General features: G+C 65.9%; 43 protein-coding genes and 1 pseudogene (1 of these 44 running past the window's edge). 22 read left to right on the top strand and 22 right to left on the bottom strand.

What is annotated here, in order from left to right:
* A protein-coding gene (locus tag U858_RS0132405; RefSeq protein WP_025141249.1) for an ABC transporter ATP-binding protein crosses the window boundary here: on the top strand, positions 1 to 760 show its end. The gene continues 926 nt to the left of window position 1, outside the view; only the last 760 of its 1,686 coding nucleotides appear in the window; its start codon lies off the left edge, out of view; it ends in the stop codon at positions 758 to 760.
* On the opposite strand, the gene U858_RS0132400 is transcribed toward U858_RS0132405, so the two are convergent.
* On the bottom strand, positions 676 to 1,518 hold the full coding sequence (locus U858_RS0132400; protein WP_025141248.1) for an AraC family transcriptional regulator: 843 nt from the start codon (positions 1,516 to 1,518) through the stop codon (positions 676 to 678). The two genes, U858_RS0132405 and U858_RS0132400, sit on opposite strands and share 85 nt — an antisense overlap.
* Before the next feature lie 187 nt (positions 1,519 to 1,705).
* On the opposite strand from U858_RS0132400, the gene U858_RS0132395 reads away from it, so the two are divergent.
* Together U858_RS0132395 and U858_RS0132390 are read left to right on the top strand one after the other, a co-directional pair.
* Positions 1,706 to 2,674 (top strand): tripartite tricarboxylate transporter substrate binding protein, encoded by a 969-nt coding sequence (locus U858_RS0132395; RefSeq protein ID WP_025141247.1) that lies wholly within the window; start codon positions 1,706 to 1,708, stop codon positions 2,672 to 2,674.
* Positions 2,667 to 3,548, top strand: coding sequence for a PhzF family phenazine biosynthesis protein (locus tag U858_RS0132390; RefSeq protein WP_025141246.1), 882 nt, complete (start codon positions 2,667 to 2,669; stop codon positions 3,546 to 3,548). The genes U858_RS0132395 and U858_RS0132390 overlap by 8 nt, the downstream gene beginning before the upstream one ends.
* 22 nt (positions 3,549 to 3,570) lie before the next feature.
* Here the strand turns inward: U858_RS0132390 and U858_RS0132385 are convergent, their stop codons facing one another.
* From U858_RS0132385 to U858_RS0132375, 3 genes are all read right to left on the bottom strand, one after another.
* A complete protein-coding gene (locus tag U858_RS0132385; protein WP_025141245.1) occupies positions 3,571 to 3,912 on the bottom strand; it encodes a hypothetical protein in 342 nt (113 codons plus the stop codon).
* Positions 3,909 to 4,406, bottom strand: coding sequence for a hypothetical protein (locus tag U858_RS0132380; RefSeq protein ID WP_025141244.1), 498 nt, complete (start codon positions 4,404 to 4,406; stop codon positions 3,909 to 3,911). Before U858_RS0132380 ends, U858_RS0132385 begins: the two co-directional genes overlap by 4 nt.
* A gap of 86 nt (positions 4,407 to 4,492) precedes the next feature.
* Positions 4,493 to 5,080: a TetR/AcrR family transcriptional regulator gene (locus U858_RS0132375; RefSeq protein ID WP_025141243.1), complete on the bottom strand. Its 588-nt coding sequence runs from the start codon at positions 5,078 to 5,080 to the stop codon at positions 4,493 to 4,495.
* A 258-nt stretch (positions 5,081 to 5,338) separates the two neighbouring features.
* Between U858_RS0132375 and U858_RS36460 the strand changes: the two genes are divergently transcribed.
* Entirely contained in the window at positions 5,339 to 8,113 is a 2,775-nt protein-coding gene (locus U858_RS36460; protein ID WP_304413276.1) for an autotransporter outer membrane beta-barrel domain-containing protein, read from the top strand.
* On the opposite strand, the gene U858_RS0132365 is transcribed toward U858_RS36460, so the two are convergent.
* From U858_RS0132365 to U858_RS0132355, 3 genes are read right to left on the bottom strand one after another with little or no spacing between them, the layout of a single operon-like run.
* Positions 8,110 to 9,219, bottom strand: coding sequence for a muconate/chloromuconate family cycloisomerase (locus tag U858_RS0132365; protein ID WP_025141241.1), 1,110 nt, complete (start codon positions 9,217 to 9,219; stop codon positions 8,110 to 8,112). The genes U858_RS36460 and U858_RS0132365 overlap by 4 nt on opposite strands.
* Positions 9,216 to 9,524: a YciI family protein gene (locus U858_RS0132360; RefSeq protein WP_025141240.1), complete on the bottom strand. Its 309-nt coding sequence runs from the start codon at positions 9,522 to 9,524 to the stop codon at positions 9,216 to 9,218. The genes U858_RS0132365 and U858_RS0132360 overlap by 4 nt, the downstream gene beginning before the upstream one ends.
* A gap of 11 nt (positions 9,525 to 9,535) precedes the next feature.
* Entirely contained in the window at positions 9,536 to 10,504 is a 969-nt protein-coding gene (locus U858_RS0132355) for a tripartite tricarboxylate transporter substrate binding protein (RefSeq protein ID WP_025141239.1), read from the bottom strand.
* 166 nt (positions 10,505 to 10,670) lie between these two features.
* Here U858_RS0132355 and U858_RS0132350 point away from each other — a divergent pair, with 166 nt between their 5' ends.
* Positions 10,671 to 11,651, top strand: a complete 981-nt coding sequence (locus U858_RS0132350) for a LysR substrate-binding domain-containing protein (protein ID WP_025141238.1) — start codon at positions 10,671 to 10,673, stop codon at positions 11,649 to 11,651.
* Here the strand turns inward: U858_RS0132350 and U858_RS0132345 are convergent.
* From U858_RS0132345 to U858_RS34535, 5 genes are all read right to left on the bottom strand, one after another.
* Positions 11,644 to 12,330, bottom strand: coding sequence for an RNA polymerase sigma factor (locus tag U858_RS0132345; RefSeq protein WP_198529777.1), 687 nt, complete (start codon positions 12,328 to 12,330; stop codon positions 11,644 to 11,646). The two genes, U858_RS0132350 and U858_RS0132345, sit on opposite strands and share 8 nt — an antisense overlap.
* Positions 12,331 to 12,332: 2 nt before the next feature.
* On the bottom strand, positions 12,333 to 25,022 hold the full coding sequence (locus tag U858_RS0132340) for a filamentous haemagglutinin family protein (RefSeq protein WP_025141236.1): 12,690 nt from the start codon (positions 25,020 to 25,022) through the stop codon (positions 12,333 to 12,335).
* Positions 25,023 to 25,195: 173 nt separating this feature from the next.
* Positions 25,196 to 26,170 carry a FecR domain-containing protein gene (locus U858_RS0132335; RefSeq protein ID WP_029954663.1) on the bottom strand — a complete coding sequence of 325 codons (975 nt, stop codon included), beginning with the start codon at positions 26,168 to 26,170 and terminating at the stop codon, positions 25,196 to 25,198.
* A gap of 16 nt (positions 26,171 to 26,186) precedes the next feature.
* A complete protein-coding gene (locus U858_RS0132330) occupies positions 26,187 to 26,735 on the bottom strand; it encodes an RNA polymerase sigma factor (RefSeq protein ID WP_025141234.1) in 549 nt (182 codons plus the stop codon).
* 4 nt (positions 26,736 to 26,739) lie between these two features.
* Positions 26,740 to 27,483, bottom strand: a complete 744-nt coding sequence (locus U858_RS34535; RefSeq protein WP_157838892.1) for a TonB family protein — start codon at positions 27,481 to 27,483, stop codon at positions 26,740 to 26,742.
* A gap of 211 nt (positions 27,484 to 27,694) precedes the next feature.
* Between U858_RS34535 and U858_RS0132320 the strand changes: the two genes are divergently transcribed.
* Positions 27,695 to 28,828, top strand: coding sequence for an MFS transporter (locus U858_RS0132320; protein WP_025141232.1), 1,134 nt, complete (start codon positions 27,695 to 27,697; stop codon positions 28,826 to 28,828).
* Between the two features lie 44 nt (positions 28,829 to 28,872).
* Here the strand turns inward: U858_RS0132320 and U858_RS0132315 are convergent, their stop codons facing one another.
* Positions 28,873 to 29,757: a peptidoglycan-binding domain-containing protein gene (locus U858_RS0132315; protein WP_157838891.1), complete on the bottom strand. Its 885-nt coding sequence runs from the start codon at positions 29,755 to 29,757 to the stop codon at positions 28,873 to 28,875.
* Positions 29,758 to 29,811: 54 nt separating this feature from the next.
* On the bottom strand, positions 29,812 to 31,365 hold the full coding sequence (locus U858_RS34530; RefSeq protein WP_025141230.1) for an LGFP repeat-containing protein: 1,554 nt from the start codon (positions 31,363 to 31,365) through the stop codon (positions 29,812 to 29,814).
* A 142-nt stretch (positions 31,366 to 31,507) separates the two neighbouring features.
* Between U858_RS34530 and U858_RS0132305 the strand changes: the two genes are divergently transcribed.
* Together U858_RS0132305 and U858_RS0132300 are read left to right on the top strand one after the other, a co-directional pair.
* Positions 31,508 to 32,428 (top strand): LysR family transcriptional regulator, encoded by a 921-nt coding sequence (locus U858_RS0132305; protein ID WP_025141229.1) that lies wholly within the window; start codon positions 31,508 to 31,510, stop codon positions 32,426 to 32,428.
* Between the two features lie 89 nt (positions 32,429 to 32,517).
* Positions 32,518 to 33,843, top strand: a complete 1,326-nt coding sequence (locus U858_RS0132300; RefSeq protein WP_025141228.1) for a chloride channel protein — start codon at positions 32,518 to 32,520, stop codon at positions 33,841 to 33,843.
* On the opposite strand, the pseudogene U858_RS0132295 reads toward U858_RS0132300, so the two are convergent.
* Positions 33,752 to 34,861, bottom strand: a pseudogene (locus U858_RS0132295) (alpha/beta fold hydrolase); the annotation flags it as partial. The gene U858_RS0132300 and the pseudogene U858_RS0132295 overlap by 92 nt on opposite strands.
* Positions 34,862 to 34,989: 128 nt before the next feature.
* A complete protein-coding gene (locus U858_RS0132290) occupies positions 34,990 to 35,874 on the bottom strand; it encodes a LysR family transcriptional regulator (protein ID WP_232786652.1) in 885 nt (294 codons plus the stop codon).
* 115 nt (positions 35,875 to 35,989) lie between these two features.
* On the opposite strand from U858_RS0132290, the gene U858_RS0132285 reads away from it, so the two are divergent.
* Complete coding sequence (locus tag U858_RS0132285) at positions 35,990 to 37,429, top strand: amidase (RefSeq protein ID WP_025141225.1); 1,440 nt, start codon at positions 35,990 to 35,992, stop codon at positions 37,427 to 37,429.
* Between the two features lie 219 nt (positions 37,430 to 37,648).
* Positions 37,649 to 39,364: a gamma-glutamyltransferase gene (gene ggt / locus U858_RS0132280; RefSeq protein WP_025141224.1), complete on the top strand. Its 1,716-nt coding sequence runs from the start codon at positions 37,649 to 37,651 to the stop codon at positions 39,362 to 39,364.
* Here the strand turns inward: ggt and U858_RS0132275 are convergent.
* From U858_RS0132275 to U858_RS0132265, 3 genes are all read right to left on the bottom strand, one after another.
* Positions 39,358 to 39,951: a flavodoxin family protein gene (locus U858_RS0132275; RefSeq protein ID WP_025141223.1), complete on the bottom strand. Its 594-nt coding sequence runs from the start codon at positions 39,949 to 39,951 to the stop codon at positions 39,358 to 39,360. The genes ggt and U858_RS0132275 overlap by 7 nt on opposite strands.
* Positions 39,952 to 40,052: 101 nt before the next feature.
* Positions 40,053 to 40,493 (bottom strand): SRPBCC domain-containing protein, encoded by a 441-nt coding sequence (locus U858_RS0132270; RefSeq protein WP_025141222.1) that lies wholly within the window; start codon positions 40,491 to 40,493, stop codon positions 40,053 to 40,055.
* Positions 40,490 to 40,816, bottom strand: coding sequence for a helix-turn-helix transcriptional regulator (locus U858_RS0132265; protein ID WP_025141221.1), 327 nt, complete (start codon positions 40,814 to 40,816; stop codon positions 40,490 to 40,492). Before U858_RS0132265 ends, U858_RS0132270 begins: the two co-directional genes overlap by 4 nt.
* 316 nt (positions 40,817 to 41,132) lie before the next feature.
* Between U858_RS0132265 and U858_RS0132260 the strand changes: the two genes are divergently transcribed.
* The 3 genes from U858_RS0132260 (at position 41,133) to U858_RS0132245 (ending at position 43,687) form a co-directional block, all read left to right on the top strand.
* Positions 41,133 to 42,128 carry a tripartite tricarboxylate transporter substrate binding protein gene (locus U858_RS0132260; protein WP_051593739.1) on the top strand — a complete coding sequence of 332 codons (996 nt, stop codon included), beginning with the start codon at positions 41,133 to 41,135 and terminating at the stop codon, positions 42,126 to 42,128.
* 236 nt (positions 42,129 to 42,364) lie between these two features.
* A complete protein-coding gene (locus U858_RS34065; RefSeq protein WP_042885965.1) occupies positions 42,365 to 42,559 on the top strand; it encodes a hypothetical protein in 195 nt (64 codons plus the stop codon).
* A gap of 381 nt (positions 42,560 to 42,940) precedes the next feature.
* Positions 42,941 to 43,687, top strand: coding sequence for a lysozyme inhibitor LprI family protein (locus U858_RS0132245; RefSeq protein ID WP_232786651.1), 747 nt, complete (start codon positions 42,941 to 42,943; stop codon positions 43,685 to 43,687).
* A gap of 686 nt (positions 43,688 to 44,373) precedes the next feature.
* On the opposite strand, the gene U858_RS0132240 is transcribed toward U858_RS0132245, so the two are convergent.
* Positions 44,374 to 46,227 (bottom strand): LeoA/HP0731 family dynamin-like GTPase, encoded by a 1,854-nt coding sequence (locus U858_RS0132240; protein WP_025141218.1) that lies wholly within the window; start codon positions 46,225 to 46,227, stop codon positions 44,374 to 44,376.
* 19 nt (positions 46,228 to 46,246) lie between these two features.
* The gene (locus tag U858_RS0132235) at positions 46,247 to 48,496 is read right to left on the bottom strand and encodes a hypothetical protein (protein ID WP_198529775.1); all 2,250 of its coding nucleotides are present in this window, start codon (positions 48,494 to 48,496) and stop codon (positions 46,247 to 46,249) included.
* A gap of 354 nt (positions 48,497 to 48,850) precedes the next feature.
* Here U858_RS0132235 and U858_RS35835 point away from each other — a divergent pair, with 354 nt between their 5' ends.
* The 6 genes from U858_RS35835 (at position 48,851) to U858_RS0132205 (ending at position 54,510) form a co-directional block, all read left to right on the top strand.
* The gene (locus U858_RS35835; protein WP_157838890.1) at positions 48,851 to 49,285 is read left to right on the top strand and encodes a hypothetical protein; all 435 of its coding nucleotides are present in this window, start codon (positions 48,851 to 48,853) and stop codon (positions 49,283 to 49,285) included.
* 112 nt (positions 49,286 to 49,397) lie between these two features.
* The gene (locus U858_RS34525; protein WP_081821794.1) at positions 49,398 to 50,162 is read left to right on the top strand and encodes a hypothetical protein; all 765 of its coding nucleotides are present in this window, start codon (positions 49,398 to 49,400) and stop codon (positions 50,160 to 50,162) included.
* 374 nt (positions 50,163 to 50,536) lie between these two features.
* Complete coding sequence (locus U858_RS35830) at positions 50,537 to 50,977, top strand: hypothetical protein (RefSeq protein ID WP_157838888.1); 441 nt, start codon at positions 50,537 to 50,539, stop codon at positions 50,975 to 50,977.
* Positions 50,978 to 51,358: 381 nt separating this feature from the next.
* Positions 51,359 to 51,646, top strand: coding sequence for a co-chaperone GroES (groES, locus tag U858_RS0132215; protein WP_006221616.1), 288 nt, complete (start codon positions 51,359 to 51,361; stop codon positions 51,644 to 51,646).
* Between the two features lie 37 nt (positions 51,647 to 51,683).
* Positions 51,684 to 53,324, top strand: a complete 1,641-nt coding sequence (gene groL / locus U858_RS0132210; protein ID WP_006227642.1) for a chaperonin GroEL — start codon at positions 51,684 to 51,686, stop codon at positions 53,322 to 53,324.
* A 226-nt stretch (positions 53,325 to 53,550) separates the two neighbouring features.
* A complete protein-coding gene (locus tag U858_RS0132205) occupies positions 53,551 to 54,510 on the top strand; it encodes a YihY/virulence factor BrkB family protein (protein ID WP_025141214.1) in 960 nt (319 codons plus the stop codon).
* A gap of 11 nt (positions 54,511 to 54,521) precedes the next feature.
* Here the strand turns inward: U858_RS0132205 and U858_RS0132200 are convergent, their stop codons facing one another.
* Positions 54,522 to 54,995, bottom strand: coding sequence for a MarR family winged helix-turn-helix transcriptional regulator (locus tag U858_RS0132200; RefSeq protein ID WP_025141213.1), 474 nt, complete (start codon positions 54,993 to 54,995; stop codon positions 54,522 to 54,524).
* A gap of 182 nt (positions 54,996 to 55,177) precedes the next feature.
* On the opposite strand from U858_RS0132200, the gene U858_RS0132195 reads away from it, so the two are divergent.
* From U858_RS0132195 to U858_RS0132185, 3 genes are all read left to right on the top strand, one after another.
* A complete protein-coding gene (locus U858_RS0132195; protein WP_025141212.1) occupies positions 55,178 to 56,635 on the top strand; it encodes a 2-hydroxymuconic semialdehyde dehydrogenase in 1,458 nt (485 codons plus the stop codon).
* An 18-nt stretch (positions 56,636 to 56,653) separates the two neighbouring features.
* Positions 56,654 to 57,085: a RidA family protein gene (locus tag U858_RS0132190; protein WP_025141211.1), complete on the top strand. Its 432-nt coding sequence runs from the start codon at positions 56,654 to 56,656 to the stop codon at positions 57,083 to 57,085.
* Positions 57,086 to 57,182: 97 nt separating this feature from the next.
* Positions 57,183 to 57,671: LysR family transcriptional regulator (locus U858_RS0132185; protein WP_025141210.1), on the top strand; the 489-nt coding region annotated here is incomplete at its 3' end.

Raw genomic sequence — 57,671 nt, 5'->3', positions numbered from 1 at the left:
CCGGCGCCGCAGCGTCGACGCCCTGGGCGGCGTGTCACTGCAACTGGCGCGCGGCGAAACCCTGGGCATCGTCGGCGAGTCCGGTTCGGGCAAGACCACGCTGGGGCGTTGCCTGGCGCGCTTTGCCACGCCCACGTCGGGCGAGATCCTGCTGGGCGGCCAGCCCGTGGTCAAGCTGCACGGCCGCGCCGCGCGCGGCTACTGCAAGCGCGTGCAGATGGTGTTTCAGGACCCCTTCCGTTCCTTCAACCCCCGCCGCACGGTGGGCCGGACGCTGGCCGAAGGCCCCTTGAATTTCGGCGCCGAGCCCAAGGCCGTGCATGCGCGCATGCTCGACATGCTGGACCTGGTGCGCATGGACCCGAGCGCCTTGCAGCGCTTTCCGCACGAGTTCTCGGGCGGCCAGCGGCAGCGGCTGTCGATTGCGCGGGCGTTGATGATGGAGCCGGAAATCCTGATCGCCGACGAAGCCGTGTCGGCGCTGGACGTGTCGGTGCAGGCGCAGATTCTCGATCTGCTGGAATCGATTCGCGAGCGGCTGGGCGTCAGCATGATCTTCATCACGCACGACCTGCGCGTGGCCGCGCGGCTATGCCATCGCATCGCCGTCATGCAACGCGGCAAGGTGGTGGAGATCGGCCCGGCGCAGGATGTGTTCCTGCGCCCGTCCAGCGACTACACGCGCGAGCTGGTGGCGTCCATTCCGGGCCAGTCGGCAGCGGCGCCGGATGCGCTGAGCTTTGCGGCGGGCACGCCCTGATCGGCATCGATGGCGCGCAGCAGCCGGCCCAGGTGGCCGCTGCTGGCGAATCCCAATTCGGCGCTGACCCGCGCGGCGGGTTCGCCCAGCGCGATGCGCTGGCGCGCGGCCTGCGCCACCAGCGTGCGGCGCACGGCCACCGGCGGCAGCCCGAACGCGTCCACGCAGGCGCGCTGCAAGGTCCGGATGGATACCCCCAATGCAATCGCGGATTCGGCAACGGAAGGCGGCGGCTGGCCGTCTTCCAGACACTGGCGCAAGGCATCGGCCCAGCGGCGCGCCAGGTTCGGCGGCGGCGCGGCCAGCACCTGGCCCGGACGGCTGCTGTCCAGCTGGGCGATCAACGCGGTGATCAATGCCGGCTGCGCCCTGGCCGACAAGGCCGGCTTCCAGAGTGCGTCCAGCATGGCCTGCGCGGCGCCATCCAGTTGCAGCACCCCCATGGCGCGGCAGGCTCGCAGCAGGTCGGGCGACAGATAGAGCTCGCCATGCTGCTGCGCGATGCTCTGGGCGCGCGTGCTGTGCTCGACATGCGAGGGCAGCAGCAGCGCCTGCCCCCGCACCAGCCGGCCCCGGCGGCATTCGCCGTCGGTATCGCGCCAGGCGCTGTCGAGCGCGCCGGCGCGCGGCCACAGCAGCATGGCGCAATCGTGCTCGTGCCAATGGAAGGCATAGCGCGGCTGGCGGCTGGCGGCCAGGGCAAAACCGGTCTGGGCGATCAGGTCCAGTTTGGACGATAGCGGGACGAGGCGCGTCATGGCGGGGGTGCCCGGCAAGGCGGGCGGCGGTGAATGGACAGGTCGAATCAGTATCGACGCGCGCCAACGTTATTGCAAGACCGCGCGCCGCTGTCGCGTTTTGGACGTCATGCTGTCGCGCCACGGTTCGCCCGCGCCGCCGCCGGTCCCTACGATCACGGCATCACACCACAACAAGGGGAATGTCATGTCACGCCTGTTTTCATCCATCCTGCTGCCCTGCCTGACCCTCGCCCTGGCGCCAGCCGCCACCCTGGCCCAGCCCGCCTGGCCGGACAAGCCCGTCACCCTGATCGTGCCTTTCCCGGCCGGCGGCGGCACCGACCTGGTCGTGCGCACGCTGCAACCGGCGCTGACGCGCCACCTGGGCCAGACCCTGGTCATCCAGAATGCCGGCGGCGCCGGTGGCACGGTGGGGTCGGGCCAGGCCGCGCGGGCCAAGCCCGACGGCTACACCGCGCTGGCCGTCACCACCAGCACCATCGCGCTCAGCCCCAGCCTGTACAAGAACCTACCGTACCGGCCGGCCCAGGACTTCGACTACATCGGCTTCGTCGGCACGTCGCCCTATGTGCTGGCCGTGCATCCGTCCCTGAAGGCCGCCACGCTGCCTGCCCTGGTGCAAACCCTGAAGCAGCGCGGCCGCGGCACCTACGCCTCGGTCGGCGCGGGCACGCTGTCGCATCTGCTGGGCGCGATGTTCGCCAAGGACCAGCAGGTCGACCTGACCCACGTGCCCTATCGAGGTGCGGCGCCCGCCTATACGGACCTGGTCGGCGGCCAGGTGGACATCATGTTCGACAACCCCGTGGGCCTGGCGCCGTTCGTGCAAAGCGGCAAGGTCGCCGCCGTGGCCACCACCCAGCCCACGCCCATCCTGCCCGACGTGCCGACCTTTGCCGCGCAAGGCATGCCGGCCTACACGCAATCGCTCTGGTACGGCCTGGCGTTTCCCAAAGGCACGCCGCCGGCCGTCGTCGAGCGCATGAACCAGGCCCTGAATGCCGCGCTGCGCGATCCCGCCGTCGCCGCCGACCTGGCGGCCAAGGGCGTCGACGTCAAGCCCGGCACGCCCCAGGCCCTGACCGGCGCCGTGACCCAAGACCTCGCCTTCTGGCGCGACCTCATCACCACTGTTGGAGTCCAGTTTGACTGACCTATCTTCCGTCCGCCCCTTGACGCCGCCGCCTGCCGGCGACGTGGCCCTGCTGCGCGTGTTCGTCGATCCCTCTGCCAGCCAGACCGGCGGCAACCCCGTGCCGCTGGTGCAGGATGCCCGCGGCATGAGCGCGGCCGCCATGCAGGCGCTGGCCGCGCACCACGGCCACGAGTCGTCGTTCGTCTTTCCCGCCGACGGGCCTGGCGCGTTGTGCCGGCTGCGCTTCTTCGTGCCCGGCCACGAAATGGAAATGTGCGGCCACGCCACTGTGGGTACGCTGTGGGCGCTGCGCCAATGGGGCCACTGGACCACCCCGGCCGCACAGGTCCAGACGCATAGCGGCATCGTCGATGTGCAATGGGACGACGCCCGCGGCTGGACCTGGATCTCGCAGCCGGCCGTCACCACGCGCGACCTGACGCCGGCCGAGACGCGCGCCATCGCCGAGGTGCTGCGCATCGACCCCGCGCTGCCCGGCCTGCACGCCATCAATGCCAGCACCAGCCGCGTGAAGACGCTGGTGCGTCTGCCGGACGCGGCCGCGCTGAACGCCCTGGCGCCCGACTTCAACGCCATGCGCGCGCTGTGCGAAGCGCTGGACTCCACGGGCCTGTACCCCTACGCCGTGGAAGGCGACGACGTCTACGCACGGCAGTTCCCCAAGTCTTCGGGCTACCCCGAAGACGCGGCCACCGGCATCGCGGCGGCCGCCTTGTGGGGGTACCTGGACCGCGTGGGCGCGGTGCCCAAAGGCCGCATCTGTACGGTGCGCCAGGGCGTGGCCATGGGGTCGCCGTCAGCCATTCAGCTGCGCGCCCGCACCGATGCGCCGGGCTGCTGGCTGAGCGGCGAAACGCAGTGGATGGACTGACGCCGCGGCCGGCGCGGCGGCGTCACGCGCCGTCGAATTCGTCCACGCCGTTGCGCGGCCGCAGCGGGGGCAGGCCTACCGCGTAGCGCTGGCCCTGCAGTGCCAGCACTCCCTGGATCGTGCCCAGGTCATTGACCGCCTGGGCGCGCACTTGCAGCGCGGCCTGCGCGTCCCGCTGGGCCTGGTTCTCGGCCACGGATTGCGCATTCAACCGGTCCAGCTGCGCATGGAACGCCTGCGCGGCGTTGCGTACGCAGTGGGCCGTGTAGGATTCGCGCGTCGGCTTGACCGAGGCCGTGCGGTACGCCGCCCACACGTCATGCAAGCGCGAGGCCCCGATCGGATCGATCGCGCGGGTACTCATGCTGCCCGCCTTTGACGCGACCGAATCCAGAACTGCTGCACGGCCGCGCCCACCAGGAATACCGCGAACCAGGCCCCCAGCGCGCCGCGCACCAGCGGAGACTGCGGTCCGTCGGCCAGCGGATGCGACACCGGCAGCCGCGTCAGCGTTTCCGCGATGCCCGGCACCCACATCAGGAAGAAACTGAACGAGAAGCCCAACTGCGACAGATAGGGCTGTGCGCGCGAGAGCCATCGCAAGCGCGAGATGAGCAAAGCGCCCGATACGGCAAGCAGCGCCAGGATGCCCAGCGCATGCCCGGCGTTGAAGCCGCCGGAACTGGACAGCCCGAACGACGTGAGCACGGCCAGCAGCAGCCCGCCCAGGTAGATCTTGCCGGTGGGGGTCGCGGGATCGATGCCGCGATAGCGCACGAAGCTGTACAGGCCTACGGTGGCGGGCACCAGGCTGATGAGGGTATGCGCGGCCCCCAAGGTGGAAATGGGATGTGGCATGGGTAAGGCTCCTGTTGGCAACCAACTAGTTGATCGGTACTGCGGGTTAAAAAAACGTGCACGCCTCCGTGCACGCCCTGCTGCATTCAGCCTGCGGTGGCCAACTGGCCGATGGCCGCCCGCGTGATCGAGGCAAAGACCTCGGGATCGCCCAGCGCACGGGCGGTCAGCATCGCCCCGTGCACCGTCGACATGAACGTCTGCGCCTCGACCTGCACCGTGTCGCGCAGCCGGAACTGCCCCTGGGCCACGCCGCTGTCCAGCACGGCCGCGATCCAGCCCGTCAGTTCGCCGAAATAGGCCCGAACCTCTTGCGCGACCGCCTGCGGCACCGCGGGCAGTTCCGCCGCCAACATCGCGCAGATGCACATGGGCATCGAGCCGTCACGCAGGCATTTGGCCCAGTAATCGACGTAAGCCGTCAACCGCGCCTGCGGGTCCGGCACATGTTGGTTCAGCGCGGCCAAGCCGGTGCGGGCCTGCTCGCGATGCAGCGTCACCACGGCCAGCACCAGGTTTTCCTTGGCGGGGAAATGGTGGTGGATGCTGGGCTTGCCGATACCCACTTTCTCGGACACGTCGGCATAGCTGAACCCGTGATAGCCGCCGGTGGCCAGCAGCAGCCGGGTCTGCTCGACGATTTCCAGGGCGCGGGGGGACAAATCCAGATTCATGCGGGGATTTCCAGGTTCACGATGCAGCCAATCTACTAGTTGGTCGGTTACGTGTCAAGCCTGCCCAACCGATCCGGAATCACGCCGCCCGGGGCGTTACATCTTTTCCTGAGACGATCCGCGCCGAGGTGCCACTAACGTCAGTCAGCCATCATTCAGGGACACAGCCCCATGCCTCGCCCGTCGCGTTCACGCCGTTCTGCATCCTTCGTTCGCTACGCCGCGCACGCGACCTCCAGCGCACAAAACGCCTCATTCGTGCCTGGCAGGCAAGCATTGGCGCCGCTGGCCCTGGGTTGGGCGCTGGCCGTCTGCGTACTGGCCGCAGTGCCCGCCGATGTCCGGGCGGCCGCCGGCTACGGCGGTGGTGGCCAGGCCGGCACCGGCATTGGCTTCGGGGCGGGCGGCGGCCAAGGCGGCGGCCTCACCGGCGGCGACGGCGGCCGCGGCGGCAGCAATATCTTGGGATTCCCTATGACTCCAGGCTACCAGGCAGGGGCTGGCGGCGGCGAAGCCGGGGCAGGGGCAGTCGCGGGCGGCCTGCCCGGCACCTCGGGCAATGACGGCTTGCCCGGCAAGGGCGGCCTGGGAGGCGCCGCTGGCGCTTCGTTTGCGGGAGGCGAATTGGGCGGCGGTGGCGGCGGCGGCGGCCTCACTGTCGGGTCGGGCGGCGGCGGTGGCAGTGACGGCGGCTACAACTCGACCAATACCGGCGGTAACGGGGGATTCGCCCCCCTCTCATCAAACAGGCTCGAGATCCGCAACGGCACGCTCAACGGCGCGCGCGGACTCAATGGAATCGGTTTCGGAGGAGGAGGAGGCGGCGGCGCGGCCTTCGTGGGACTACCCGGCGTTTCATTCACTGTGGACGGCAACGCCGTCGTCCAGGGTGGCCAAGGCGGTGACACCTTCAATGAATCCACGTTGGGCCTGACGTATTCCGCCTCAGGCGGAGGCGGCGGCGGCGCGGGCGTGGTAGCGGCCTCCGGCACGCTGCAGCTCTTGGGAGGGAGCATCTACGGCGGCAACGGCGGCCAATCACGCATAGCAGGCGGGGCCGGCGGCGATGCAATCGTCCTGACCTCGGGCACGATCACGATAGGCCCATCGACCTTCGTTGCCGGCGGCGTGGGCGGCTCGGTGCAATCCTTCAATGCGACGGGATTGCTGGCCGGCAACGGCGGTACCGGCATCTCGATCGGGTCCGGCACGGTCACCAATGAAGGCCTTATCGCGGGCGGCGGCGGCGGCACGGCAGGCCCGACCGACAGGCCGGGCCTCGCCGGGGCCGCGCTGCGGGCCGGCAGCAACACCAGCGTGATCAACAAGGGCACGATGTCCAGCGGCACCGATGCCGTCATTTTCGAAGGCAACAACAACACCTTGACGCTGTGGCGCGGCGCGACCACGACGGGCAACATCCGTTTCACCGGCACGGGCAACACGCTGGCGATCGGCAGCAATGCCGGCACGGGCACCGCACTGGCACGCGTTACGGGGTCAGTGGATTTCGGCACCGGCGGCACTTTCGTCGTGCGCATGGAAAATGGCCAGGCCGACTTGCTGGCCACGACCGGCAGCGCCAATGTGTCCGGGGCAACCGTGAAGGTCGTGGCCGGTTCGGGCAGCTATGGCACCGGCACGCTCTACCCCATCCTGCAGGCGAACGGCACGCTCAACGGCACGCGTTTTGCCAGCGTCACCACCAACCTGGCGTATCTGGACACGGCACTGGACTATTCGGCCAACGACCAAACGGTGAACCTGAAATTCGCGGCCAAGCAGGTGCCGCCCGTGACGCCGGACCCCGGCACGCCGCCAGCCACCGGCGGCAATCCCGTGCCCCCGGTGATCGAGCCGCCCGCCACGCGCCCCATCCGCTTCGCCGACCTGGTCTTCAGCCGCAACGGCATCGCCACCGCCAACGCGGTGAACAGCCTGCCCGTCAGCCACGAGGTCTATCGCCACGCCCTGACCCTGCCCGAAGGCGCGCCGCCGTCGTACTTCGCCGCCTTGTCCGGCGAGACCCACGCCAGCGCCGCCAGCGCGTTGCAGGGCCTGGGCAGCCTGGTCCGCAATGTACCGCTGGCGCAGCTGCGCGCCAACCTGGGCGCGGGCTTGCGTCCGGGTACGCCCACGGCCGCCGCCGGCATGAGCGACGCCGCCCCTGCCGCCGCCACCTTGCCCACGTCCAGCGCGCAGCCGGCCTGGGTGCAAGTGGTGGGCAACTGGCAGCGCCTGGGCGCCACGGCCGATACGTCCGCCGTGCGCCTGCATACGGGCGGCGTTTTCGCGGGCGGAGACGGCGCCCTCGGCGGCGGCTGGCGCCTGGGCGGCGCGCTGGGCTATACCGACAGCAACCTGCGCACCGACGGCGTGGATGCCAAGACCGACATTTCCAGCTACAGCGCGATCGTTTACGGCGGCAAGGCCTTTGCGGCCGGCCCCGGCACGCTCAACCTGCTGCTGGGCGCGGCCTATACCTGGCACGACATCAGCACCCAACGCCGCATCGCCGTGGGCGGACTGGACCAGACGCTGCGCGCCGACTACGGCGCCAACACCACGCAGGTCTTCACGGAACTGGGCTGGGCGTTCAAAGCGAGCGATGCGCTCACCGTGGAACCTTATGCCGGCGCGGCCTGGGCCGGCCAGCGCAGCCGGGCGTTCCGCGAAAGCGGCGGCAGCGCGGCGCTGTCGGGCGACAGCCAGGCCACCCACACCACGACCACCACCCTGGGCCTGCGGGCCCGCCACGACCTGGCACTGGGAACGACGCAAGGCACCCTCACGGGCGGCCTGGGCTGGCGCCACGCCTTCGGCGACGTCAAGCCGGTATCACGCATGGCGTTCGATGCGGGCGACGCGTTCACCGTCGCGGGTGCACCGATCGCGCGCAATGCCGCCTTGGTCGAGGTGGGCCTGGACGCCGCCGTCGGCCGCAACGCCACGGTGGGTCTTGCCTACGCCGGCCAGTTCGGCTCGGGCAACCAGGACCACGGCGCGACGCTGTCCTGGCGCTGGGCGTTCTAGCGCGCGGCCTGGCGCTGGTAGAACTTCAGCTTGTCGGTATCCAGCGTGACGCCGAAGCCCGGCAGGTCGGGCACGACCAGCGCGTGGTCCTTGAATGCGATGACCGGCGAGGCGATGTCGTCGGTCAGCAGATGCGGGCCGAACAACTGCGCGCCCAGCGTCAGGTTGGGCATGGTCGAGAAGATCTGCGCATAGGCCGACGTGCCGATCTGCCCTTCGATCATCGTGCCGCCAAACAGGCGGATGCCGGCGGCCTGGGCAATGTTGGCGACCTGCTTGGTGCGCAGCATGCCGCCATGCTTGGTGACCTTCACCGAAAAGGCATCGGCGGCGTTGCGCTGCGCGATGCGCAGCGCGTCTTGCGCGGTCATGACGCCTTCGTCGGCCATGATGGGCACGGTGAAGCGTTCGGTCAGGCGGCGCATGCCTTCGACGTTGTGGCCGGGCAGCGGCTGCTCGATGATCTCGATGCCGCCGGCCTGCAGTTCGCCGATGCCCCAGGTGGCAGTGGCTTCATCCCAGCCCTGGTTGATGTCGACCCGCACCTGGGCGCGGTCGCCCAGCGCATCGCGGATGGCCAGCGCGCGGTCGACGTTTTCACGCGGGTCGCCCTTGCCGATCTTGACCAGGAACAGCTTGTAGTCGCCCAGCCGCGACTCGGCTTCGGCAATGTCTTTGTCGATGACGCCATTGCCCAGCACCCACAAGAGCGGAATGCTGTCGTGCAGCTTGCCGCCGAACAGCTGGTAGGCCGGCACGTTCATGGCGCGGGCGATGGCGTCCACGCAGGCCATTTCGATGCCGCCCTTGGCGTAGGCGTTGTTCTTGATGATCTGGTCCATGAACTGGACCAGGCCTTCGAGCCGCCGGATGTCGTAGCCCACCAGGTAAGGCGCGATCACTTCGTCGATCATCGACTTGATCGCGCCCGGCGCTTCTTCGCCATAGTGCGGAATGATGGCGATCTCGCCCAGGCCTTCGACGCCGCATTCGGTGCGCACGCGCACGATGACCTGGCTGTGGCGGTCGATCACGGCCATGGCCAGCTTGTGCGGCCGGGCCACCGGCAGATCGACGATGGTGGTGTCGATGCTGTGCAGCTTCATTGCGCCCCCGGCAGGTGGCAGACGCCGTCCACATACGCCTTGCGCCAGCGGGTGATGCGCACTTCGGCAAACAGCTCACCCTGGAAGAACGGATCGGCGTGGATGAACGCCTGCGCCTCGGCCAGGCTGTCGGCGGTGATGATGTACACGCCGCCGCCCGCATCGCTGCCGTCATCGCGCAGCTTGGCGCCACAGGCCAGCAGCCGGTGAGCGTGGGTTTGCAGGAAATCCAGATGCTGCGGGCGCAAGGCCTGGCGCACGGCCTGGTGGTCCGGCTTGTCGAACGTTTCGATGAAATAGGTCATGGTCTGTGTGCTCAGTTCTGGCTGCCTTCCAGGCCGGTCGCGCGCAGCAGCGTGCGATGGCTTTCGAGTTGGTCCTTGACCAGCGCGCCCAGCGCTTGCGGCGTGGACGGGGTCAGCATGAAGTCCTGCACTTGCATGGCTTGCTTGACCGAAGGCTTGTCCATGGCGCGCTTGAAGGCCGCGTTCAATTGCTCGACCAGATCGGCCGGCATGCCCGCCGGGCCGAACAGCCCCAGCCAGGGCGCGATGGGAAAGCCGCCCAGGCCGGCTTCGGCCATGGTCGGCACGGTCGGTGCGTTGGGGCTGCGGGCGGGCAGCACGGTGGCCAGCGCCTTGAGCTTGCCGGCCTGCACCTGCGGCATGCCCGTGCCCGCCGTGGCGATGCCCGCATCCAGGTGGCCGCCCAGGATGTCGTTGATCATCGGCGGTTCGCCCTTGTAGGGCACGCTCAGGATGTCGATCTTGCTGGCCTGCGCCACGTACGCAAACGACAGCAGGCCCGTGACGTTGCCCGACCCGTAGGTCAGCTTGCCGGGGTTCTTCCTGGCGTGCTGCACGAATTCCTGCAGCGTGTTGCCCGGCACATCGGCGCGGGTGTACAGAAAGAACGAATAGCGGCCGATGTCGGTGATGGGCGTGAAATCCTTCACCGGATCGTAGGGCGGCGTCTTGCGCATGACCGGCACGCCCGACATCGGGCTGTTGGTCGCGATAAGCAGGGTGTAGCCATCGGGCTTGGCGCGCACCACTTCCTGGGCGGCGATGGCGCCGTCCGCACCGGGCTTGTTCTGGATGATGACGGCCTGGCCCAGGTCTTCGCCCACTTCCTTGGCCAGCGTGCGGGCAATGATGTCGGTCGACGCGCCGGCCGGGAAATGCACGATCAGCGTGATCGGCTTGTCGGGAAAGGCCGCCTGGGCCGTGGATGCGCCAACCAGCGCCGCGCACGCAAGCAGTGCGCCGGGAATGAGCCGTTTCATGAATGTCTCCTGTTTTATCGCTATGGAGCGCATTCTAGTGAGCGGCCACCCATCCGTATAATGATTTGGAACGTTCGAATCGTTCGTTTCTATCGATGAATTCACATGCCGATGAAGCACGGCCGGGCGAACCAACGACCCACAAGAACAACCCATAGGGCAGACCATGGAAATCCGGCAACTCAGGTATTTTCTCGAAGCGGCCAAGCGCGAGCACATCACGCAGGCGGCCAGCGCGCTGCACATCACGCAGTCCACGCTGTCGCACCAGCTGCGCCAGCTGGAAGCGCAGCTGGGCACGCCGCTGTTCGATCGGGTCGGGCGCCAGGTGCGGCTGACGGCGGCCGGACGGCTGTTCTCACGCTTTGCGCTCAGGGCGCTGCGCGACCTGGAAGATGGCCAGCTGGCGCTGCAATCGCTGAACGACCTGCAAAGCGGCGAACTGCGCGTCGGCGTGATCACCACCTATACCAATTCGCTGCTGCCGCGCGCCATTGCCTCGTTCGCCACGCGCTACCCGGGCATCCACCTGCACGTCGAAGACCTGCCCATGCGGCAGATCGAACAGCGCCTGCAGGATGGTCTGCTGGATATCGGCCTGGGCTTCACCACGCCCGACAACGGCGAACACCTGGACAGCGAGCCCCTCTTCACCGAACGCCTGATGCTGCTGGTGCAAGACGACCATCCCCTGGCCGCGCGCCAGACCATCGACAAGAAAGACCTGTCGGGCCTGGACATCGCCCTGCAATCGCGCCTGTATGTGTCGCGCCAATTGATCGAACGCCAACTGGCCAAGTACATCGAAGGCCGGGTGCGGCTGGAGCTGGACTCGATTCCAGCCATGCAGAGCATCGTCGCCCACAGCCATCTGGCGTGCATGCTGTTCGAAGGGGCGGTGCTGCCCCTGCCGACGCTGCGGGCCATTCCCATCGTGCCGCAGGTGACGCGCACGGCCGCCCTGCTCTGGCCGCGCGAGCGCTACCGCTCGAAGGCGGTTACGGAGTTCGTGCAGACGGTCAAGGCCAATCTGGCCATGACCTCGGCCCCCGGGCTGGCGCCGGCCGGCGACAAGCGCCCTGCCCGGCGCCCCCGCACCGCAAAGGCCGCTGGCGGCCCGGCCAAGGCCAGCGGCCGCCTCAAATAAGCGCCGCCGCCTGCTCGCAATGCCGCAGCGCCTGGCGCAGCGCCGTGTCCACCGACCGCATCGACATGCCCAGCCATTCGGCTGCATCGGCGCGGCTGCGCCCTTCCACCCGCAAGGCGATCAGCACGGCGCGCTGGCGGCGCGGCAATTGGTCCACGATGCGCGACAGCGCGGCCAGGGCTGACCGCCCCTCGGTCACGGCCTGCGGCCCCGGGGTGTCGTCGACCAGCTCGGGCAGCGCCGCAGCTGGGTCATCCAGCGACAGGCACGACGGCTGGCCGCGCAACCGGTCGATGGCCACATGACAGGCCATGCGGAACACATAGGCGTCGGCCTCGCGCACCTCGGCCAGCACCGGCCGCTGCAGCCGCAGCCAGGTCTCGTGCAGGCATTCGTGCGCCAGGTCGGCGCAACGAAACCGCCGCAGCAGCCGGCCATGCAGCGCGGCGTAACTGCCGCTCAGGTGCTCGCGCAGCCGCGCCGTATCGTCGACCCAACGCGGCGATTCCTCAGGCGGGCGCACGGTGCCGTCCGGCGAGCGCACCGTTTCGTCATGCGTACGCTCGGCCTGCCGTGCCTGCCGCATGGGCAGGCGCGGCAGATGCCAAGCATCGACGTCCAGCCAGGGCGGCGGCAAGGCGGGCGCCGGCCGCGGGCGCGCGCTCGATAGGGGCGTCATCATCACAGCCGGCCCAGGTTGCTCTGTTCGCGTTCGGTCAGCTGCTGCTGCGCCTCTTGCGGCAACTCGCCCAGGCCCAGGACGCGCACCGCGCTGCCCGGGTCATAGGACGCCGACGGCGCCGGCGGCTTGGGCGGCGGCGCTTCGGCGCCGCTGCCGGCCGGCAACTGTTCCGTGCCAAAGCCCAGGATCTGCACGTTGAAGATCGACGGCTGGTTCTGGCGTGCCGCCGCGCGGTCGCGCTGCATCACGTCCTGCGCCGCGGACGACGCCGAGGTCGCCGCCGCGCTGGCGCTGGTCAGCGCGTTGGTGTTGACCGACACCGTCACCGGGATGCCCTTGCTGTCGCCCTGCACCTGGATGTTGGCGGCGTTCACCACATGCAGCGCCGCCACGTTGACGTTGCCCGACACGCGGATGCCGGCCTCGCCCGCATCGATGGTGCCCAGCGGCGCGATCAGGTCCACGTCGCCCGCCGGCACTTCCGGAATCGGCGCCAGCGTGCCGATGCCCGCGCCGGTAGACGGCACGGTCGGCGACAGCGTGACGTTGCCGAAGGCGTCGTACACGCGCCGCGGCGGCGTATACAGCACCGTCGTCTTGGCGCCCCGGCCGGCGTTGATGTCGCCTTCGGCCGACCAGGCCTGGATGTGGCCGCCGAACGTGGTCATGATGCGGCTCTGGCCCAGCAGCAGGCTGCCTTGCGCATACAGCTGGATGTTGCCCTGCCCTTGCGTCACCACGCCCGCGCTGGCCGGCGGCGCCACGCCTTCCACGCCCAGCACCTGCCGCCCACCCGGCGTGAGCAGCTGGATGTTGCCGCCGAAGTTGCTGCGCAACCCCGCGCCGCCGTACATCGTGAAGCTGCCGTCGTAGCGCAGCGGCGTGCCCGCGGCGTCGACGTCGGGGAACAACGCGGCGATGGCGCGGCGTCCGCGCAGATAGCTGCCAAAGCGCGGGCCGCCATCGTCGTTGTATTCGCGCCCGCCTTCCTTCAATTCGGCAAAGAACAGCTGGCGCGCGTAGATGCCCAGTTCGGCCGGGGCCAGCGCCGCCAGAGCCGCGCCCGCACCCGCCTCATCCCCTTGGTAGCCATGGTGCTTGCGCAGCCAGTTCACCAGGTAGACGCCGCTGTCCTGCTCGAAGTCGTTCTTCAGGTCGCGGCGGGCCTTGTTCGTGTCGGCATCGCGCAACGCCTGCTGGCGCGCCAGCTCGGCCGGCGCACCGGCGTCATCGCCGGCATAGCCGAACTCGGCCGCCAGCCAGCCGCGCAGCGTCATCTCGCCGCCATAGGCCTGCACAACCTTGCCCGGATGGGTGCCCAGCGCCTCGCCGGCTTGCAGCCCGCGTGCGCCGTCCAGGTAACGCGCCAGGAACGACGCGTAGTCCGGACCCGCCGAACCCACGCCGGCCAGCACGGCCAGGTCTGCGCCGGGGCGGGTGTCGCCGCGCACGATGGCGCCCAGGCTGCGCACGCTGGCCACGTCTTCCTGGCGCAGTTGGCGGCCGGCCTGCATCAACAGCGTGCCGGGCCCTGCCACCTGCGCATTGGCGTAGACGATGTCGCGGCCGGCTTCGATCAGCGAGAAATCACGGGCGTTGCTGTGCAGCGCGGTGACGTCCAGCCCCAGGATGTCTCGACCCGCCCGCACCGACACCGGCAAGGCGGCCTCGTACCAGGTATCGACGCTGCGCACCACGCCGCCCCCCCCGTTAAAGCGCACCACCGCGCCGCTCTTGACGCCCACGATGTCGCCAGAAGCGGCATAGAAGCGGGCGACGCTGGCATCCCCCGCGTGCAGCGACCGGTCCAGCGGGGTGCCGGGCCCGAACACAAAGAGCGGCTTGTTATCCCATCCGGACGCCTGCATCACCCCTTGAGTGCTGGTGTTGGTCAAGATCAGCGTGGCGTACATGTCCGTCGAGTAGGCGCTGAAGGCCGGACGCAACGGCGTGGGCAATGCCACATCGGCCGCCGACATCGACACCGTGTGCGCGCCTGTGGCCAGAATGGACCGGCCCGCCAGCATGTCCAGCTGGCCGCCCGCCGACGGCGCCAGCAGCAGCACCGGATTGTTCTCGCCGGTGGCATTGCTGGCCAGCACGATATTGCCGTTGGCGGCCACCGCCCGCAGAATCGACGGGTACACGAAATACCTGCGGCCCGTCCCATCGATCTGCGTGATTTCGGGCCGCAGTTCGTCACCGGAAAAACGGGCATTGGTGACGGTCATCGGCGTGAGGTTGCCGCCCGCCGAAAACAGATTGACGGCCGTCGATGGCGTCCAGAGCGTGAACCAGCTTTCGCCGCCGCCCGTCGTGGGCTGCGCGTCGCCGACCCGCTGGTACGGACTGGCATTGACCGGCCGGGCCCGCCCGGGGTCGCTGACGCCGCCCAGCACCAGGTCCGAGCGCGTGTCGATCCAGGCCACGGCATCGCCCAGCACCAGTCGCGGTCCGCCCATCGGCCGGCCGCCCGCCACCGCATACGGATCGGCGGCGCGCAGGCCGCCACCGTCGCCGTAGTTCAGATCCATGCCGCCCATCTGGCCGGCGGACACGGCCAGCCGGCCGCGCAAGTTCGCCAGCACGCCGTTCAGGTCCAGATGGTCGCTACCGCCGGTGTGCGGACCGGTCGCGTTCAGCTGGGTGGCGGCCAGCGACGGATTGATGCTGCCGCCCACGCGCAGGTCCAGATCGCCGCCGCCCGTCAGCACCAGGTTGCCATCAAGCACCCGGCCGGTGCTGCCGACGACAGCGGTCAGGCCTTGCGAACGCGGTTCCACGCCATTGACGTAACGGGCCGCATCGCCGCGGGCATCGCGGATACCCGCGTCGCGCCCGGCGGAAATGCTGAGGTTGCCGCCGCCCAGCGTGCCGAAACCGGTAAAGCCAAGCAGCCGCGGCTCTTCATAGCCGCCGCCCACGGAAGCCTTCGTTGCATAGCTGCCGAAGTTGATCCACCAGCTGGGCGCGATGTCCGCCACGCCCGGCGTGCCCAGGCTGCCCTGGCGCCACAGCCACGCGCCGGTCAGCGTGTTGGCATAGCGTGCACGGGGCGACGAGCCTTCAAGCGGGACGCCTGCGTCGGCGGCCGAACCCACCGCATCGCCGTAGACGTCGCGCCCGGCCTGCACCACCAGGTTGCCGCCCTGGTCGGGATACCAGGCCTGGTACACGGACAGAGCGGCGTCATACTTGCCGTCCAGCTGGATCAGCCCCAGCGTGCCGGTGGCCTTGTCGGCCCCGCGCGGCAGGTTGAACCGCGCATCGGCCGCGCCCAGCGACGATTGCGTGCCCGCCGTGTACACGCCGTACAACGACGTCATGCCGACGTCGCGCCCGGCCAGCAGCGACAGGTCGCCCGTGCCGGTGCGCAGCACGCTGAAGGCCGGCGAGCCAAAGCCGTACTTGTATTCGCGGGTGACGATGGTTTCCGAGGTGCCGCCGCCCTGGCAATTGCTGGCATCGGCGCAGAAATCCTCCACCGTCACGCCCAGTACGACGACGAACTCCTCGACCGGCTTGCCCACCCAGCTCGCGTCGCCCCACCAGTTCACGGAACCGGATTCCGACACCGTGCGCGGGGCGGGCGTGCAATAGTCGCCCCAGGCACACATCGTCTCCCATTCGAAGCCCCACTGTTCGGCCAGTTCCTTGATGGGGTGCCCCACCAGGGATGGGTCGCCGAAAAGCTCTTCGGCGCCGGCCGGCGTCAACACCATCACGCCGACGAAGATCGTCTTGGTGGTCTGGGACGCGCGGGCCGCCAGGCCGTAGTGCGTATCGGCCAGCACCAGGTCGCCCTTGCCCAGCACGTTGCGGGCGCGCACGTCGGCCGAGTCCAGGTCTGCGCCAGCCACCGCCGTCAGGCTCCAGGCGCTGGCGCCCGGACCCAGCATGGGCGCCAATGCCCAGTTGCGGCCTTGCTTGCCGTCCGGGCCCTTGGGCCGCAGATCCACCGGCTTGCCATCGAGCAGCACCACCTTGGTCTGGGACGGAATCAGCGAGCCCTGCGCCAGCACGATCTGCGCGCTGGCCACCAGCTCGGTCGGCAACGCCACGCCCTTGGGCCAGGTGAATGCGCGCATCGACGCACTGCTGCGCAGCACGAAGCCGGCGCCCAGCATCGACCCCGCTTCAAGCTTGACCTCGCCCGCAAGCACCGTACCGGCGCGCAGCACGCTGCCGCTGGCAGTGGTGACGTCGCCCGTCAGCACCAGGCCGGCAGGCAGCGACAACGCCGCGTTCAGCGTCATGGCGACCGGCAGCACCGTGCCCATCGGCAAGGTCGCGGGGCGCGCGGGCAGGTCGTAGTTCAGCGTGCGGCCCTCGGGGAACGAGGTGCCCGCTTCCAGCTTGACGCCGCCGATCGGCACCACCAGGTCGCCGCCAAACGGCGTCACGGCCTGCGAGCCGTAGCGGCCCTCGACCAGTTGCCAGCCGGCCGCGTCGTCCGGCGAATCCGGCGGCGGCGCAAAGCCGTCGTTGATGCTGCCGTAGATGTTCAGGTTGCCGCCCGCGCGCAACACCAGCGCGCCCGGTTCGCCATAGCCGCGCCGTGCCGGCGTGATGCGGTCGACGTTCGGGCCATAGCGGTAGTTGGACAGGTCGATGTCGCCCACCACGCTCAAGTCGCCATCCGGCGTGGCGCTGACCACCTCGACACCGGGGCGCAGATGGTAATTGCCCAGGCCCGCCAGACGGGCGGACAACGCCGGATTGCCCAGCGCCGCGGTCATGAAGGCCTGGCTCTGCACGTCGATGCCGTCCAGGTAGGCCTGCGAGATCAGCTGCGGCACCTTGCCCGTCACGTCCGGCGCGCTCGCCAGCGGCGCGTCGTTGTAGCGGCGGAAAGCATTCACCGCGACGGTCTTGGCCCCCAGGATGGCGGGCGTGCCCAGCACCGTCACGGCCACGTCGTTGGCGCCGTCGCCCGAACCGGCAAAGGCGCCCTGCCCGTTGCCGCCGCCCAGGCGGCGCGCGTTCAGGTCCAGCGTGCCGCGCGCCACGCCATCGTTGTTCGGCGCGTCGGTGCCCGCGCGCAGGTCCACTGCCGCGCCAGCCCCCAGCACCAGCGTGCCCTCGCGGGACGTCAGGTCCACCATGGCGCGGTTGACGCTGTCGATGATCTTGCCGTAGCTGTCCACGCGCAGGCCGGTGCCGTGCGTGTCCAGCAGGCCGTTGATGACCAGGTCGCGCATGGCGGCCAGGCGGATGCTGCCCACCTGCGCGCCGCTGGCGTCGATGCGGCCATTGACGGTCAAGCTGCCGCCGTCCAGCACCACTTCCACCTGGCGCGCACGCACCTCGTCGCCCACCACCAGGTCGCCGCGCTTGATCTGGAAGCGCCGGGCGCCGAACACGCCGCCTTCGGTCAGACGCGCGTTCAGGTCGGCAAAGTCGGCCACGGTCTGGGCACGTAGCACCGCCTCGGCGCTTTCGTATGCCACCCGCGTGCCGCCCGCGTCATACAGGCCCGACGCCGTGCCGCGGAACGATCCCGCCAGGTCCAGGCGGCCGGCGCCTTCACCCAGCGCAATGGCCTGGATACGGCCCGCGCGGTTGTGCACCGCCGACACATCGATCAGGCCGCCACGCGCCTGCGTGATGTTGCCCGCCGTGCTTTGCAGGTCGATATCGCCGCCCCAGCTGTAGCGCATCTGGTCAAGCAGCCGCACCTCGCGGCCCGACATATCCAGGCGCGACCCCGCGCCCAGCGTGATGTCGCCATCGGCCTTGACGGTCAGCTTGCCCGACGGCAACGCCACGGTCGTGTCCACCAGCACGCTGCGGCCAGCCAGGTTCAGGGTGGCGCCCAGCGCATTGCGTGCGGCAGCGGCGGCTCCCGTGCCGGTGACGGCCAGCGCACCGCCCGCCTTGATCGAGTTCACCGAACCGGCCTCGCCGGTCAAGAGCGGCGTGCGGATCAGCAGATCGCCGTCGCGATAGCGCCAGCCGTCTTGCGCGGTGTAGCCATCCGGCGCGTGATAGACCGACAGGCCGCCCTTGGCGCGGCTGGAAATCATCTGCGCGGCATCCAGGGTCACCGACGAAAAGCCCAGCACCAGGCGCTCGGCCGGCACCAGGTCGTTCGGCAATCGATAGGGCGAAGATTCCAGCCGGATCACATCGGCCGCGATGTTCAGCGCACCGCTACCCAGGCTGTCCAGGATCGCGCCGCCCGGCGCCTGCGGCTTGTTGGCGCCGGCGCCGCTTGAACCGCCACGGTCGGCGGCAGTCGCCCCCGCCCATACGAATTCAGCGGCGGCAATCGTGGCGGTATCACCCGCCGCGCCGTAGCCATAGATGGCCGGTGCGCCCAGCACCAGCCGCTGCAGCGACCGGCCGCCCGCGCCGCGCGCGTCCAGCGAGACCGAGCCGTACACGTTGACCGATTCGCCCGCGTTGAGGATCAGGCTTTCCAGCGCCGGGGCTTCCAACGCGGTATTGCCGCGCAGCAGGTTGCCCAGCACGTCCTGGTTCAGCGCCAGGCCCGGCGGCAGGCGGCCTGCCGCGCCGGCCTGCTGCAGGGCCTGGGCGCTGCCCAGGTTGACGGCCGACACGCTCAGCGCCAGGTTGCGGGTGCCGTATTGCACCGTATCGCGCCAGGTGAACGCGCCGCTGGTAGAGGCACCGATCGAGCCTTCCGACAGCAGGCGGGCAGGCCCCGTGCAATCCGTGAGGCAGCCGCCCACATCGATGGCGGTGCCGCTGCCGTACTTGGGCACCAGCAGGTTCACCAGCCCGTTGGAGACCGCCAGCATGGCGCCGCTGATCAAGTCGTAATAAAGGCCCGTGCGCGCATCCTGCGCCACGTCGCCGCGCCCCAGCGTGGAAAGGGTCGCCCCCTGTTCCACCAGGATGCCCCGGCCGCCATCGAGCGAATACAGGAAGATCTCGGGCGCCCTCAGCGCGGCGCCGCTGCGCACGACCACCTGCTTCACGTTGCCCCCTACGCTGCGGGCGCCTGACGCATATTGGCCCCCGACGGTGCCGCCGATGAACATCGAACCAGGCGACAAGGCGTTCAGGTCTGCGGCATAGATCGCCGCGGCCTTCGGGTCCAGCACGGGCGCCTGGCCGGCCGCCAGGATCTCCAGGCCATCTGCCGGGCCGGTCACCGCCAGGCGGCCGGCGTAACTGCCGCTGCCTGCGGGTACGTCGAACCGCGCGGTTCCCTTGAACGACAGCGCCGGGGCATCGCCCATGCCGGCGCCCTGCGCCAGGTTCAGATGCAGCGCGCGGGCATCCGTGGTCAGCATGCCGCGGGCAATGCCCTTGCGCGCCGCGTCGGCCAGCACGAAGGCGTTATAGGACGTCTCGTTGTACTGCGCATGGCGACGCACCACATCGGCAGGCGTGATCAACAGGCGCGTCGGCAGCGCTGCAAGCTGCCCGGTCCGGGCTGTGCCCAGCAACCCGCTGCCCACCCACGAGCCGCCGCGCGTCGCCGCCGTCACCGACGCTTCATTGGCGCCCTGCGGGCCCAGTTCCACGCGGAAGGCGCCGGGCAGCAGCGCATACGTCGAGGGCAGCAAGGTGTAAGTGCCCGCCGGCAGGCCCGGCACGCCGGCCTGAATGGTGACCTGCCGCCCCACTGCGGGATTGCCTGCGCCGGCATCGGTCGTGACCGGCGCCTGGCTGCCGGCGAAACCCGGCACGATGGCATAGACCGCGTTGCCCGACCGGCTGAAGCTGAATCCCGGATTGGCGTCGGCCATGGCATAGCGCAGCACGTCGACCGAGCCGCCGCGGCCACGCACGAACGCGCCGCCCGTCAGTTCGCCGCCACCGGACAGATCCAGCACGGCGCCCTCGGCCACCTCGATCACGCTGCCCTGGATCTGGATCTTTCTGCCCAGGAAATCGTCGCTGCGGGTCGGGTCCGGCGTCACGTCCTTGCCGGCATAGGTGTATTTCACGCCGTCCACCGTGCCGCCATAGGGCATGAGCAGCCCGCCGCCGCTGATGGACGTGATGCTGCCCGGCAGGAACCGCACCGTGCTCGGCTTTTCGGTGCGGCTTTCAAAGGTGATGGCGCCCAGCGGTGCGCGCAGCACGCCGCCCTGCTCGATCAGCGGCGCCGCCAGCGTGATCGCCCCAAATGCGGAATAAGGCATGGCCGGCATCTGGCCGTCCGTGCGCCGCAACGTCAGCACGGCATCGTGGTTGTAGCTGGCGATGTCGCCGTTCGGTCCCTTGGCGAGGTAGTCGCCGACGGCGATGATGCCGCCCGAACCGGTGACCGGGTAGAGCTGCGCCGCGGTCAGCGTCAGGCGGCCGGGCGCGGCCAGCTTGTTCATCAGGCCGCGGTCGCCAAACCCAGACGCGCCCAGGCGCATGTCGCCCAGCACGTCGAAACGCACGTCGTCAAAGGTGACCAGGTTGCGCATGCCGCGCACATCCAGCAGATCCGCCGCCACGTTCAGCCGGTGATCGACATGCAGATACTTCAGCGGCGCGGCAACCGGCTGCAGGAAGGCGTCGGCGCCATCCAGCGGCCGGTAGCGCGCCTGGTTGAACAGCACATACGACGCGCTCAGGTTCACCACGCTGGCGGCAGGCGCCGTTTCCTGCAACGACAGCGCGCCCGACAGCCGCAGGCTCTGGCGCAAGGCCAGCGAGACGTCGCCGTCGGCGTGCACATCGGCGTTCAGCGCCAGGTTGTCAAAACCGCCCGCCTCGATGCGGTCCACGCCCAGACGGCCATAGCCATACACCAATGCGGGATTGGCCTGGCCCGGCTTGAGATCCGCGGCCAGCAGGCTTTCGCCCTGGCGTTGCGCCAGGATCAGCTGGCGTTCCGCCTGCACCGCCAGTTCCGGCGACTGGTTGCGCATGTAGAACGCGCCTGCCAGCGACACGCCCAGGGTACCGCCGGCCGCCTGGCGGGAACCGGCCGCCGCGCGCAGCATGCCATCCAGGTGCAGGCCATTGGCGGACGACAGCACGATCGTGCCGCCATCGGACCCCACCACCGTGGCACCGCGCCCCGGCAGGTCCAGCACGGCCTGCGTGCCCGATGCGTCCAGCAGCGACCCCGGCCGCAGGATGATGTGCCGGTCGATGGGCCGGTTCAGCGTATCGACATCGGTTTCCCAGTCGATCTTGCCGCCGATCTCGATCGAGCCGCCCGCCTGCACCACGCCATAGCGCTCGCCCTTCCGGTCCACCGCCACATGGCTGCGCCCGGCCACGTCCAGCACCGCCTGCTCGCCGATCCAGACCGAGCGCGGATTCGCCTTGGGCACGTAGGGTTGCTCGCCAATGCGCGGCTCATTGATCGAAATGCGCCCGCCCCAGGCGTCCAGCCGGCCCAGCACCGTCAGCTGGTCCGCGCCCTTGATCTGGATCGTGCGACCGGGGTCGACGCTGACGCGCGCGCCCTCGCCCACCACGATCGGTCCGCCCACGGCGCCCCGGTCCGAGTACAGCGCCAGGTCGGCGCCAACACGCTGCGTCAGACGACCGCGCAGCGGGTCTTCGGTGTACAGCGGCGGTGTCCACAACGACAGCACGTCGCCCGGCGCGACGCCCGAACCCGGCGCCTGCGCGGCGCTGCCCGGCAACCGCAGTACCGGCATGGCCACGTCGATCTGCGCGCCGTCGGCCACCGTCAGGCCTTCGTAGCCGTTGATCTCGTATTTGCCGAAACCGGTGCGTAGCAACGACGCATCCAGCCGCAGCGTGCCCTTTTCCTGCGGATCGAGCGGGCCACCCAACACGATGTGCCCGCCGCTAGAGACGGACAACGTGCCGCCGCCCGTCACGCCATAGCCTCGCACGTCGCCGTTCATCGACAGCTGGCCACCGGTTGCCGCCACGCTGCTCAGCGCATAGGCGGCCAGCGTCACGCTGCCGCCCTGGCCGCCCTGCAGCTTGCCGTCGGCCAGCACCGACGCACCGGCCGATACATCCAGCACGCTGCCCGCATCCAGGGTCACGTCGCCCGAGCTGCGCAACGCCACGCGGCCGCCGTCACGCACCGGCAAACCGGCCAGGCTCTCGGCGTCGCGCAGCAGGTTGGCCCACACGCCGCGGGCATCCAGCATCACGCCCGATGCCACGTGCACCCCAGGCTTCTGATTGGCTTGGGGCGCCAGGCCCGTGTCTTCGATACGCGGCGCCAGGAAGCTGGGTTGCAGCAGGATGTTGCCGGCCTGGATCAGGCCGCCGCGGCTGACCAGGTTGGCCTTGATGTCCACCTCGGGCGCATAGAGCGTGATTTCGCCGCCGTCGGCGCTGTGCAACGCCGAATCGACCGTGATGGACCGGCCCGCGGCGATGCGCACCCGGCCCAGCGAAAAGCCATTGAGCCGATCCGCGTCCAGGAACAGCTTGCCCAGGTTTTCCTTGGGCAACGCGGCGGCCAGGTCCAGCCCATCGGCCAGGCGCTGCCCGCCCGCGCCCACGATCACCTCGGCCACGGTATCCGCCGTGGCGCCCAGCTGATAGTGCACCTGCCTCGCGACAGGATCGTAGTAGCGCACATCGTTGCCCACCACCAGCGCCGCGCCGCGCGCCACCGCGCGTTGCGACTGGCTGTAGCCGTCCAGGCCCGCCTGCGGCGCGCGGTCCTGGCGCACGCCCTGATAGGTATTGCTGACCAGATCGCCTTCCAGCACGGCGTTGCGCGTCGAAATGACCAGCGCCCCCGCATCGCGCCCTACCGTGTAGCCGTCTTCCTGGCGCGTGCGCGGCGCCAGCAGCGCGTTGTAGAAGCGGCGCGTGGCCTTCTCGCCCCACCGCTCGGAACGCTGCTCGAAGCCGTTGTAGATGCCGGTGTACAGCAAGTCGGCCGGCGCCCGGTCGGCCGTATAGAGACGTCCGTCCTGGCCGCGCAGCCAGGTCTGCTGCAGGGTGCCGGCCTGCACGTCCAGCGTGCCGCCCGACAGGTTGATGGTCGAGCCGGCCTGCGTCACGACCTCGGCGCCCTCGAAGCGGACCTGTCCGCCCTGCGCCAGCCAGTGGCTGGCCGGCACGGCCAGCGTGCCCAGGTAACCGCCCACTTCCAGCAGGCCGCCGGCGCTGTACCAGCGGTCGCCCTCGTAGCCGCCGGTGCCGCCGGCCACGCGGATCAGCGAGCGCCGGTCCAGCCACACATCGCTGTTGTTCAAGCGCGCATCGTCGCGGTTCAGCGGCGAATCACGCTGCTCGTTGCCTTGCAGATTGATCTTGAGATTGTTCGATTCCATCGACACGGCCACGCCGATGGCGCCAGCCACGTCCAGCTGCGCGCCGTCACGCACCAGGCTGCGCCCGGCCGCCTTGACCGCGATCTGGCCACCCGTGGCCAGCGTCAGCGAATCTCGCTGGAAATCCACCGTACCGCCGCTGTCGATCTGCACCAGCGACAAGTCGCGCCGATTGCGGTCGGTCTGCGCCAGCGTGCCGGTCGTGTCGACGCTGGGCGACATCAGGTTGTCGCGCTGGCCGTCCAGTGCCGTGGCGTTGTCCGCGTCCACCAGAATGGCGCTGACCGCGCCTGAACGCAGCGTCACCGCCGCCTTGGCGCCCACGCCATTCAGGTGGATGGTGCCGCGCGAATCCACCGACGTGGATGCCGCCAGCACGCCCGCCTGGTCCACCGTGCGGGCCGCCAGCGTGATATCGCCTTGCGGCGACAGAATCAGGCCGCGGTTCGTCACCACGCCCTCGCCCGTCGGCGTGATGTCATTGCCGCGCGTCGTCGACGCGGCATTGCCCTCGGTGCCCTGGCCGCGCTTGATGATGAAGCTGTCGCCGGCCACCAGCGCCGCTTGCCCGCGGGCCGTCGTGAGGGTGCCGGCGTTGTCCACCTCGCGGCCCACCAGCAGCACGTAGCCGCCGGATTGCGTCACGGTGGCGGGCCGGTTGGTCTCGATGAGCGCGCCGGGCCGCAATTCCACCTTGCCCAGCGCGTCCGTGAAAGTCGGGGTCTTGTCGTCCGGCCCGTACAGGCCATTGTTCTCGAACTGCGTGTCGCTGATGCGCGCCGCGGCCACCACCAGGTTGCGCACATTCACCTGCGACGTGCCGTCGAACACCACCCCGTTACGATTGACCACCATCACCGTGCCGGCAGCCTTGATCTGCCCCTGGATCACCGACGGCCGCGCCTGCGGATCGTTGACGCGGTTGAGCACGGCCCACGTCGAATCCTGCTGGAATTCCACCGTGGTGCGCTTGCCGATGTTGAAGGTTTCCCAGTTCAACACGGCCTTCGAGCCGGTCTGCTCGATGGCGACCTTGGTGCGCCCGTCTTCGACGGTCGTCACCGGCGCCCGGGCATTGCGCCAACCCGCCGTCAGCGGATTGGCATCCACCTTCAGGCCGCCTTCGGCCATGCCGTCCGGCACCGGCGCGCCCGACGCCAACGCCACGTCACGCGCGGCGCGTTGCGCGGCCTGCTGCGCGGCGATCGCCGCCGCCGTCGTGCCCAGGTTGCCCACCGACCGCTGCAATTGCTCGCGCGCCGCCTGCGACTGGCGCGCACCGGTCAGCGAACTCACCGGTGCGCCGTTGGGCAGCCGGCCCGTCGTGATGGCCTGCGTCTGCGCCGCGTTCTTGGCCGCGAACCAGCCGCTGCTGAAAGCCTGTTGCGCCGAGGCCGGCATGGCCACGCCCCCCGACACCAGCATCAGCGCCAGCGCGGCAGGCAGCGGCTTGAGCCGGCCTCCCCGCGCGCCAGCCGCAACAAGGCGGGTCATAGGGAGTTTGCGAAGACGCGATGTCATAGCGGGCAATCCTGATCCGTGTAGCCAAGGGAGCGAGATCACGTCATCGGCGCGTTCGTGGCGCGTGATGGCGGCTCATACTCCAATGACGGAGGGACGCGAAGGAAGGGCTACCGAAAACCCCTAAATATTTTGTAACAGCGCCCTCAGCTGAGCAGCACGATGCCGCCCGGCAGGCGCGTCAGCTGCGCGCCGTACAGGTCGCGCAGCATGTGCAGCGCCAGGTCGGTCTGGGTAATCTCAAAGCGCATCCGCACGCGCCGCGCGGCCAGGTCGGCATTGCGCAGCAGCACGCGGCCCGGGCGATAGCGGTTGATCTCGTCCACCACCTCGGCCAGCGTCTGCCCGGCGAAGGTCAACGTCCCCGTGCGCCAGGCGTTCACCTGCGCCGTATCGGCCGCCAGCGGCGCGTGCAGGCCGGTATCGTCGTAAGTGACCTGCTCGCCTTCGGCCAGGGTGCGCTGCGCGCCCGCCCATTGCACGTCGACCGTGCCCTGCAGGCAGGTCACGCAGACCTCGGGCCCGGTATAGCGCAGGTTGAAGCGCGCCTGCCGCGCCCGCGTGGCGCCGGCCCCGGCGTAGACGATCACCGGCGCGCCGCTGCCGGCCGCTTCCACCTGGGCCTCGCCCGCCACCAGTTCGATGGCTGCGCTGCCGGCCTGCGCGCCGCGCTGGTTGATGCGGGTCTGTGTGTTCATCTGCACGTGCAGCTGATCGGACAGCGCCAGTTCGCGCTGCTCGGCCGTGCCGGTCCGGAAATCCGCCGTGTAATCCAGCAACGACGGCCACAGGGACAGCGGCGGCCATACCGCCACCGCCGCGCCGCCCGCAGCCATGGCCATGGCCGTGCCCAGAAAGGCCCGGCGGGCGGGCCGGCTCGGCCCCCTGCGGGCAGGCGGGTGCGCCAACCCCGGATCGCGGCGCACGGCCTGGCGCAACACCGGGTCCAGGTCCTGCCACAACCGCGCCACCTCGTCCCAGGCCTGCGCATGCAACGGGCTGCGCGCGCGCCACTGCTTCATCGCTTCGGCGTCGCCGCGCGTCGCGTCGCGGTCACGCAGGCGCAACCACCATTGCTCGGCTTCGCGCCGCAAGCGGTTGGGGTCTTCGGATGGGTTCATGGCGCCGAGCATCGTGTCAGAATTTCCGTCGGCCGACAACATCGCCGTTGGCCACGGCCTCGGTGTCGGCCAGGCGTTCGCGGCAATGCCGCATGGCGGCGGCCAATTCCTTTTTCACCATCGCCACCGAAATCTGGAAGCGTTCCGCGATCTCGGCATTGAGCAGCCCGTCCACGCGCGCCGCCGCCAGGATGGCACGCTGGCGCGGCGGCAGCTCGTCCATCGCGACCTCCAGCGTGCGCACGTCGCGTCGCGCCGCCACGATGCGCTGCGGGTCCGCGGTTTCGTCGGCCACGTAGAGCAGCGCTTCGCGCTCGTCGTCGGCCAGCGGCTCGCGGTTGCGCCGCCAATCGTCGGTGGCGATGCGCGCCGCCATGCGCAGCAGGTAGGCGTCGGGATTGAGCACCGGACTGGCGGGCTTGGCCACATCCAGCCGCAGCCAGGTTTCATGCAGCGCGGCCGACGCCTGGTCACGCGACCCGACGATGCGTTCCAGGCTGCGACGCAGTTCGGCGTAGCGGGCGATCAGGCGCAGCCGCAGCAGCGCAGCGGAGATCATCGACATGCCCTCACGGCCCCGAGCGGCGCGGCGCCGCACAATGGGTGCCGCCGGGCAGCAGCAGGATCGACACCGGCTGCGGCATCCCGGCAGGCGGCGGCGCGCCCACGTCCATGCCCTGGATGGCGCGTGTCACCGCTGCATCCACCCGGCTGCTGCCCGTGCTGTCCAAAAGGCGCATCCGCGCGACATGCCCGCCGTCATCCAGCCGCAGTTGCAGCGCCAGGCGGTATTCCCCCGGCCGGGCGGCGGCATTGCCGCACAGTGTGCGCAACACGGCCTTCTGCAGCCGCCCGATATATCCGCTGAAATTGGCGCCGCCGGCCCGCGCGCCGGGAATGTCCTCGGCGCGCAATGCGGGTCCGGCGTCCGTGGCGGCACGCCCCGGTCCATCGGCGGACGGCGCATAGACCACGATGGCCTCGCCGTCCGTCTGGCGAATGCGCAGCCCCGATCCCTCCAGCAGGCGGCGCAGGGCGTCCATGACCGTGAGGCGGCCCGCCAGCGCCGGTGCGCGCCGACCCGCATGGCGCTCGTCGACCAGCACCGCCACCCCCGCGACATGCCCGATGGCCTCCAGGCTGTCGCCCAAGGGCTGCGCGGGCAAGGCAAAGTCATACCGCTGGCCGCGCAGGGGATCGGACAACCCCGCCGAAGCGGACGCGGAGCCGCCCGCCAGGATGGGCGTCGCCAGGCACAGGAGACACACGCCAACCAGCGCCAACACACTGAGCGGTGCCGGGGTACCTATCATCGGGCGATATGGACGTCGGGTAAGGGAACAGGGCCGGCGCACGCCCCAACAAGGCGACACCGGCCAGCAGGCTAGCCCGGCGATATGACCCGGACATGACACCGCGATGACGCAAACGGCGGACCCGGTGCTGTGAGCCGCCGCGATAAGATGAAAGCCCCTCACCTGGCCCCGCTTCCGGAGGTGGCTTGCCCACAATACGGACATCCTCATGAGCCCGAGCCGTTCCCTGGGCGCGACCGGCTTCGCCCTCATCGCCGTCTGCTACGGCTTCGCACGCTTTGCCTTCGGCCTGTTCCTGCCGCGCATCGGCGCGGACATGCCCTTGTCGTCGACGCTGGTCGGGCTGATTTCCGGCGGGGCGTTTCTGACGTATTGCGTGGCCGTCATCCTGTCCGCGTGGCTGACCGAACGCGTCGGCGCCCGGTATGTGGCCTTGGGCGCCGCCCTGATCGCCGCTGCGGGCATGGCGGGCATCGCCATCGCGCCCTCGCCCGGCTGGCTGGCCGGCGCGGTCATGCTGGCCGGCTCCAGCACAGGCCTGGTCTCGCCGCCCCTGGCTGCCGCGGTGGCCGCAGCCGTCCCGCCCCATCGGCAGAACGCCACCAACACCCTCATCAACGCCGGCACCGGCGCGGGCGTGGCCCTGTCGGGCCCCGTGGCGCTGCTGCTGGGTGAACTGTGGCGCTACGCGTTCGCGGGCTTTGCCCTGGCGGCGCTCGGCCTGGCCTTCGCCGTGGCCTTGATCCTGCCGCGCGCCTCGCCCGCCACCACAACCACCGCGCAGGGCATGCCCGCGCTGGACGGCGCGCTGCGACGCCTGATCCTGGCGGCATGCCTGGCAGGCGCGGCCAGCACCGCCATCTGGTCCTTTGGCGGGCAGCTGGTTGCGCTGCGGCTCAACTGGGGCAGCACGGGCGCGGGCCTGCTCTGGACCGCCATCGGCGCGGCCGGCATCGCGGGCGCCAGCGCCGGCCACCTGATCGCGCGATTCGGCATCAACCCCGTGCACCGGGCAGCGCTTGCGGCGATGGCGGCCAGCATCCTGCTGATCGGCATCGACGGCACCTCGGCCGCCCTGACACTGGCCGGCGGCCTGCTGTTCGGCGCCGCCTACATCATGCTCACGGGCATCTACCTGCTATGGGGCGTGTCGGCCCTGCCCGACCGGCCCGCCACCGGCGTGACCCTTGCCTTCCTGGCGCTGGCCATCGGCCAGACCGCCGGTGCGCCGGGCTTCGGATGGCTGATGGACCGGTTGACGGCGGTCGACGCCGTGATCCTCTTTGCCTGCCTGGGGCTGATGGCCGGATTTGTGCGCGCCCGCGACGCGCGCCAAAGGTAGCTCGGCGTTGCGGCGGCGACGCCGCCGCCCCATCGCCAGGCGCATCAACCCGCGCCGCCCCGCCGCGCGCCTGGCACGTTATTGCACGTGGTGGTCGAATGCAACAGCCCGCCATAGATGCCGGCCCCCGGCAGATTGACAGGTCCGGTATCCAGATTGAACGGCATCGTCTGGCTCGGCCCCGACTGGCCCTGGTATCGCAGCGTGACGGGCGACGCCGACAGCAGGAACGGCGGCGTCATCGTCACGGAGAGGATTCCGAACCCGAAGAAGTCGGTCACGCGCGCCGGGGTCGGCGTACTGAACGCCGTGGGACTGCCATAGATCGACGGAGACACCGGGATCGGACCCGGCACGGCCAGTCCCGCCACCGTGCCGACGTAGCGCGCAGCCAGGTCATTGGCCACATCGTGCATGTCGAACAGATACACCCCGCCCTCCATCACCTCGCCGCCCGTCAGGCCGCCCAGCATCTGCAACGTGAACGACTGGCTGTACGGGCATTGATCCACCGGCAGGCATGAGCCTGCGGGCCGCGGACGCGGATCGATCGGCATCTGATGGGGCAGTCGCGGGCGATCTTGCAGGGTGGCGACGTCCTGGTCCAGGCTGGCGAGGGTCTTGCGTCCCACGATGTTGTCGACCTGGTTGGCGTAATTCAGGATACGGCGCGCCTGCTTGTAGCGCGCCACGGCGTTGGCAAACGCGGCGTCGTAGCTGCCGTTGACCGTCACGGCGCCGATGCCCAGTTCCGGCAGCCGGTCGGCAATCGTGCTCAGGGCAGTCTGCACCCGCCGGATGTGTTCTCCCTGCTGCCCCATGGCGAAGTGGCTGGCCACTTCATTGGGCACGCCGTTCGCACAGTTTTCCAGGCGCTGGAACGTGACCGGGTCGGCCTGGGTGAACAATCGAGATGTCAGTGTGCTCATGGATAGGCTCCTCAAGTGGGCCGAAGTCCTGCTTGAATGACGGCGATGCCGCCGTCAGCGCGGGCGCAGCGCATTGCGCGCAACGAGCTGGTGGATCGCGATGCGTCCTGGGTTCTTCAGGACGTCCTGCATCTTCACCGCATGATCCTGCAGATCGAGTTTCACCAGAAACCGGCTGGGCGGCCGTTGATCGGATACCTTGCCCGATTGCTGGTCCCACCACAGTTGTCCGCGTTCGAAGATGCTGATCCGGTCCAGCCCGTCGACCAGCATGCCTTCGATGGTCGCCTCGTCCGTACGGGGGTAGCCGAGCGGGCCTTCGCAATGGCCTCGCTTGAGGTATTCCTGGAATATCGCGCCGTACACCACGTGCGCGCCCAGGTCCGGGTGCCAGAACAGGCCACCCGTGGGCCCGTTCGCCCCCACGAACAGCTTGTAGCGGCCGCCTCGCGGCCCGCGGTCGTAGTTGGCCAGGGGCGTCTTCAGATTGGCCTCGGCTACCCAGGGAGCTGCCCGCGCATCATGTTCGAGAATGTCCCGCCACTTCACCTGTAGCGGATCGCCGGCATCTTCCTTGCGCTTGGGCAGATCGACCCTCACGGGCTGGGTGCCTTCCAGCGTGCAGTGGGACAGATCCCGCGAGCACTCCCCCGCCCTTGCGGCCAGCCTGGGCAGCAGCGCGTCCACGTCGCGGTACGCCGCTTTGAGCGTTTCGATGTCTGGCGTCTCGAATTGCTCGGGATAACGCAGGATGAAATCAAGGTTCGACCGCAACGCGATGCCCTCGACGATGCGCTTGCCGCATTCCTTGATCGTGTCGTCACGCACCGCGCGCTCGGCCCAGCTGGGGCCGGCCGGCATGGGCAGGTAGCGGAATTCCTTGAGCGTGCCCTTGAAATCCACCGGATGATCCCTGACCGCCTGGTTGAAGGTTCGGTACAGCTCTTTCAGTTCCTGCATGTTGGTCGGGTTTTCCTGCCCTGAGCCGCCTGCCATGACCACTCGAATCTGCATCGACGACCGCTTCTTGGCCTCTTCGATGGTGTTCTGGAACGAGAGGTTGATGTCGCCGCCCGCCATGAAATTGCCAATCGACATATCCAGCGATGTCTTCAGCGCCGAGCGGCTGGTGTCGTCGAAAGTCTCGAACACGAACACGCCATAGAAGTCGCCGCCACTGTGGACCTCGTCGATGAAATAGTCGCCGTAGGTCAGGCGAAAGTCTTCGGGGTCATTGCGATAGGCTTGGGCGGCGGCAGGCGTCAACCGTGCGCCCGACATATGGCGGGGCGCATTGCGCACACTCGCCGAAAACAGGATGTAGAGGGAATAGTGATTCACCGAATGCTGCTGCGCCAACGAGAACTTGGCGTTGGCCTCGCCCACCGGCAGGTAATGCACGCTGGCGGCGACCGACAGATTCATCGATTCCATCAACGCCTCTTGCGATTCGATGATGCGCACATCCGACGTGACGAACTGCCCGCCCTGGCCATCACTGCCCTGCACGACCCCGTCGAAATCGATGGCCGTCGCGCGGGCCTCTTCGGTCAGGCCATCCACCCCGATACCAAAACGCATGCCTTCGGTCAGGTTGATCACTTTCATGACATCCTCCTGGGCGCGCGGGCCAGAGGGTTGCGGCCGCGCCTGATAGCGATAGAATCAGATTGCCTTCGCAGCCATTATTCCGAAGGCCGCCCCCCGTGGGTATCCCTGCCGGCGGTATTTCAGAATTACGCATTCTGCAATGACGGACATTCAACAGCTGCGGGTCGTGGTGGCAGTGGCCGATGCCGGCGGGTTCGCGCAGGCGGCCCGGCAATTGGCGATTTCCGCGCCGGCCGTCACACGCACCATCGCCGCCCTGGAACGCCAACTGGGCGTTCGCCTGATTGAACGCACCACCCGCAAAGTCCGCCTGACCGAAGCCGGCATCCGCTTCACCGAAGACGCCCGCCGCATCCTGGCCCTGATCGGCCAGGCCGAAATGTCGGCCCGCACCGCGCAGGCGCTGCCCGAAGGCGAAATCTCCATCACTGCCCCCGTCTCGTTCGGCCGACTGCATGTCGCGCCCCTGCTGCTCGACTACCTCGCGGCCTACCCGACCATGCGCGTGCGGGCGGTATTCACCTATCAAGTGCTCAACCTGGTTGCCGACGAAATCGACGTGGCGGTGCGCATCGGCCACCTGTCCGACTCCGGCCTGACCGCCGTGCACGTCGGCGCGCTGCGGCACGTGGTGGTGGCCTCGCCGGACTATCTGGCCAGGCATGGCGAACCCCGCACCCTCAACGACCTGGCCGCGCACCGCGCCGTGGCCATGGCGTACGACGTGCGCATGGCCCAATGGCTGTTCCCGGCGCCCAACGGCTCACGCAGATATCAACCGCCGCAACCGGAAATTCGCTTGACCGTGAATTCGCAGGAAGTGGCGATCGAGGCCGCGCTGGCCGGCCACGGGCTGATTCGGGCGCTGTCCTACCAGGTGCAGGACCTGCTTGCGCAGGGACGGCTGCAAGCGATTCTGACCGACTACGAACCTGCACTGGTACCGGTGCATCTGGTCTATGTCGGCGGCGGCAGGGCCCCGGCACGGGTAAAGTCCTTCATCGAATTCGCGGCGCCGCGATTGCGCAAGAGTCCGGCGCTGAAACAGCGCAGCTCTTAACGATTCGTTGACGCCGCCTGGCCTACCGTCCATCATCATCCACCCCTGGCGGCCGCCCCCATCCGCCACCGACAGGAATCGCCCCTGGCATGAACGACACGCCTGCCGACGACCAGACCGCTCGTACACGATTGCTGCTCGCCATCCTGCTGACCGGCCTGTCCGCCGGCCTGGGCGGCATGCTGCTGGGCATGTTGCTGCACGCCGTGCAGCACCTGGCCTACGGCTACAGCCTGGATCGCATCATCGGCCCCGAGACCTTCCTGCAAGGCGTGGAAGGCGCCAGCGACAGTCGGCGCCTGGCCGTCCTGATGCTGTGCGGCCTCGTGGCGGGCTGTGGCTGGTGGCTCATCTACCGGTTCGGCAGGCCGCTCATCAGCGTGACGCAGGCCGTGCAGAACCCGGCCGCGCGCATGCCGGCCAAGACCACCTTGGCGCATGCCGTCTTGCAGATCATCACGGTGGGGCTGGGCTCGCCGCTGGGCCGCGAAGTCGCGCCACGAGAAGTCGGCGCGCTGGCGGCAAGCGGCGTGTCGACATGGCTGCGCCTGCCGGCCGACCAGCACCGCCTGATCGTGGCGTGCGGCGCGGGCGCAGGCCTGGCCGCCGTCTACAACGTGCCGCTGGGCGCGGCGCTGTTCGTGCTGGAAGTGTTGCTGGGCACATTTGCCTGGCCTGCCGCCGCCGTCGCGTTGGTGACCTGCTGCATCGGCGCCGTCATCGCGTGGATCGGCCTGGGCAACGAAATCCAGTACGCGGTGCCGCCCATGACCGCCGGCGCCAGCCTGATTGTCTGGGCCGCCGTGGCCGGCCCCCTCTTCGGCATCGCGGCCCAGGGTTTCGTGCAGTTGACCTCTGCCGCGCGGCGCCAGGCCGCTCGCGGGTGGCGGCTGCCGGTCGCGGCGTTCGTCAACTTCACCCTGATCGGCGTCCTGGCGATCTTTCTGCCGGCCCTGCTGGGCAACGGCAAGGGTCCGGCACAGCTGGGCTTCAGCAGCGAACTGACGCTGGGCACGGCCGCCCTGCTGCTCGTCCTGAAGCTGGCCATCACCAGCGGTTCGCTGCGTGCGGGCGCCAGCGGCGGCCTGCTCACGCCCGGCATCGCTATCGGCGCCCTGCTGGCGGTCGTGCTAGGCGCGGCCTGGAACCTGGTCTGGCCCGACGCGCCCCCCGGCGCCTACGCCGTGGTGGGCGCGGCGGCGTTCCTGGCGGCGTCCATGCGCATGCCACTGACCGCCATCGTCCTGATCCTGGAATTCACGCGGGTCGATCAGGCTTTCCTGGTGCCGATCATCCTGGCGGTCGCCGGCTCGGTGGCGACCCAGCGTTGGTGCGCGGCCCGGGCCGCCCCACCACCGGACAACTCGCCGGCACGGGACGATCAAACAGCACGGCCATCCCGCACACCGACGTGAACATCCCCAGGTTATTGTGGCCCACCCCAGGCACCTGCACGACGCGCTGATTCAGCCCCGCAGGATGCCGGCTCTTCAGGTAGTCGAAATAGGCAAGGCCGCGTTCCAGCCGGTTGGGGCCTTGCGCCATGCCGCCGCATGAACGATCGATGAAGTGGGTATAGGGATCGGTGTCTGCCTGGCCCAACAGGTATTCCACGCGCCGCTTGGCATAGCGGGCCTCGACCTCGTCCGCGTTCTGCGACGCCACGTAGGGCGGCCCGCCCTCAAGCTGGTACTTCCACTTCGTCGCGGCGGGACACGTGCCGGCGGGCGCAGGGTTGGGCCGCTGGTCGCTGAAATACAGATAGCTGGAAGGGTTCGCCACCACGAAGCGCACGGGCACGCCCTTGCGCGCCAGCAACGTGCCGCCCTGGCCCACCACGGCATAACGTTGAACGATCTGCGCGCCCGCCGAGTGCCCCATCACCACGACATTGCGCAGCGCGGGATAAAGACGCTTGTCCGCAAAGTGATCCAGCAAGGCATCAATCGCCTCGAATGAACTGATCGGCGCCGGCCCGATGGCAGGTTCGCCGCTCTTCCAGCCCTCTTGCGTCCACATCAAGGTCTGCGGCGGCATCGAGAATTGCTTGACGTCCGGCGCGGTCAGGAACTGCGGCGCCACCACCAGCACGCTGCCGTCCGGCTTGCCGGCTCCCGACAGGATTTCCTTGCCGGTGTCGAAGTAGGTATCCGCATTGCGCAGCGTGCCGTGAATGACGATCAGCACGGTCGAGACCTTCGGGGCCGCGGCCACGATGTCCATCGACGCATACAGCGGAAGATCTCCCACGCCAGCCGCCCCCTTCACGGCAAGCACCTGATCCGCGACCCGCTTCACCGGCGCCTCCAGCTTGGACACTTTCGCTGGCGGGGGACTGGCGGCTTCGCGGGTGGCACAGCCGTTCGCGGCCAACAGCAACGGCCCGCACAGCACCCCCCATTTGATATATGAAAAGAATCTTCCTGTTCTCATTGCCTCGCTCCTGATCGCACCGTGAAATCGATGCGTTCAATACTGTAGGCGGTTCTCCCTGTCTGGAACATTAAGCGTTTACACGCTGAAAATTCCCGACGCCACGCCGCTGCGCCTGCCGCAGCCACCTACTGCCGGATAGCTTCGCGCAGGTAGTCGATGAAGGCTTTGAGCTTCGGCGACGGCAGCCGCTCGCGCGGGGTGACGGCGTGGAATTCCTGGACGGGTCCTTGCCATTGGGCAAGCACCCGCACCAGCCGCCCTTCGGCCACATCGGCCGCCATGCTGGCTTCCATTGCCAAGGTCAGTCCTTCGCCGGCCAGCACGGCATCGCGCAGCAGCGCCGGATCGGACGCGATCACCACCGGGTTCACCAGATAGCCGCGCAGCCGGCCGCTACCCTGGCGCAGGGGCCAGACATGCCCCACGTCCTGCTGTCCCTGATGCAGGGACAGCACCTTGTGATCGCCCAGATCATCAGGGTTTTGGGGGCAGCCGTGCTGATCCAGGTAGGCCGGGCTGGCGTAGATGCCGGTGGGAAAGCCGCCCAGGCGGCGAGCCACCAGCGAGGAATCCGGCAGCGCCCCCAATCGCAGGGCCACATCCAGTTCTTCCTTGATCAGGTCCAGCGTCTCGTGTGAGGCCAGCAACTCAAGCCGGATGTCCGGGTAACGGGCTCTGAAGCCCGCAATCAATGGCGCAAACCAGCTGACGCCGAACGAGTACGGCAAGGTCACGCGCAGCCATCCGCGAGGCCCGTCACGCAGCTGCTGGACAGCGGACTCGGCCGCTTCCAGCGTTTCGGCCACCTGCTTGCACTTCTCGAAATACACGGCGCCCGCCTCGGTCAGGCTCAGGCACCGCGTAGAGCGTCGCAGCAATTGCACACCGATAAAGCGCTCCAGCGCCATGACGCGTCGGCTCACGGTGGTCTTGGGCATCTGCAGCGCGTGGGCCGCGGCAGTGAAGCTGCCGGCCTGTACCACGCGCACAAACACCAGCGTGTCGTTCATATCACGGTTCATCGTCAGATTGTCCCATGAACGGTTCAATCCTTGCCACTGAAACGGGCTAATAAAACCGGCTGCCAGCCGATATCTTTGCTCTACCCCTACTCAGGAACAAACCATGAATTTGAACGAATACAGCGCCCACGACGGTGTGGGCCTCGCGCAGTTGGTTGCCCGCGGCGACGTCAGCGCCGCCGAGCTGGCCGCCTTGGCAGCATCAGCCATCGAAACGGTGAACCCGCGCCTGAACGCGGTCATCGAACACTGGCAGCCAGACGTTGCCCAGCCCCCGGCGAGCGGTCCGCTGGCGGGTGTGCCCTTTCTCATCAAAGATCTGGCCGTCTCGTACGCGGGGCGGCGCAGCGAGCTGGGCAGCCGGTTGGCGGCGGGTCTGGTCGCCCCGGCAGACTCGTACTTGATGAGCCGATTCAAGGCGGCAGGCCTGCAGACCATCGGCCGCACCACCACTCCCGAAATGGCCTTCAGCACCGAAACCGAATCGGCGCTGGTAGGGCCGACTCGCAATCCCTGGAATCCGCTGCTCAGCGCCGGGGGGTCGAGCGGCGGCGCGGGCGCCGCCGTCGCGGCAGGCATCGTGCCCCTGGCGCATGCCACCGATGCCGCGGGCTCCATCCGCGTGCCCGCCGCGTTCAATGGGCTGTTCGGGCTGAAGCCCACACGCGGGCGCAGTTCGCACGGCCCCGGCCTGGACGAAGTGTTCGCCGGGTTCGGCGTGCAGCTGGGCCTGAGCCGCACGGTGCGCGACAGCGCCGCGCTGCTGGACGCCATACAGGGCCAATCACCTGGCGATCCCTACTACACGCCGGCACCCGCCGAGCGCTTTCTGGCGCAGGTCGGCCGTGACCCGGGGCGCTTGAGAATCGGCCTGCTGCGCACGCCCTGGAATGCCGGCGCGGTAGATGCCGACATCGCGCAAGCCACGCAGCTTGCGGCCTTGCACTTGCAGGCGCAGGGCCATCAGATCGAAGAAGCGTCCTTCGACCTGGGCGTGTCCTGGGAAGCCTTCGTGCATGCCAACGCACAGATCTGGTGCGCCACCCTGGTGCGCTGGATTGACGGCCTGGCGTCGGCCACCGGCCGCCGCATCGATGCCAGCACCTTGGAACCGTCGACGCTGGCCTGCTACGCCTATGGCCTGCAGGCACGCGCATCCGACTTCGCCGGTGCCCTGGAAGTACGCAACCGCGTAGCCCGGACGGTGGCCGGCTGGTTCGAGCGTGTCGATGTGCTGATGACCCCCACCCTGCCCCAATTGCCCCAGCCGCTGGGCACGTACAGCGACGGCGCGGCCAAAATGAATGGCCTGGAATGGACGGCGCGCGTCTTTCGGCACTCGCCGTTCACGCCGATATTCAACGTGGCCGGCACGCCCGCCATGTCCGTCCCCATGGCAACCGCCGCCAGCAGCGGCCTGCCCATCGGCATGCAGTTCGCAGCCGCCTTTGCCCGCGAGGACGTGCTGCTGCGCCTGGCCGGACAGCTGGAGCAAACAATGCCTTGGCATGCGCGTCGTCCGACGGTGTGGGCGGGCGCCTGACCTGCCGCCTTGTCCAGGCCTGACGTCTTGACGATTGTCACGGGCCACACCGCGCTGCCATGGCTCCGGACTCCAGTCGCTTTTGCGCTGCAGCATGCCGCCATGGAATGACGTCGGGATTTTTTTTCGTTTGTGGCCCGCCCGGCACGCTTCCAGAATGGCTGCGCGGAGCGTCCCTCGCCGGGCGCGCCGACACCCATAATAATCAGGAGACATTGCATGCACTGCCTTATCCGTAGTCCGCTGTTCGCGTCCATTGCCAGCGCTGGCGCGCTGCTTCTTGCCGTACCCGCACAGGCGGTATCACCGCCTCCCGCCCAAGGAGAAAATGGCATGGTGGTCAGCGCCCACAAGCTGGCCAGCCAGGTCGGCGTGGATGTACTGAAACAAGGCGGCAACGCCGTGGATGCCGCCGTCGCCGTGGGCTATGCGCTGGCGGTCACCCTGCCCCAGGCCGGCAACCTCGGCGGCGGCGGCTTCCTGGTCATACGCATGGCCGATGGCCGCGAGACCATGGTCGATTTCCGCGAAGCCGCGCCGCTGGCCGCCAGCGCCGACATGTACCTGGACAAGGACGGCAACGTGCGCAAGGAAGTGGTATCGCGGTCCTGGCTGGGCGCCGCCGTGCCCGGTACGGTCGCCGGGCTGGAATATGCGCGCGAACACTTTGGCAGCCTGCCCAGCAAATCACTGGTGATGCCCGCCGTGGCACTGGCGCGCGATGGCTACGTGCTGACCCAGTGGGACGACGTCGTCGAGCACGCCGATCTGCTGACCACGTTCGCCAAGACGGATACCTACGCCAAGAAGTATTTCCTGAACGGAGACCGGCCCTACCGCGCGGGCGAACGCTTCCGCCAACCCGCCCTAGCCAAGACCCTGCAAACCATCGCAGACCAAGGGCCACAATCGTTCTACGGCGGCTGGATCGCCGACGAAACCGTGCGCGCCAGCAAGGCGGGCGGCGGCATCTTTTCCGCGGAAGACTTCTCGCAGTACAAGGCCTTGGTCTACAAGCCCATTCACTGCAACTACCGGGGCTACGCCCTGGTTTCGGCCGCCCCGCCCAGTTCAGGCGGCATCTCGCTGTGCGAAAGCCTGAACGTGCTTGAGAACGTGTCGCTCAAGGACATGGGCTTGCGGTCGGCAGCCAGCACCCACCTGTATATCGAAACCCTGCGCCGCGCCTTCGCCGATCGCAACGTCGAACTCGGTGATCCGCGGTTCGTCCAGAATCCGGTCGACAACCTGATTTCCAAGTCCTACGCAAAACAGGTCCTGGCCAGCATTGACCCGGCCCGCGCCACCCCTTCGTCCGACATCAAGGGCGGCGTGCCGGTCAAGGAAGGCAACCACACCACGCATTACTCCATCGTCGACAAGGCCGGCAACGCGGTCTCGGTCACCTACTCGCTGGGCCTGCGTTTCGGCACGGGCAAAGTCGCGGGTGACGCCGGCTTCTTCCTGAACGACACCATGGAAGGCTTCACGGCCAAGGTGGGTGCGCCCAATGTGTTCGGCCTGATTCAAGGCAAGGCCAACGCCATTGCCCCGGGCAAGCGTTCGCTCAGCTCCATGACGCCCACGGTCGTGCTCAAGGACGGCAAGGTATTCATGGTGACCGGCAGCCCCGGCGGCCCGCGCATCATCACCACCACCTTGCAGACCATCCTCAACGTCATCGACTACGGCATGGACGTGCAAGCCGCCGTCGACGCCCCGCGCATCCATCACCAGTGGCTGCCGGACACGGCCTACCTGGAAGCCGGCGCCTTGTCGCCCGACACCCAGGCCATGCTCGAAAAGATGGGCCACCGCTTTAAGACGGAAGAAAACTGGAGCGTGGCCGACGCCATCGTGGTGGACGAAAAACGCGGCTTGATCTTCGGCGGCCACGACAATCGGGCGCCGGCGGGCGGGGCGCTGGGTTATTGATTTGCCCGGCCGCGAGCCATCTGCAGCGCCACCTGCGCCACGCGCTGCCCCAGATGGCTCGCCGTTTCCAGATCGGATTCCGGCGGCGCCGTGTCCGCGGTCTGGTCCACGTTGGATTGCGCGCCGGCCCCCAGCCAGAAGCCCAGGCGATTCAAGTCGCGCTCGGAACCGGTCGCCGAGTTGTTGGCCGGGGGCAAGGCCATGTTGATCCAGTGCATGCCATGCTGCGCGGCAAACAAGGCAAGCTGGATCAGCGTGGCCAGCTTGTCGCCCGCGTGCGCGCCCGAGTTCGTGAACCCGGCGGCCAGCTTGTTCTGCCAGGCGGCCCCCTTGGACAGCACGGCGGGCGACGTCGCTTCCTGAAAGGTCTTGAACGCCGCGGAAACGCTGGCCATATAGGTGGGCGTTCCAAAGATGATGCCGTCCACCTGTGCCAGGTCGTCCCAGCGGGCCTGGGCTTGTTCCGTGGTCAGCAGCAGCGCGTGCGCGCCTTCGACCCGTTCCACACCGGCCCGCACGGCGTGCGCCTGCCTGGCGGTGTGGCCATAGGTGCTGTGGTAGATGACCGCGATCTGGACGTTCGACATGCAATGCTCCATAAACAATTCCCGCCTGACGTTTTTGCAGGACGAGCCTGGCCACGGAGGCCGACAGCCAGCCTCCGAAAAGAAAAAAAGAAAACGAGTGATCAGTCGCTGATGCGAGACACGACGCTATCGAGCCTGTCGAGAAAGCGTGCCCACGCCTGGCCCAGCCGCACATAGCTGAGCGCGGTCGGCGACGGAAAGCCGGACTGCTCCATTCGTAGCCGCGTGCCGCCCCCTTCGGGCGTCAGCGTCCACGTGACCGTGGTCTGCAAGCCGCTGGCCGACTCGGTGCCATCGCCCCAGCGATAGACCAGCAATCGCGGCGACTCCACCGCCACTACCTGGCAGTGCGTGATGCCCGACCATCCCGGCAGCGGCGCCGCGCGCACGGTGAAACGATGGCCGACCTCGGCAACGAAGTCGTTCGCCATCAGCCATTCTTCTATCAGCCACGACTGCGTCAGCGCGCGCCACACTTTTTCTGGCGGATGCCGCAAGGTCCTGTTGAACACCAGGCTGTGCGAATCTTGCGCCGCCATCATGTGTCCATCCTGTCCAGCACGTCGGACAAGGCATCAAGCCGGTCACGCCAGAAGACGCCATAGACTTGCAGCCAGTCGATCAAGGGGGCCAGCCCCTGCGACGTGGCGTGGTAGTACGTTTCGCGCCCTTCCTTGCGCCCCTCCACCAACCCGGCGTGCCGCAGCACCGCCAGGTGTTTCGAGACGGCCGGCTGGGAAATGCCGGCGTGATCGGTCAAGCGGCCGACCGTCAGCTCACCCTCAAGCGTGAGCTGCTGAAAAATCGCCCGCCGGGTCGAATCGCCCAAGGCGGTAAACAGAACACGAGCCGGCTCCCTATCCATACGCTGATCTCGCCCAATTCATAGCCAAAAAGTTATGGGTTGATTTATAACTTTTCAGTTATGTGTTGTCAACGCCGAGGCGCAGTCAATCCGACCGGAACGCCTTGCCGTGCCCGCCGATCCCGACCTGGCGCGAGAATGGCGGCCAGGCACCTCTCTGGCGACCGCGATCCGCCCTTCAACAGATAAGGTCGATTTTCGTCTTAATACGCGGGAGTATTTGTATTGGATCTATGAATAGGCGCTCCTTACTATGAATTCGCCGCCACGCGCGGGATAGCGCGGGCGAAGCACACATAGCTCAAGGGGAACACCAATGTTCATGCAGAAACACCGCAGGGCAGCACTTGCCGCGGGCCTGACGATGGCCGGCATTCTGACCATGGCCGCCACGCCGCCCGCGCACGCCGCGGACGCCCAGTATCCAAACAAGCCCATCCGCCTGATCGTGCCTTTCGGCCCGGGCAGCGCCACCGACCAGTTGGCCCGGGTCGTGGCCACGGGCCTGTCAGAGCGCCTGGGCGCCGCAATCGTCGTCGAGAACAAGGCCGGAGCCGGCGGCAACATCGGTGCGGGGTACGTCGCGGAAAGCGCGCCCGACGGCTACACGCTGCTGATGGGCGCGGCCAGCACCAATGCCATCAATCCCAGCCTCTACCCGAACCTGAAGTTCGATGCGATGAAGGCCTTCGTGCCTGTCGCCAACGTCGCCTCGGTGACCAACGTGCTGGTCGTCAGTCCGCAGGTCAAGGCGCGCGACGTCAAAAGCCTGATCGAAGAACTCAAGGCCAACAATTACAGCTATGCCTCCAGCGGCGCGGGAGGCAGCCAGCACTTGTCGGCCGAGCTGTTCAAGTCCCTGTCCAAGACCGACATGGTGCACATTCCCTACAAAGGCGGCGCCGAGCCCTTGCCGGACCTGATGAGCAACCGCGTGCAAGTGATGTTCTGCAACCTGCCTGTGTGCCTGCCGCACATCCAGGCCGGCAAGCTGGTCGCGCTTGGCGTGACCTCGGCGCAGCGCTCGCCCTTGTTGCCCAACGTCCCGACCATCGCCGAAGCCGGCCTGCCCGGCTATTCGGTGGAAGGCTGGTTCGCGCTGTTCGCCCCGGTCAAGGTGCCCCCTGCCATCGTGGCCCGCTTGCATGACGAGACCGAGCAACTGCTCGCCTCCCCCGCCGTCGCGGACCAGATCCGCCGGCAAGGCGGCGAACCCAAAGTCGGCAGCCAAGCCGACTTCGCCGCGTTCGTGCAGGCAGAGCATGACAAATGGGCGAAGGTGATCAAGGACGGCAACATCCGGATCGAATGACCGGTGCTGCGCCGCGCTGAAGTTCGGCTGGGAGATTGAGGGGTATCGCTCGCCAGAGGCTGCTGCAGGGGACCTCACTTCAGACATGTTTGTTTTTTCAAACATGACACAAGTGAGGCCATATTCCCTTATGTATGGATTTTTATAACGATAAAAATACCAAAAAACCATACAACAAGAACCATTCAACAGGTTGTATGGAATTTGGCGGTAGAATTTGAGCGTCTACAGGGAGTATGGCGCTCACGCTCGCCCCTCCCCACCTGAAGCAGCGTTTTGAGGCAATGATGAATTTTTGGGTCCCCGTAATCTTCGGTACGTTCAAGCTTCTCGTGCTGGGCACCGGCATGTTCCTCGCCATCAAGTCTCACTACGATGGCGAAAAAAAGGACAAAGAGAAGCAGAAGGAAAAAGAGATCGAGGCACCGTAGCGCTGACCTCGGTACTACTGGCGACCTCCTGATCGAAGTGTCGATGCGGGGAATTCAAGGTGCCAGGCTACGTCTACGACGGCGGCGCCGAAGCGGCCGCGCGATGCCGTTCTGGGCGGGCCCGTATGGGTTTCTGATCATCCCCTTCGGGCCGGTCGCCTTGATCTGCCTGCCGCTTCAGTTGGTAAAGGCACAGACGCCTGCCTGAATCTGGTAAAAACTGAGCCGGGTATCTAAATAAGAATGCCTCTGATGCTCCAGCGACAAGATCACAAGACCAGATGCGCATTAGCTCGGTCAAGCTGATTTGACGTGGCACGAGGCAGATGTGTCGCGCTGTACGCAAGACATCGTCGACATCCAACTTGAGAAGATAGGATCATGACCCAGCCGCATTCCACACGCTCACCCGCTTACGCACTGAAGATACGGTCTACCGCTGCGATGAAGCTTCTCTTGACGTTGGGCCTTGCAACGCTATGGACTGGCGCCCAGGCCGCCAGTTTTGATTGCAACAAGGCCGTGAGCACGACGGAACGGTTGATCTGCAGCGATGCCGAGACATCCGCGCTGGATGGGAAATTGCAAGGGGCCTATGAAACAGCACAGGCCGCAACCGATGCCTATGGCAAGAAAGCGTTGGCTAAAGAACAGCGCAACTGGATCAAATACGCTCGTGACATGTGTCAAGACATCGCGTGCCTGCAGCAGGCATACACAGCCCGCATCGCCATGCTGGCGCGTAATGAAAAACATATTGCCAACGGCGAGGTGTACTCAGACTGCAAGCTGCCGGGCAACCAAACCGCTAGTGGCGAATGCGTCAATGTCGTGCCGATTCGTGATCCCAACGCCCGCGTTGAATCGTTCAACCAATCGTTGGCGCATCAGAAGCAAAAAGGCCGAATCATCGGTTGCAGCCAGCTGATTGATCTGCCCGTTGGCGTCGCTGGGAGCAATCACAGTTTTGGCGGCTCCTGCGTATTGCAGGAAGGTGCGCAGCGCAAGAACGTGAGGATCTGCAACGACGACATGTTCGGGCATTTCCAGGTAGAGCCGTCCACGCCACAGGATGCCTCAGACAAGCGCCTGGTCGACTTTACTTACGCACAATGCTATGGCGGTTGATGGTCATTTAAAGTGTCAGACTACATTTTCGTAGGCAACGTTTTCGACACGGGGATCCCCCGCTGACGCGCCGCGGCACCCTGCTGGCGGTCGGCGCCACGCCGATCGCCATTGCTCATTTAAAGTGTCAGACTACATTTTCGTAGGCTAAGTCTTCGACACGGGAATTCCCCGCTGACGCGCCGCAGCGCCCTGCTGGCGGTCGGCACCACGCCGATCGCCATGGTGCAAGCCGGCGCCTTCCGGTCGGCTGATCTATTGCCAGCTGTCGAAGTGCATTGAAGTTAAAAATTCCATCCTATAAAAATCAATGACTTAGGAATTTTTGGTTCATTGAACTTGGTGCGTTTGGTTCATTCAAGTTGAGGATTTCACCGGAATGGTTCACCTAACTTGAAAAAAGTATCCAAGAGGCTTCGAACGGTTGAAGCTACGCTCCCCGCCAGTTGAGCGCTCGCGTCCGCCGCGAGCTGCACCCTGATCCGCTTGGACTTCTAGGACAGCATCGATGTTAGTGATCGGGCTGTTTGACCCCGCTCACCAGGAAAAGCCGCGCGCTTTATCGCTTGTCGCCTCTTCGACGGCAATCTCATTCGTGACCGTACGAAGAGGCGCTCTGCGCTCCGAAATGGAAGCGACGGGCACATCCCCCCCTCACATTGGGCTTCGGCGGCAAGACGCTCTTGTCAAGAAAACAACCGAGACCAGAGCGAAACCTTCGCAGCCGGTGAGGCAGCAGGCGGCGCAACGGACGCGGGAACCGGCGCCACTGATGAGATGACGGGAGCCGTATCAAGCACGATATCTGGCACCTGCTCCCAGTTGACCCGATCGCTTTCGTTGATTTCACGAAACTGAGCATCGATGACCGTGCCGTAGTCATACCACTTCTTGAAGCGGGAATGGCGCTCCTGCAATGTGTGCATTTCGGCATCGATGGCACCGAGTTGTTGCTTGAGATGCGCAAAGGCAGGAAAGAATTTCTCGGAAAAGTCAGGAGAGTCGACCAACCGTACGACGTCCTTGGACTGCTCCTGCAGATTCTTGAGCATGGTTTCAATGGCCTGCGCGAAAGCCTGTTGGCGCTCTTGCGCCTTATAGCTATCCCATGCTTCCAGGGCAATCCCGACCACGGCCAACGCACTGCCCAGGCCATTGGCCAATTTCGTCGCTCCCCAGGGTTTGAACTTAAGATACTTGCCAATGTCGAGGCCAACCATCTTGGTTGCCGTGCTGATGCCGTCGCGCACCGCCAGGACGCTGCTGTTGGTGATGACTCCAGGCTGTGAAAGGAACTTCACTCCCTTTTTCCCCAGCGTTGTCACCACGTCGTTGTAATGCTCTAGTTCGTTGTTGACGTTAACTGCAATCCGATTCAGGTCGCGCGAGATCCCGCCAACTTCGTCACTGAATATCTCCTGGATTCGTTGCTCGACCAGACATCCTTCATTGCCAATTTCGCGGTGCATGAAATCATCGAACGTCTCTAGCGTGACATTCTTGGCCTGCAATTGCACGTCTTCGAAATAGCGCAACAGGCGGCCTCGCAGACGCACCTGAGCCTGCCCGATATTTCCGTAAACCCGCTGCAACTCGATGGTTTGGCTTTGCTTGATTTCAGTTACGCGCCGGGCTTCGTCAGCCAGCATGGCATAAGCCTCTTTTGCCGCAGGCAACTGCTTGGTGATGATGTCCGAGATGATGCTTTTCTTGGTTTCATTCACCAGAACCAATACACCACCATTACCCTCTATTTTCTTCTGTGTTGCCGCCTGCAGTTCGTCTATACGTGAAAGGCGACGAAACTCAGCGAGGTTCTGCAGCCAATGCTCGACGCCCATATCGAAAGGGTTAGCAGCAACGGCCACTACGCTGACATCCGTGTGCTCCTGCGCCGTCAGATCCAGAACGTCGTCCAATCGCTTGAGAACCGATGTCTTCTTGATCAAAAACTGCTCCCGGAACTCGGCCGGATCCGACATGTCTGCCACCTCGTCGAACCGGCTCAGCACGAATACCGTGCGGGGCAACAAGTTCAACGCGCGAAACAACCATTTCAAGTCTTCGGTATGGCTCTCCTTAATCGGATTGGTCGGGTTCATCACATAGAGAATCAGATGAGCCTCGCTCACATAACGCTTCGTGATGTCCTTGTATTTCTCTATCTGAGCGGTCGTTGCGTTGGTCTTTTCTTTGAAGCCAAACAGCCCTGGCGTATCTATGATCTGCAGTTGATCCTTGAAGTTATAGATCGCGACCTCGCTCGATGACTCCTGCTGGCTGATATTCATGCTCTTGCGATCAAGCTCCTCCAGCCAGGCCGCAGCAATCGAAGTCTTGCCCTCAGAGAATCCGCCGACCAACGCTACCTTGAGTTTCTGGTCAGTAGTAATTTCCACCGACGCCTTTAGTTTTTCCACCAACTCGGCGTGCAGTTGGACCCCGAGATCCCGCCCCTCGTCGACGAAAGCGGTCAAGCTGGACAGGATGCGCAAGGCCTTCTGCCTCTGCTGCTCGAACGAATGAATTGTGCTGGTCATTTTGCAAAGACTCCTGTACTCATGCTGCGTTTTCAAGAACGGCAGCCGTATCAAAAGCGGACGCCTTGCCGACTTTGTCGCGCAAGGCCTTCATGTCGGCGGCAATCCTCTCCAAGGCCTTACGGGTGCCGTCACTCTGTTCGTAGGGAATGTTCATCTGCTTCTTGGCTTCATCCAGCGCGTCACCGATCTGGGTCTTGGCAGAATCGATGTTCTGCTTCAGCATTTCAGCCAATTTCGCGAACACCTTGTCGAGATTTTCATCCGCAGACTTGCGCTGCTGAGCCATCTTGTAGTCAGAGCTGAAGAAGCTTCGCACTGCCTTGTAGAAGCTGAAGACCAACCCCACTGCGCCAAGCACCGCAGCGACCGTCCAGCCGGCGGGATTCGAGGCAAGGAACGACGCCCAGACTAACGCAATGGTGCCACCGAAAGTCGAAAGAAGCCCCAACATGTTGATGCCGTTGTCCATTTCGAACTTGGTATCGAAGCTCAGATTCAGCGCCGAGAACGGGTCATTGATGGTGTATCGAAGAATCTCGTCCACATTCTTCTGGTTCTTTTTGACGATTTCTTCCGCATCGTTCTTGAATGACTCGAATACTTTTTGGAAACGGCCCTCCAGGTCGGGACCGACGGTCTCCTTGAGCTCTTGCAACGTCGCTGTCAGGTGCGCCTTGAAATCGTCATTGCTTTTATCCGTGGCGATATAGCTGTATACCGCCATACGCATGGAAGATTTCTTCTCAGCCAACGCGTCATTGCATTCGCTATCGAGCCGCCGTTGGGTCCCGGAAAGCAGATCGTCGACCTGGGTTGCAGAGGATTTGTACTGAGCCTTCAATTTCTTCGCAGCCTGCGCGAAACTGTCACGTGCCTGAAGCAGGCGATCTATGCCTTCCTGCAGGCAACTGGCGATCTTCTTCTTGTTTGCCTCAACGATTTTCCTGCGAAAATCCCGGCATATGTCGCCACGGATGAATTGCAGAAATGCATGCATACCGCTGCGGTCAAGGATGTCGCCGGCACTCATTTCCGACAGAAACTTCTGCCGGCTTTTCGTATGAGGGTTGCTGGGAAGCAGACAAGTCGCCGATGCCAGGAAAGCCGGCATACCGCTGACGCAGAGATGGCCCTTGTAGACGTCACCAAGCGTGGCACCCAACGATTTGTCCAGATCGCCCAAGCCGATCAGATCATTCTTGTTGGCGAGCGTTTTCCCTTTCAGGATCTGCGGGGTTGTCGCGCTCTTATTGAATATTGCCCAAACCTCGGTCTGCTTGCCCAGCTGGCGCTTGATCTTGTCGATCGTTCCTTCCTGGCCTTCGCTACCCGAACCCGGAGGCGTGGCAGCGCGCGTCACGTAAAAAATTGCGTGGGCCTTTTTTACCGAAGCATCAATCGCGCTCATCACCAAGGCTTCGTCGCCTTCGATGCCCGGAACGTCGATCAACTGGAATTGCTGTCCATCGATCACGAAATGGTAAGCATGGGACTGTAACGTGAAATCGGAGCGGCCATTACCTATGATGCGGCCGTCCTGCAATGGCTCCAGACGCTCGAGCGACTTTTCAATTTCGGCCTGATCGGCACGCAATCGGTCAAGCTCATCGCTGACCTTCTGCACGTTATCGGCCGCTGCCTTTCGCTGTGCATCGTTGCTGGCTTGCATCTCGCCTAGCTTTGCGCGGAGCACCAGCAGCATCTTCTCCTCTTCGAGCGTCTTAAACAGGAAGACGAACCTTTGCCATACAGTGAATCCCTGCCTCCTCTGTTTGGCGAGCGCTCCCAGGGCCTGCGCTTTTTTGTTGAACGTCGACTCTTCGTCCTGCCATCCTTTTTCCAGTATTTGGGCCTGGATCTGCCCTTCGGCCAGCTCGGCCTCGAGTGTCTGGATGGTAGAACCCAAAGCCACCAGATCGTTCGGGTCGATGCGCAGACCCTTGATCAAGGCATTGAACTTCTCTTGCGTGGCCAGCTTTTCGCTATGACCCAGTTGAATACGCAAAGTCTCGATCAGGGTCGACTTTCCCGCATTAGTCTCTCCGTAGAGCGCGATGGTAAATGTGTCCCACTCGGATAACTCTCTGAGTTCACTGACGTCTTTCACCGTCTTATCGCGGAACGTCTCCAGCAATGCCCTGGAATGGTCAATCGCAGCTATCAGATCGAGGTTGCCATTGACTGTGATCTTTCCGGAAATTTCGGCAAGGGACCGATCGACCATAGCGATGACTTGATCGTAAGGCTGGTCCATCTTGTTGAGCATATTCATGTCCGGAGGTTGCAGAGTTAAACGGCCCGTGCCCCGGACGTATCCGTAGGCGAGCCACGTGTAGGAAGTGACTCAGACCGAACGGGCCTTTCTTCGTTGAGCCAGGAGCAAGCCGTCCGCCTATCATTGACTGCATGCCATAGACGTTTCATCGGGCTTGGGTGTAACGGTTCGCCCAGGCGCGCCAAAATAAAACAAAATCGATCAAAAGGTAACTATACACTTTATTTATGAAAATTTTCCCACCAATAAAATATTCAGAAAACCGGGCTCGCATCGAATATTTTCATTAGGCCGTGGTGTCTGACCGGGGAAGTCCACTTGGTGATGGCCTAATCACTAAATTGAATGAACTTTTTAGAACTGGTTAAGCTCGAAGACGCACTCAATCATGCTCGCTTCCTCAGCGTGAAAATTGATCCTAGAAATCTACGCTGGGCGTATAACTGTGCGTGGCTTTGCATCAATGTCTCGAAAAAGGCTCGTGAAAGGCGCAGCGTCGAACTTCGTAAGGAGGCAGGTGCATGCATCATCCAGCAAGGTCCGCCTGTCACCGCCGCTTGGGTGATGTGTTGCCAAATCGTAGCGATGTTCGGCCTGGCGGATCGCGCACGCGAAGGCGTTGAAAAGCTCGGCGCACTAGGCGCTCAAGCTGCGCGTCCATTAAAGGGCGAATTAGACCGTCTTCTCGATGGGGCGATCCTGGAGAAAACGGCTCCAAGGCGAAAATTTCTTGGCATTTTTGACTCGACCCAAGCTCGAGACACGCTTGCCCGGCCATGAGTTACAAAGAACCATTCACACCGGGGAGAAGCCCATGGCCGCGGTAGACGTCCCGCCCAAAACTTGATTGCCGTAATATCTCGAAACTACTTCGACAAAAAAGAGCATCGAGATGCGGATTTCCCCTTGGTTGGCCGTAATGACACTCCTCGGCCTTCATGCAGCTGTACGCGCAACCGGTGTCTATGAACCGTCTGACCTCGAGCGTAGTGTGGCCGCTGTATTGGTAGGTGAAGAGGTTAAGTTGTTCATGTCAAAGCCCACCGAGGCAGCTAAGGCGATCCAGGCTGATTTGACATCGGCTGAGCAGGTGGCTGCACACTACAACGCCAACGAAGTGGCCGCAGACAAAAAATTCTTCGGGAAAAAGGTTCTTCTGTTAGGAACCGTGACGAGTATCAAGAGCGGGCTGCGTAACGCTCCCTACTTGGTTCTACGCGGCAAGGGCTACATCGCTCCTCAAGCCTCCCTGATAGGAACTAGCTCCGATGCGGCTGCGAAATTGCAGCGAGGTGATCACGTTGCACTCGTTTGCTTCGGCAATGGCTCAATCATAGGCACCCCCATGTTCAAGGATTGTCGGTTGGCGCAAGACGTATCGTCAGAGGTAGAAGGCAACCTCATGAGAAGCATTGACGATTTCTTGGCGGGTCGTTCCAAGACATCATTTTTCGGCGCCTTCAAAGCCGTGGAAGCTGTTGCACTCGCACAAGCACTACCGGCGAACTCTGGATGCCCCTCGGACTACGCTCGCTGTCTGTCTCAACTTAAGGCGTTGAAAGCAGACCAACCCAAGTTTCTCGAACTCATGCGCCGTGGCGCGGACAAGCTCAAGGCTAGTGGGCTAGACTTTTCAGCATTCGAAGCAAAAAGATAGCGAAGTTCGGATACTCAAAGCTGGGTAGATGTTCGCGTCGGCCGTGGTCAGTTCTCCACATTATTTAAAGTGTCATATTACGTTTTGGTCATTCACTGCATGTGCGAGCGTGCAAAATCTTAAGTTCATAATTTAAGCCGACTTACTAGCGAATTTCTGCAGTAGGCCGGGAGCAGACGGTCGCAAACAGCTGTAACCGGCCAGGAGCAGTCCTTCCGTTAGCAATCCTCAGTATCAGCCAACGGCTGAGCTAAAGATTTTTAGGCTTCTCTAAAATCGACAAAATCTAATTTTCCTCTAGGGCTGCAGAGCATAAAATATTACGCGAATTGGGCATTCTTGCTGCTTGCCTTCCGAATTTAATTAGGCTTTTTATGGCATTAGCAAAAGACAACGAGAAAATCTTCACCGACCTCTTCGGCAAGAAAGTTAGAGACGTAACACTCTTGAAAGGAACGGTTTACACAATTGAGGATAAAAAGGGACGAAAACTCAGCTCCTCCGTTGACCACTACTTTGAGCACAATGGAAGACAAGTACTCATAGAACTTGACTCTTACAATATGGCGAAAGTGGTTGTCGGTCAGTATCTTTTGCTCAATCAATTCCGGGATAAATCTCTCTCGAATCCTGTATTTTTGGTCATTCACGCATATAAGAATTATGCTCCCGTGCGCACCATCAAGTACCTTGAGCACGTAACAGAGAATGTGATCAAAGAAGACAGCATTCCATTTGGCGTCATACACATTGACTCTTTCAAAGAATGGGGCGGCGGCGATGCCGATGCATTCATCAAGCTGTTCAATATCTAGGTTCCACTCTCGCACCGGCTAACTGCGTATTTAAAGTGTCCAACTACGTTTCCGCAGGCTACGTTTTCGTAGGCTGCGCTTTCGCCGCGGGGATCCCCCGCTGACGCGCCGCGGCGCCCTGCTGGCGGTCAGTGCAACGCCGATCGCCGTGGCGCAAGCCGGCGCCTTCCGGCCGGCTGATCCATCGCAAGCCACCGGCAATGCCCCACGCAGTTACATTCTTCAGGGCCCCTCCGCCCCTCCCAAGATGTAACAGCCCGCCCCCGCCCCCTTGAACCCCACCACATCATCCCTATAATTAGCACTCGACTCCGGTGAGTGCTAACAGTCTCCCGGGCCAAACCGATCATTCACTTTCTTCTTAAGTAACAGGAGTTCCTCATGGCCTTGCGTCCCCTGGGCGATCGCGTGATCGTCAAACGCCTCGAAAACGAGCGCAAGACTGCGTCGGGCATCGTCATCCCCGACAGCGCCGCTGAAAAGCCCGACCAGGGTGAAGTCGTGGCCGTCGGCCCCGGCAAGAAGACCGAAGACGGCAAGATTCTGCCGGTCGACCTGAAGGCTGGCGACAAGGTTCTGTTCGGCAAGTACGCCGGCCAGTCCGTGAAGGTTGACGGCGAAGAGCTGCTCGTCATCCGCGAGGACGAAATCCTCGCCGTGGTCCAGTAAACCCTGCCTCAAACGAATTTTCGAAGGAAGCTAACAAATGGCTGCCAAGCAAGTATTGTTCGGTGACGACGCCCGTGTGCGCATCGTCCGCGGCGTGAATGTCCTCGCCAACGCTGTCAAGACCACCCTGGGCCCCAAGGGTCGCAACGTCGTGCTGGAGCGCTCGTTCGGCGCCCCGACCGTGACCAAGGACGGCGTGTCCGTCGCCAAGGAAATCGAACTGAAGGACAAGTTCGAGAACATCGGCGCCCAGCTGGTCAAGGACGTTGCCTCCAAGACCTCCGACAACGCCGGTGACGGCACCACCACCGCCACCGTGCTGGCTCAAGCCATCGTCATGGAAGGCCTGAAGTACGTTGCCGCCGGTTTCAACCCGATCGACCTGAAGCGCGGCATCGACAAGGCTGTCGCCGCCGCCGTCGCCGAACTGAAGAAGCAATCCAAGCCGGTCACGACCAGCAAGGAAATCGCTCAAGTCGGCTCGATCTCGGCCAACAGCGATTCCTCCATCGGCCAGATCATCGCTGACGCGATGGACAAGGTCGGCAAGGAAGGCGTCATCACCGTCGAAGACGGCAAGTCGCTGGAAAACGAGCTGGACGTCGTCGAAGGCATGCAATTCGACCGCGGCTACCTGTCGCCCTACTTCATCAACAGCCCGGAAAAGCAAGTTGCCGTGCTGGAAGACCCGTTTGTCCTGATCTTCGACAAGAAGATCAGCAACATCCGTGACCTGCTGCCCGTGCTGGAACAAGTCGCCAAGTCGAGCCGTCCGCTGCTGATCATCGCCGAAGACGTCGAAGGCGAAGCGCTGGCCACCCTGGTGGTGAACAACATCCGTGGCATCCTGAAGACCACCGCCGTCAAGGCTCCGGGCTTCGGCGACCGCCGCAAGGCCATGCTGGAAGACATCGCCATCCTGACGGGCGGCACGGTGATCTCCGAAGAAACCGGCATGTCGCTGGAAAAGGCCGGCCTGGCTGAACTGGGCCAAGCCAAGCGCATCGAAGTGGGCAAGGAAAACACCACGATCATCGACGGCGCTGGCGACAGCAAGTCGATCGAGGCTCGCGTCAAGCAAGTCCGTATCCAGATCGAAGAAGCCACGTCCGACTACGACCGTGAAAAGCTGCAAGAACGCGTGGCCAAGCTGGCCGGCGGCGTTGCCGTGATTCGCGTTGGCGCTGCCACCGAAGTCGAAATGAAGGAAAAGAAGGCCCGCGTCGAAGATGCCCTGCACGCTACCCGCGCTGCTGTGGAAGAAGGCGTCGTGGCTGGTGGCGGCGTGGCTCTGCTGCGTGCCAAGCAAGCCATCGCTGACCTGAAGGGCGACACGCCTGACCAGAACGCCGGCATCAAGCTGATCCTGCGCGCTGTGGAAGAGCCCCTGCGCACCATCGTCACGAACGCCGGCGAAGAAGCCAGCGTCGTGGTCAGCAACGTGCTGAACGGCAAGGGCAACTACGGCTACAACGCCGCGACCGGCGAGTACACCGACCTGGTCGAGCAAGGCGTGCTGGATCCCACCAAGGTGACCCGCACCGCCCTGCAAAACGCTGCCTCCGTCGCCAGCCTGCTGCTGACGGCCGAAGCCGCCGTGGTCGAACTGGCCGAAGACAAGCCCGCTGCCCCGGCCATGCCGGGTGGTATGGGCGGCATGGGCGGCATGGACTTCTAAGTCCCGCTTACCTTGCAAGGCCTCCCCGGCTTCGGCCGGGGAACAGTACCCCGAGAAACCCCCGGACCTTCGCCCCGGGGGTTTTTCTTTTTGTGCCAAGCGTTCCTGACCGCCCGGTTCTGCGGCACGCCTGTGTCCCGAGTCGGAACACTTGCCTACAAGTTGCGGGTTTCGCCGCGGCGCATGCGTCCCTACAATGAGGGATCCCAAGCCCGAGCCCAGTCCCATGCGTCTACCCCAGAGCCTGCGTGCCCTGCGTCCGTCCGAGATCGGCGGGCTGCTGATGGATTCCGCCAACCAGTGGTCGACTCACCGCGCGTCCAGCAAGGGCGCTGCGCTGGCGCTGTACATGGTGTTTTCGCTGGCGCCGATGCTGATCCTGGTGATTGCGGTAGCGGGCGCCTTCTTTGGCGAAGACGCGGTGCGGTCGGAATTGTTCTCGTCGCTGCGCGACCTGACGGGTGAGCGCGGCGCCGAGGTGATCCAGACGGTGCTGGCCAGCGCGCATGAATCGGGCGGCGGCTGGATCGCCGCGCTGATCTCGATTTTCGTGCTGATCTTCAGCGCCACGACGGCCTTCGCCGAGCTGAAGGCCAGCCTGGATGACCTGTGGGAAGTGTCGGCCAACCAGAAAGGCGGGCTGCAAGGCATGGTGCGCAGCCGCATGCTGTCGTTCGGCCTGGTGCTGGTGCTGGCGCTGTTCCTGCTGATTTCGCTGACGGTGAACGCGGCACTGGGCGCGGCGCGCAAGTACTACGGCGACCTGTGGGCCGCGTCCGCCTTTGCCACCGTGGCCGACTGGATTTCCACCGCCTTCTCGTTCTCGGTGGTGGTGGCGCTGTTCGCGGTGATCTTCAAACTGCTGCCCAGTGCGCGAATTTCCTGGCGCGACGTCATTCCCGGCGCCATCGTGACGGCGGCGCTGTTCCTGGTGGGCAAGTGGGGCATCGGGGTGTATCTCAGCCGTGGGGCCGCCGTGTCGGCCTATGGCGCGGCGGGTTCGTTGATTGCGCTGCTGCTGTGGATCTATTACTCGGCGCAGATCTTCTTTTTCGGCGCGGTATTCACGCGCCAGTTCGCGTTGCGCTTTGGCCGCGCGGCCAAGAAGGAAGAAGCGGTGGCGGATGCCCCCCCGGCGGCAAACGCACCCGATCCCTCGCTCCCGCCCAAGCCACCTACCCCCTGACACCACGCGCCTTACGGCGCCTCTGCCGGCTCCAGCCCTGCCATCAGACGCAGGCACTTCAAGAACACGGGCCGCAGTTCAGGCGGAATCGGCGCCAGCACCTCGGCCTCGACCTCGGCGTCCCGCGGCAGCACGCGGGCCAGCAACGCCATGCCCTCGTCGGTGATTTCCAGCGCGTAGGCGCGTGCATCCTGTGCCGAGCGCGTGCGGCGCACGTAGCCCTTGGCCGTCATGCGCGCGATCATTTCCGCGAAGGAGTTGCGGTCCAGCGCGATCAGCTCGGCGATGCGGCTTTGCGTGGCCCCAGGGTTCTGATGCACCGTGATCAGCAGGGCCTTCTGGCGCGGCGTCAGGTCTTCTTCGGGAAACGCCTGCGCGAACAGCCCCTCGGCCCGGAAATGGGCGCGCCGCAGCAAGTGGGACGCCACCTGGGTCAGGTCGAAATCCTGTAACGCTTGGGGCGGGACTGAACGGGATGCGGGCATCGGGCGGTTCCTTGAAATACGCGTGGCGATTGTAGGCGCTGACCTCGTCCCCTCCGGCAAAACCCTGCATTGACTTCACCTGGCCGGCTCCTTACTATCGCCATAATAGTACGTATACGTACTTTATACACAAAAGCCCGTCCGGTCGTCCGACCGCCACGGCCTCTTCTGGAATCTCGATCATGACGATCCGCCAACTGCGCAACTACATCGACGGCCGTTTCGAAGACGGCGCGTCCACCTTCGACAAGCACAGCCCGGTGGACGGCGCCCTGATCGCGCAGGCCCACGAAGCCAGCCGCGAACAAGTCGACCGCGCCGTGGCCGCCGCGCACCGCGCCCTGCCCGCCTGGGCCGCGCTGCCGGTTGCCGCCCGCACCGATCACCTGCTGGCGCTGGCCGACGGCATCAACCGCCGCTTCGACGACTTCCTGCAGGCCGAGATCGGCGATACGGGCAAGCCGGTGTCCTGGGCCAGCCAGATCGACATTCCGCGCGGCGCGGCCAACTTTCGCGCCTTTGCCGAACTGGCCCGCACGCTGGACATGGAAAGCTACATGACCGACACGCCCGACGGCCGCCAGGCGCTGAACTACGCCTATCGCAAGCCGCTGGGTGTGGTGGGCGTGATCTCGCCGTGGAACCTGCCGCTGCTGCTCTTGACCTGGAAGGTCGCGCCCGCGCTGGCCTTTGGCAACACCGTCATCATGAAGCCGTCGGAAGTGACGCCATCCACCGCCACCCTGCTGGCCGAAGTGGCGCGCGACACCGGCCTGCCGCCCGGGGTGCTGAACCTGGTGCACGGCTTCGGCCCGGGGTCCGCGGGCGAATTCATGACCACGCATCCCGACATCGACGGCATCACCTTCACCGGAGAATCCGCTACGGGCGCGGCCATCATGCGCGCCGTGGCGCCGGGTGTGAAACCCGTGTCGTTCGAACTGGGCGGCAAGAACGCGGCGCTGGTGTTCGCCGATGCCGACTTCGACGCTGCCGTCGACGGCACCGCGCGCTCGGTCTTCGCCAATTGCGGCCAGGTCTGCCTGTGCACCGAACGCGTGTATGTCGAACGCCCGATCTTCGAGCGCTTTGTCGCCGCACTGGCCGAGCGCGCGCAGGGGCTGCGCATCGGCTGGCCCGACGACCCCGCCACCGGCATGGGGCCGCTGGTGTCGCGCGAACACCGCGAGAAAGTGCTGTCGTACTTCGCGCTGGCCCGCGAAGAAGGCGCCACCGTCGTCACCGGCGGCGGCATCCCCGAATTCGGCGACGCCCGCGATGCCGGCGCCTACGTGCAGCCCACCATCTGGACCGGCCTGCCCGAGACCGCGCGCTGCATCAAGGAAGAGGTGTTCGGCCCCGTCTGCCACGTGGCCCCCTTCGACACCGAAGAAGAGGCCATCCGCCTGGCCAACGACACCCGCTACGGCCTGGCCGCCGCCGTCTGGACCCAGAACCTGACCCGCGGCCACCGCGTGGCCCAGGCGATGAAGGTTGGCCTGGCGTGGGTCAACTGCTGGTTCCTGCGCGACCTGCGCACGCCCTTCGGCGGCAGCGGTCTGTCCGGCATCGGCCGCGAAGGCGGCCGCCATTCGCTGCACTTCTACACCGAACCCACCAACGTCTGCATCAAGCTCTAAGCCTCCAAGGAAACCACCATGACCACCGCCCCCATCAGCGCCACCGTCGTCGCCGGCAAAGCCACGCCCCGCGGCAACTATCCCCACATCAAGCGCGCCGGCGACTTCCTGTTCGTCTCCGGCACCAGCTCGCGCCTGCCCGACAACCGCATCGCCGGCGCCGAAGTCGATGCCCTGGGCACGGCCACGCTCGACATCCGCGTGCAGACCCGCGCCGTCATCGAAAACATCCGCGACATCCTGGCCACCGCCGGCGCCGGCCTTGCCGACCTGGTCGAGATCAGTACTTTCCTGGTCAACATGAACGACTTCGGTGGCTACAATCAGGTCTACGGCGAGTTCTTCGACGCCGATGGGCCGGCACGCACCACCGTGGCGGTGCATCAGCTGCCGCACCCGCAATTGCTGATTGAAATCAAGGCGGTCGCCTACAAGCCGCTCGCGCGTTAAGCCTTCCCCGCGCACGGCCATGGCGCGCGACCGCCGTCCGGCTTTTCCTTCGGAACAGGATCCCCGCTCCCGGCGCCCCGCCGGGACGGCCGCGCGCATGTCGAACTTCCGCATCACGCCCAACGCGCTCAGCCACAAGCTGAAACTGCACCAGCTGCAGATCTTCGAACGCGTGCTGGCGCGCCGCTCGCTGTCGCGCGCCGCCAGCGAACTGCACCTGACCCAGCCCACCGTCACCAAGGCCATCCACGACCTGGAAGCCTTCTTCGGCGCCACCCTGTTCGAACGTTCCAACCGCGGCGTCACCCCCACCGAACTGGCCCTGGTCCTGGGCCGCCGCGTGCACGCCATGATGGCCGAGATCCGCTACATGGCCGACGACATCGACGCCGTCCTGGGCGGCGCCAGCGGCCACGTCGTCGTCGGCACCCTGATCGCCGCGTCCGCCAAGCTGCTGCCCGAAGCCATCGCCCGCCTCATGACCGACCACCCCGGCATCCAGGTCACCGTCCGCGAAGGCCCTTCGGCCCAGCTTCTGCCCGCCCTGGCCACCGGCGACGTCGACATCGTCGTCGGCCGCCTGCCC

The sequence above is a fragment of the Achromobacter sp. DH1f genome (assembly GCF_000633435.1).
In the GTDB taxonomy this organism is placed as follows: Bacteria; Pseudomonadota; Gammaproteobacteria; order Burkholderiales; family Burkholderiaceae_B; genus Achromobacter; species Achromobacter deleyi.
Note: the sequence above shows the minus strand (reverse complement) of the source record. Positions and strands in the feature narration are given on the sequence as shown.

Coding starts and splice junctions, on each gene's coding strand:
- U858_RS35830 (WP_157838888.1), top strand. CDS start 50,537: ATGGCATTAGCAAAAGACAACGAGAAAATCTTCACCGACCTCTTCGGC.
- U858_RS0132375 (WP_025141243.1), bottom strand. CDS start 5,080: ATGAATCTGGATTTGTCCCCCCGCGCCCTGGAAATCGTCGAGCAGACC.
- U858_RS0132320 (WP_025141232.1), top strand. CDS start 27,695: ATGAGCCCGAGCCGTTCCCTGGGCGCGACCGGCTTCGCCCTCATCGCC.
- U858_RS0132200 (WP_025141213.1), bottom strand. CDS start 54,995: ATGCCCGCATCCCGTTCAGTCCCGCCCCAAGCGTTACAGGATTTCGAC.
- U858_RS34065 (WP_042885965.1), top strand. CDS start 42,365: ATGGCGCTCACGCTCGCCCCTCCCCACCTGAAGCAGCGTTTTGAGGCA.
- U858_RS0132330 (WP_025141234.1), bottom strand. CDS start 26,735: ATGTCGATGATCTCCGCTGCGCTGCTGCGGCTGCGCCTGATCGCCCGC.
- U858_RS0132235 (WP_198529775.1), bottom strand. CDS start 48,496: ATGCTCAACAAGATGGACCAGCCTTACGATCAAGTCATCGCTATGGTC.
- U858_RS0132340 (WP_025141236.1), bottom strand. CDS start 25,022: ATGACCCGCCTTGTTGCGGCTGGCGCGCGGGGAGGCCGGCTCAAGCCG.
- U858_RS0132365 (WP_025141241.1), bottom strand. CDS start 9,219: ATGAAGCTGCACAGCATCGACACCACCATCGTCGATCTGCCGGTGGCC.
- U858_RS0132300 (WP_025141228.1), top strand. CDS start 32,518: ATGAACGACACGCCTGCCGACGACCAGACCGCTCGTACACGATTGCTG.
- U858_RS0132385 (WP_025141245.1), bottom strand. CDS start 3,912: ATGAGTACCCGCGCGATCGATCCGATCGGGGCCTCGCGCTTGCATGAC.
- U858_RS0132285 (WP_025141225.1), top strand. CDS start 35,990: ATGAATTTGAACGAATACAGCGCCCACGACGGTGTGGGCCTCGCGCAG.
- U858_RS34535 (WP_157838892.1), bottom strand. CDS start 27,483: ATGATAGGTACCCCGGCACCGCTCAGTGTGTTGGCGCTGGTTGGCGTG.
- U858_RS0132205 (WP_025141214.1), top strand. CDS start 53,551: ATGCGTCTACCCCAGAGCCTGCGTGCCCTGCGTCCGTCCGAGATCGGC.
- U858_RS0132380 (WP_025141244.1), bottom strand. CDS start 4,406: ATGCCACATCCCATTTCCACCTTGGGGGCCGCGCATACCCTCATCAGC.
- U858_RS0132360 (WP_025141240.1), bottom strand. CDS start 9,524: ATGACCTATTTCATCGAAACGTTCGACAAGCCGGACCACCAGGCCGTG.
- U858_RS0132245 (WP_232786651.1), top strand. CDS start 42,941: ATGACCCAGCCGCATTCCACACGCTCACCCGCTTACGCACTGAAGATA.
- groES (WP_006221616.1), top strand. CDS start 51,359: ATGGCCTTGCGTCCCCTGGGCGATCGCGTGATCGTCAAACGCCTCGAA.
- U858_RS0132355 (WP_025141239.1), bottom strand. CDS start 10,504: ATGAAACGGCTCATTCCCGGCGCACTGCTTGCGTGCGCGGCGCTGGTT.
- U858_RS0132290 (WP_232786652.1), bottom strand. CDS start 35,874: ATGAACGACACGCTGGTGTTTGTGCGCGTGGTACAGGCCGGCAGCTTC.
- U858_RS0132265 (WP_025141221.1), bottom strand. CDS start 40,816: ATGGATAGGGAGCCGGCTCGTGTTCTGTTTACCGCCTTGGGCGATTCG.
- U858_RS0132395 (WP_025141247.1), top strand. CDS start 1,706: ATGTCACGCCTGTTTTCATCCATCCTGCTGCCCTGCCTGACCCTCGCC.
- U858_RS0132345 (WP_198529777.1), bottom strand. CDS start 12,330: ATGACGCCCCTATCGAGCGCGCGCCCGCGGCCGGCGCCCGCCTTGCCG.
- U858_RS34530 (WP_025141230.1), bottom strand. CDS start 31,365: ATGAAAGTGATCAACCTGACCGAAGGCATGCGTTTTGGTATCGGGGTG.
- ggt (WP_025141224.1), top strand. CDS start 37,649: ATGCACTGCCTTATCCGTAGTCCGCTGTTCGCGTCCATTGCCAGCGCT.
- U858_RS0132315 (WP_157838891.1), bottom strand. CDS start 29,757: ATGAGCACACTGACATCTCGATTGTTCACCCAGGCCGACCCGGTCACG.
- U858_RS34525 (WP_081821794.1), top strand. CDS start 49,398: ATGCGGATTTCCCCTTGGTTGGCCGTAATGACACTCCTCGGCCTTCAT.
- U858_RS0132400 (WP_025141248.1), bottom strand. CDS start 1,518: ATGACGCGCCTCGTCCCGCTATCGTCCAAACTGGACCTGATCGCCCAG.
- U858_RS0132305 (WP_025141229.1), top strand. CDS start 31,508: ATGACGGACATTCAACAGCTGCGGGTCGTGGTGGCAGTGGCCGATGCC.
- U858_RS0132195 (WP_025141212.1), top strand. CDS start 55,178: ATGACGATCCGCCAACTGCGCAACTACATCGACGGCCGTTTCGAAGAC.
- groL (WP_006227642.1), top strand. CDS start 51,684: ATGGCTGCCAAGCAAGTATTGTTCGGTGACGACGCCCGTGTGCGCATC.
- U858_RS0132275 (WP_025141223.1), bottom strand. CDS start 39,951: ATGTCGAACGTCCAGATCGCGGTCATCTACCACAGCACCTATGGCCAC.
- U858_RS35835 (WP_157838890.1), top strand. CDS start 48,851: ATGAACTTTTTAGAACTGGTTAAGCTCGAAGACGCACTCAATCATGCT.
- U858_RS0132190 (WP_025141211.1), top strand. CDS start 56,654: ATGACCACCGCCCCCATCAGCGCCACCGTCGTCGCCGGCAAAGCCACG.
- U858_RS0132260 (WP_051593739.1), top strand. CDS start 41,133: ATGTTCATGCAGAAACACCGCAGGGCAGCACTTGCCGCGGGCCTGACG.
- U858_RS0132270 (WP_025141222.1), bottom strand. CDS start 40,493: ATGATGGCGGCGCAAGATTCGCACAGCCTGGTGTTCAACAGGACCTTG.
- U858_RS0132240 (WP_025141218.1), bottom strand. CDS start 46,227: ATGACCAGCACAATTCATTCGTTCGAGCAGCAGAGGCAGAAGGCCTTG.
- U858_RS0132335 (WP_029954663.1), bottom strand. CDS start 26,170: ATGAACCCATCCGAAGACCCCAACCGCTTGCGGCGCGAAGCCGAGCAA.
- U858_RS0132350 (WP_025141238.1), top strand. CDS start 10,671: ATGGAAATCCGGCAACTCAGGTATTTTCTCGAAGCGGCCAAGCGCGAG.